The 56,352-nt window shown below is 62.7% G+C and carries 52 protein-coding genes (2 of these 52 only partly in view); 26 read left to right on the top strand and 26 right to left on the bottom strand.

Annotated elements, in window-relative coordinates:
- The 4 genes from ubiA to recG form a co-directional block, all read right to left on the bottom strand.
- Positions 1–244: the beginning of a 4-hydroxybenzoate octaprenyltransferase gene (ubiA, locus tag ABI546_RS06590; protein ID WP_348045281.1), read on the bottom strand. It extends 614 nt beyond the left edge of the window; 244 of the gene's 858 nt are visible here — the first part of the coding sequence; its start codon is at positions 242–244; its stop codon lies beyond the left edge, outside the window.
- Positions 245–508: 264 nt separating this feature from the next.
- The gene (locus ABI546_RS06595) at positions 509–1,021 is read right to left on the bottom strand and encodes a Dps family protein (protein ID WP_348045282.1); all 513 of its coding nucleotides are present in this window, start codon (positions 1,019–1,021) and stop codon (positions 509–511) included.
- A 109-nt stretch (positions 1,022–1,130) separates the two neighbouring features.
- Positions 1,131–2,123, bottom strand: coding sequence for a LysR substrate-binding domain-containing protein (locus ABI546_RS06600; RefSeq protein ID WP_348045283.1), 993 nt, complete (start codon positions 2,121–2,123; stop codon positions 1,131–1,133).
- A gap of 48 nt (positions 2,124–2,171) precedes the next feature.
- Positions 2,172–4,403: an ATP-dependent DNA helicase RecG gene (recG, locus tag ABI546_RS06605; RefSeq protein ID WP_348045285.1), complete on the bottom strand. Its 2,232-nt coding sequence runs from the start codon at positions 4,401–4,403 to the stop codon at positions 2,172–2,174.
- Positions 4,404–4,420: 17 nt separating this feature from the next.
- Here recG and queA point away from each other — a divergent pair, with 17 nt between their 5' ends.
- The 6 genes from queA to ABI546_RS06635 are packed head-to-tail and all read left to right on the top strand — an operon-like array spanning position 4,421 to position 11,138.
- Positions 4,421–5,482, top strand: a complete 1,062-nt coding sequence (queA, locus tag ABI546_RS06610; protein ID WP_348045286.1) for a tRNA preQ1(34) S-adenosylmethionine ribosyltransferase-isomerase QueA — start codon at positions 4,421–4,423, stop codon at positions 5,480–5,482.
- 52 nt (positions 5,483–5,534) lie between these two features.
- Positions 5,535–6,698, top strand: coding sequence for a tRNA guanosine(34) transglycosylase Tgt (gene tgt / locus ABI546_RS06615; RefSeq protein ID WP_348045288.1), 1,164 nt, complete (start codon positions 5,535–5,537; stop codon positions 6,696–6,698).
- Complete coding sequence (locus ABI546_RS06620) at positions 6,698–7,951, top strand: glycosyltransferase family 9 protein (protein WP_348045290.1); 1,254 nt, start codon at positions 6,698–6,700, stop codon at positions 7,949–7,951. Before tgt ends, ABI546_RS06620 begins: the two co-directional genes overlap by 1 nt.
- Positions 7,951–8,478 carry a GtrA family protein gene (locus tag ABI546_RS06625; RefSeq protein ID WP_348045292.1) on the top strand — a complete coding sequence of 176 codons (528 nt, stop codon included), beginning with the start codon at positions 7,951–7,953 and terminating at the stop codon, positions 8,476–8,478. Before ABI546_RS06620 ends, ABI546_RS06625 begins: the two co-directional genes overlap by 1 nt.
- Positions 8,459–10,267: a glycosyl transferase gene (locus ABI546_RS06630; protein WP_348045294.1), complete on the top strand. Its 1,809-nt coding sequence runs from the start codon at positions 8,459–8,461 to the stop codon at positions 10,265–10,267. The genes ABI546_RS06625 and ABI546_RS06630 overlap by 20 nt, the downstream gene beginning before the upstream one ends.
- 58 nt (positions 10,268–10,325) lie before the next feature.
- Entirely contained in the window at positions 10,326–11,138 is an 813-nt protein-coding gene (locus ABI546_RS06635) for a YaeF family permuted papain-like enzyme (RefSeq protein ID WP_348045296.1), read from the top strand.
- A 40-nt stretch (positions 11,139–11,178) separates the two neighbouring features.
- Here the strand turns inward: ABI546_RS06635 and ABI546_RS06640 are convergent, their stop codons facing one another.
- Entirely contained in the window at positions 11,179–11,640 is a 462-nt protein-coding gene (locus tag ABI546_RS06640) for a hypothetical protein (RefSeq protein ID WP_348045298.1), read from the bottom strand.
- 244 nt (positions 11,641–11,884) lie between these two features.
- Between ABI546_RS06640 and ABI546_RS06645 the strand changes: the two genes are divergently transcribed.
- Entirely contained in the window at positions 11,885–12,886 is a 1,002-nt protein-coding gene (locus ABI546_RS06645; RefSeq protein WP_348045473.1) for an aldo/keto reductase, read from the top strand.
- Between the two features lie 28 nt (positions 12,887–12,914).
- On the opposite strand, the gene ABI546_RS06650 is transcribed toward ABI546_RS06645, so the two are convergent.
- The 6 genes from ABI546_RS06650 to ABI546_RS06675 all read right to left on the bottom strand — a co-directional run bounded on the left by ABI546_RS06650 (position 12,915) and on the right by ABI546_RS06675 (position 18,927).
- Entirely contained in the window at positions 12,915–14,027 is a 1,113-nt protein-coding gene (locus tag ABI546_RS06650) for a zinc ribbon domain-containing protein (protein WP_348045300.1), read from the bottom strand.
- Positions 14,028–14,100: 73 nt separating this feature from the next.
- Positions 14,101–14,931 (bottom strand): DUF2145 domain-containing protein, encoded by an 831-nt coding sequence (locus tag ABI546_RS06655; protein ID WP_348045302.1) that lies wholly within the window; start codon positions 14,929–14,931, stop codon positions 14,101–14,103.
- Positions 14,932–14,954: 23 nt separating this feature from the next.
- A complete protein-coding gene (locus ABI546_RS06660; RefSeq protein WP_348045304.1) occupies positions 14,955–15,413 on the bottom strand; it encodes a hypothetical protein in 459 nt (152 codons plus the stop codon).
- A 50-nt stretch (positions 15,414–15,463) separates the two neighbouring features.
- Entirely contained in the window at positions 15,464–15,928 is a 465-nt protein-coding gene (locus ABI546_RS06665) for a YiaA/YiaB family inner membrane protein (protein ID WP_348045306.1), read from the bottom strand.
- A 114-nt stretch (positions 15,929–16,042) separates the two neighbouring features.
- Complete coding sequence (locus tag ABI546_RS06670) at positions 16,043–18,001, bottom strand: MFS transporter (RefSeq protein WP_348045308.1); 1,959 nt, start codon at positions 17,999–18,001, stop codon at positions 16,043–16,045.
- Positions 17,998–18,927 (bottom strand): hypothetical protein, encoded by a 930-nt coding sequence (locus ABI546_RS06675; RefSeq protein WP_348045310.1) that lies wholly within the window; start codon positions 18,925–18,927, stop codon positions 17,998–18,000. Before ABI546_RS06675 ends, ABI546_RS06670 begins: the two co-directional genes overlap by 4 nt.
- Before the next feature lie 112 nt (positions 18,928–19,039).
- Between ABI546_RS06675 and ABI546_RS06680 the strand changes: the two genes are divergently transcribed.
- A complete protein-coding gene (locus tag ABI546_RS06680) occupies positions 19,040–19,771 on the top strand; it encodes a helix-turn-helix transcriptional regulator (RefSeq protein ID WP_348045312.1) in 732 nt (243 codons plus the stop codon).
- A 157-nt stretch (positions 19,772–19,928) separates the two neighbouring features.
- Here ABI546_RS06680 and ABI546_RS06685 read toward each other — a convergent pair whose 3' ends face one another.
- A complete protein-coding gene (locus tag ABI546_RS06685; RefSeq protein WP_348045314.1) occupies positions 19,929–21,218 on the bottom strand; it encodes an FIST N-terminal domain-containing protein in 1,290 nt (429 codons plus the stop codon).
- Between the two features lie 47 nt (positions 21,219–21,265).
- Complete coding sequence (locus ABI546_RS06690; protein ID WP_348045316.1) at positions 21,266–22,144, bottom strand: PhaM family polyhydroxyalkanoate granule multifunctional regulatory protein; 879 nt, start codon at positions 22,142–22,144, stop codon at positions 21,266–21,268.
- On the opposite strand from ABI546_RS06690, the gene ABI546_RS06695 reads away from it, so the two are divergent.
- The 4 genes from ABI546_RS06695 to ABI546_RS06710 all read left to right on the top strand — a co-directional run bounded on the left by ABI546_RS06695 (position 22,143) and on the right by ABI546_RS06710 (position 24,631).
- Entirely contained in the window at positions 22,143–22,349 is a 207-nt protein-coding gene (locus ABI546_RS06695; protein WP_348045318.1) for a hypothetical protein, read from the top strand. The two genes, ABI546_RS06690 and ABI546_RS06695, sit on opposite strands and share 2 nt — an antisense overlap.
- A gap of 89 nt (positions 22,350–22,438) precedes the next feature.
- On the top strand, positions 22,439–22,852 hold the full coding sequence (locus ABI546_RS06700; protein ID WP_348045320.1) for a VOC family protein: 414 nt from the start codon (positions 22,439–22,441) through the stop codon (positions 22,850–22,852).
- Between the two features lie 4 nt (positions 22,853–22,856).
- The gene (locus ABI546_RS06705) at positions 22,857–23,462 is read left to right on the top strand and encodes a MarC family protein (protein WP_348045322.1); all 606 of its coding nucleotides are present in this window, start codon (positions 22,857–22,859) and stop codon (positions 23,460–23,462) included.
- Positions 23,459–24,631, top strand: coding sequence for a hypothetical protein (locus ABI546_RS06710; RefSeq protein WP_348045324.1), 1,173 nt, complete (start codon positions 23,459–23,461; stop codon positions 24,629–24,631). The genes ABI546_RS06705 and ABI546_RS06710 overlap by 4 nt, the downstream gene beginning before the upstream one ends.
- Positions 24,632–24,739: 108 nt before the next feature.
- Here ABI546_RS06710 and ABI546_RS06715 read toward each other — a convergent pair whose 3' ends face one another.
- The gene (locus ABI546_RS06715) at positions 24,740–25,735 is read right to left on the bottom strand and encodes a fumarylacetoacetate hydrolase family protein (RefSeq protein WP_348045326.1); all 996 of its coding nucleotides are present in this window, start codon (positions 25,733–25,735) and stop codon (positions 24,740–24,742) included.
- Between the two features lie 229 nt (positions 25,736–25,964).
- A complete protein-coding gene (locus ABI546_RS06720) occupies positions 25,965–26,117 on the bottom strand; it encodes a hypothetical protein (protein ID WP_348045328.1) in 153 nt (50 codons plus the stop codon).
- A gap of 151 nt (positions 26,118–26,268) precedes the next feature.
- On the opposite strand from ABI546_RS06720, the gene ABI546_RS06725 reads away from it, so the two are divergent.
- From ABI546_RS06725 to ABI546_RS06735, 3 genes are all read left to right on the top strand, one after another.
- Complete coding sequence (locus ABI546_RS06725; RefSeq protein ID WP_348045330.1) at positions 26,269–27,048, top strand: DUF3108 domain-containing protein; 780 nt, start codon at positions 26,269–26,271, stop codon at positions 27,046–27,048.
- Between the two features lie 153 nt (positions 27,049–27,201).
- The gene (locus tag ABI546_RS06730) at positions 27,202–27,483 is read left to right on the top strand and encodes a DUF3567 domain-containing protein (RefSeq protein ID WP_348045332.1); all 282 of its coding nucleotides are present in this window, start codon (positions 27,202–27,204) and stop codon (positions 27,481–27,483) included.
- A 328-nt stretch (positions 27,484–27,811) separates the two neighbouring features.
- Positions 27,812–28,672 carry a ChaN family lipoprotein gene (locus ABI546_RS06735; RefSeq protein ID WP_348045334.1) on the top strand — a complete coding sequence of 287 codons (861 nt, stop codon included), beginning with the start codon at positions 27,812–27,814 and terminating at the stop codon, positions 28,670–28,672.
- Positions 28,673–28,700: 28 nt separating this feature from the next.
- Here ABI546_RS06735 and ABI546_RS06740 read toward each other — a convergent pair whose 3' ends face one another.
- Positions 28,701–30,041 (bottom strand): aminotransferase class III-fold pyridoxal phosphate-dependent enzyme, encoded by a 1,341-nt coding sequence (locus tag ABI546_RS06740; RefSeq protein WP_348045336.1) that lies wholly within the window; start codon positions 30,039–30,041, stop codon positions 28,701–28,703.
- A 139-nt stretch (positions 30,042–30,180) separates the two neighbouring features.
- Here ABI546_RS06740 and purU point away from each other — a divergent pair, with 139 nt between their 5' ends.
- The 5 genes from purU (at position 30,181) to ABI546_RS06765 (ending at position 35,698) form a co-directional block, all read left to right on the top strand.
- A complete protein-coding gene (gene purU / locus ABI546_RS06745; protein ID WP_348045338.1) occupies positions 30,181–31,029 on the top strand; it encodes a formyltetrahydrofolate deformylase in 849 nt (282 codons plus the stop codon).
- A gap of 5 nt (positions 31,030–31,034) precedes the next feature.
- Complete coding sequence (locus ABI546_RS06750) at positions 31,035–31,934, top strand: LysR substrate-binding domain-containing protein (protein ID WP_348045340.1); 900 nt, start codon at positions 31,035–31,037, stop codon at positions 31,932–31,934.
- A 197-nt stretch (positions 31,935–32,131) separates the two neighbouring features.
- Complete coding sequence (locus ABI546_RS06755) at positions 32,132–32,671, top strand: lipoprotein (protein WP_348045342.1); 540 nt, start codon at positions 32,132–32,134, stop codon at positions 32,669–32,671.
- A gap of 38 nt (positions 32,672–32,709) precedes the next feature.
- On the top strand, positions 32,710–33,921 hold the full coding sequence (locus ABI546_RS06760; protein WP_348045344.1) for a serine protease: 1,212 nt from the start codon (positions 32,710–32,712) through the stop codon (positions 33,919–33,921).
- Between the two features lie 274 nt (positions 33,922–34,195).
- Positions 34,196–35,698 carry an FAD-linked oxidase C-terminal domain-containing protein gene (locus ABI546_RS06765; protein WP_348045346.1) on the top strand — a complete coding sequence of 501 codons (1,503 nt, stop codon included), beginning with the start codon at positions 34,196–34,198 and terminating at the stop codon, positions 35,696–35,698.
- 645 nt (positions 35,699–36,343) lie between these two features.
- Here the strand turns inward: ABI546_RS06765 and ABI546_RS06770 are convergent.
- On the bottom strand, positions 36,344–36,904 hold the full coding sequence (locus tag ABI546_RS06770; RefSeq protein WP_348045348.1) for a polymer-forming cytoskeletal protein: 561 nt from the start codon (positions 36,902–36,904) through the stop codon (positions 36,344–36,346).
- A gap of 290 nt (positions 36,905–37,194) precedes the next feature.
- On the opposite strand from ABI546_RS06770, the gene ABI546_RS06775 reads away from it, so the two are divergent.
- The 3 genes from ABI546_RS06775 to fusA all read left to right on the top strand — a co-directional run bounded on the left by ABI546_RS06775 (position 37,195) and on the right by fusA (position 40,758).
- Complete coding sequence (locus tag ABI546_RS06775; protein ID WP_348045350.1) at positions 37,195–37,773, top strand: methylated-DNA--[protein]-cysteine S-methyltransferase; 579 nt, start codon at positions 37,195–37,197, stop codon at positions 37,771–37,773.
- Positions 37,774–37,818: 45 nt separating this feature from the next.
- The gene (locus ABI546_RS06780; protein WP_348045352.1) at positions 37,819–38,523 is read left to right on the top strand and encodes a glutathione S-transferase family protein; all 705 of its coding nucleotides are present in this window, start codon (positions 37,819–37,821) and stop codon (positions 38,521–38,523) included.
- Between the two features lie 129 nt (positions 38,524–38,652).
- A complete protein-coding gene (fusA, locus tag ABI546_RS06785; protein ID WP_348045354.1) occupies positions 38,653–40,758 on the top strand; it encodes an elongation factor G in 2,106 nt (701 codons plus the stop codon).
- A gap of 27 nt (positions 40,759–40,785) precedes the next feature.
- On the opposite strand, the gene ABI546_RS06790 is transcribed toward fusA, so the two are convergent.
- From ABI546_RS06790 to ABI546_RS06820, 7 genes are all read right to left on the bottom strand, one after another.
- Positions 40,786–41,625: a hypothetical protein gene (locus ABI546_RS06790; RefSeq protein WP_348045356.1), complete on the bottom strand. Its 840-nt coding sequence runs from the start codon at positions 41,623–41,625 to the stop codon at positions 40,786–40,788.
- An 8-nt stretch (positions 41,626–41,633) separates the two neighbouring features.
- Complete coding sequence (locus ABI546_RS06795; RefSeq protein ID WP_348045358.1) at positions 41,634–42,464, bottom strand: YaiO family outer membrane beta-barrel protein; 831 nt, start codon at positions 42,462–42,464, stop codon at positions 41,634–41,636.
- A 69-nt stretch (positions 42,465–42,533) separates the two neighbouring features.
- Positions 42,534–43,517, bottom strand: a complete 984-nt coding sequence (locus ABI546_RS06800) for a hypothetical protein (RefSeq protein WP_348045360.1) — start codon at positions 43,515–43,517, stop codon at positions 42,534–42,536.
- Complete coding sequence (locus ABI546_RS06805) at positions 43,514–44,560, bottom strand: polymer-forming cytoskeletal protein (protein ID WP_348045362.1); 1,047 nt, start codon at positions 44,558–44,560, stop codon at positions 43,514–43,516. Before ABI546_RS06805 ends, ABI546_RS06800 begins: the two co-directional genes overlap by 4 nt.
- Positions 44,557–45,936, bottom strand: coding sequence for a glycosyltransferase (locus ABI546_RS06810; protein WP_348045364.1), 1,380 nt, complete (start codon positions 45,934–45,936; stop codon positions 44,557–44,559). Before ABI546_RS06810 ends, ABI546_RS06805 begins: the two co-directional genes overlap by 4 nt.
- Positions 45,937–45,960: 24 nt before the next feature.
- Positions 45,961–47,076, bottom strand: coding sequence for a UDP-N-acetylglucosamine 2-epimerase (non-hydrolyzing) (wecB, locus tag ABI546_RS06815; protein WP_348045366.1), 1,116 nt, complete (start codon positions 47,074–47,076; stop codon positions 45,961–45,963).
- Positions 47,077–47,208: 132 nt separating this feature from the next.
- On the bottom strand, positions 47,209–47,502 hold the full coding sequence (locus ABI546_RS06820) for a hypothetical protein (protein ID WP_348045368.1): 294 nt from the start codon (positions 47,500–47,502) through the stop codon (positions 47,209–47,211).
- A gap of 421 nt (positions 47,503–47,923) precedes the next feature.
- Here ABI546_RS06820 and ABI546_RS06825 point away from each other — a divergent pair, with 421 nt between their 5' ends.
- The 3 genes from ABI546_RS06825 (at position 47,924) to ABI546_RS06835 (ending at position 51,553) form a co-directional block, all read left to right on the top strand.
- On the top strand, positions 47,924–48,352 hold the full coding sequence (locus ABI546_RS06825; protein ID WP_348045370.1) for a response regulator: 429 nt from the start codon (positions 47,924–47,926) through the stop codon (positions 48,350–48,352).
- A gap of 3 nt (positions 48,353–48,355) precedes the next feature.
- The gene (locus ABI546_RS06830) at positions 48,356–50,461 is read left to right on the top strand and encodes an EAL domain-containing protein (protein WP_348045372.1); all 2,106 of its coding nucleotides are present in this window, start codon (positions 48,356–48,358) and stop codon (positions 50,459–50,461) included.
- Between the two features lie 75 nt (positions 50,462–50,536).
- Positions 50,537–51,553 carry an asparaginase gene (locus tag ABI546_RS06835; RefSeq protein WP_348045374.1) on the top strand — a complete coding sequence of 339 codons (1,017 nt, stop codon included), beginning with the start codon at positions 50,537–50,539 and terminating at the stop codon, positions 51,551–51,553.
- Positions 51,554–51,631: 78 nt separating this feature from the next.
- Here the strand turns inward: ABI546_RS06835 and ABI546_RS06840 are convergent, their stop codons facing one another.
- Both ABI546_RS06840 and ABI546_RS06845 read right to left on the bottom strand, forming a co-directional pair.
- Positions 51,632–54,388, bottom strand: a complete 2,757-nt coding sequence (locus ABI546_RS06840; protein WP_348045376.1) for an SdrD B-like domain-containing protein — start codon at positions 54,386–54,388, stop codon at positions 51,632–51,634.
- Positions 54,385–56,352, bottom strand: partial view of an SdrD B-like domain-containing protein gene (locus ABI546_RS06845; RefSeq protein WP_348045378.1) — the 3' end only. It continues 4,077 nt past the right edge of the window; 1,968 of the gene's 6,045 nt are visible here — the last part of the coding sequence; its start codon lies off the right edge, out of view; it ends in the stop codon at positions 54,385–54,387. Before ABI546_RS06845 ends, ABI546_RS06840 begins: the two co-directional genes overlap by 4 nt.

Raw genomic sequence — 56,352 nt, forward strand, 5'->3', positions numbered from 1 at the left:
TGACCGGCCGCTGGGCCGTGCGCTTGACGTGGCGGTCAAAGTCGCGGTCGGCCACGTCATTGACACAGCAGCCCGCGCTACGCATCAGGATGGTCCCCAGCGTAAACACCGTGACCAGGTGCCAGCCCGGAAAGCCGTGCGAAGCCACCCACAGAGCAGACAGCGTGGGCCACAGCAGCAGCAGCCAACCCGCCGGACGGTTCCAGCGGATCAACTCCAGATAGAGAGCCCCCACGCTTTTCACTTTGTGTAATGCGCTGCCCCCCGAGGGGGCGCTGCGCCTGCGACCCGGCAAAGCCGGTTCCGCGGCCCCGGCTTGGGAAGATGGAGCCCCCACGCTTTTCACTTTGTGTAATGCGCTGCCCCCCGAGGGGGCGCTGCGCCTGCGACCCGGCAAAGCCGGTTCCGCGGCCCCGGCTTGGGAAGACGGATCCCCCACGCCTGCCGCGTCGCGTACTGCGCTGCGCTCCTCTGCACTCGCGCTGGCGGCTTCACTCCCCATCGGCATTTATTCTTCAAGCAGCGAGCGCAACATCCAGGCCGTTTGTTCGTGCACCGTGAGGCGCTGCGTCAACAAATCGGCCGTTGGCTCGTCGTTGGCTTTGTCTGCAACAGGAAACAGTTCGCGCGCGGTGCGTGCCACGGCTTCATGGCCTTGCACCAGGATGCGCACCATCTCCAGCGCCTTGGGTGGCACCACCGGCACGTCGGGAATCGACGCAAGCTTGCTGAACTGGGCATAGGAACCCGGTGCAGGATGACCCAGCGAGCGAATGCGCTCAGCCACTGGATCAACCGCTGCCCACAACTCGGTGTACTGCGTCATGAACATCAGATGCAGCGTGTTGAACATCGGCCCGGTGACGTTCCAGTGGAAATTGTGGGTGGTCAGGTAGAGCGTGTAGGTATCGGCCAGCAGGCGGCTCAAGCCTTTGGCAATGGCCGCGCGATCTTTTTCGTTGATGCCGATATTGATCGCCGGCGCGGGTTTTCCGGAGGTCTTGACTGAAGCTTTGGCCATGGTGTTCCTTTTTAGAAATGAGTAGACAACTTACGAAATCAGTGTGGCGTCTCCGCCGTCACGCGCGATGCCGCTTCGATGGATCGGCACCACAGAGTCGGGACGCTCATCAGGACAAGCGCATCACCCCAGGCAGCTCACAGGCATAAATCGCATTGCGCAACGCAGCGATGGCCTCATAACGGGTGAAACTGCGACGCCAGGCCAGCACCACGCGCCGGCTCGGCACATCACCTTCAAACGGCAGGTATTTGATGAATGAGGGCTGCTCCGCCGCTACCTTGCTGCGGCTTGTTTTCCCCTTGGCCGTTTTGCCGGCCGCAGCCTGCTGGGCCAAAGCCTCCTTGGGCACGCCCAGGCGCGGCACCAGGGTAATGCCCATACCAGCCGCCACCATATGTTTGATGGTTTCCAGCGATGAGCCTTCAAAACTTTTGCTGATGCCTTCGGCACTGCTGGAAAACCGCGCGAACTCGGGGCAGACCTCCAGCACATGGTCGCGAAAGCAGTGGCCCGTGCCCAGCAGCAGCATGGTTTCCTTCTTGAGCTCCTCGGCGGTTACGCTTTTGCGCGACGCCAACGCATGCGCGCTCGGCACCGCCGCCATGAAGGGCTCGTCATAGAGCGGCGCAATCGCCAGGTTGGTATCGGGAAACGGCTCGGCCAGGATGGCGCAATCAATTTCGCCGGTGCGCAGCTCTTCCAGCAGCTTGACGGTGAAGTTTTCCTGGAGCATCAGAGGCATTTGCGGCGTGTGCGCAATCGCCTGGCGCACCAGGTCGGGCAGCAGGTAGGGGCCGATGGTGTAGATCACGCCCAGCCGCAGCGCACCGGCCAGCGGATCCTTGCCGCGCCTGGCAATCTCGCGGATATTGTCGGCCTGCTCCAGCACGCTCTGGGCCTGGCGCACGATTTCTTCGCCGAGCGGGGTCACAGTGATCTCATTGGCATTGCGCTCGAAGAGCTTGACCTGCAGCTCTTCTTCCAGCTTCTTGATGGCCACGCTCAGCGTGGGCTGCGAGACGTGGCAAGCGTCGGCACCCTTGCCGAAATGCTTTTCCCGGGCAACGGCGACGATGTATTTGAGTTCGGTCAGCGTCATGGGCTTTATTGTGCTGCTTTTCGCGATGGACGTGCTGCGTGCGGGCGTTTAGGCCTTCAGGTAGTCCGCCTTGCCGCCCAGCCAGCGCTGAATATGCCGATGCGCAAGATCTGCATGCCCGTCAAGCATCAGCGGTGCCACGCCGCGCGCCCAGGCCAGCAACGCGGCATCGGTTTCAAGGTCGGCAAAACGCAGCAGCGGCGCACCCGATTGCCTGGCGCCCAGGAATTCACCGGGGCCGCGAATCTCCAGGTCGCGCCGGGCGATCTCAAAACCGTCATTGGTTTGCGCCATGGCTTTCAGGCGCTCGCGCGCCATCTCGCCCAGACGCGACGATTCACCGGTGGAATACAGCAGCACGCAAGCTGACGCCGCCGCTCCGCGCCCCACACGGCCCCGCAGCTGGTGCAACTGGCTCAGGCCGAAGCGCTCGGCATGCTCAATCACCATGAGTGACGCATTGGGTACATCCACGCCCACCTCGATGACCGTGGTGCTGACCAGCACGCCCATTTGCCCACCGGTAAAAAGCGCCATCACAGCCTTCTTCTCGGCCACCGGCATGCGCGAATGCAAGAGTCCCACCATCACGCCGGCCCCGCCGCCGGGCCGCCCCAAGGCAGGGCCAGCCCCCTCGGGGGGCAGCGACCCGCGCAGCGGCGGAGCGTGGGGGCTATTCAAAGCTGCGCTCAGCGCTTCGTGTGTCTGCGTGGCGTTGACGAGGTCGATGGACTCGCTTTCTTCAATCAACGGGCAGACCCAGTAAATCTGCCGGCCTTCAGCCAGCTGGCCGCGTATGCGCGCGATCACTTCGTCACGCCGGGTGTCGCTTACCACCTTGGTCACGATGGGCGTGCGGCCGGGTGGCAGCTCATCGATGGTGGAGACATCCAGGTCGGCGTAGTAGCTCATGGCCAGGGTTCGGGGAATCGGCGTGGCGGTCATCATCAAAAGGTGCGGCTCTTCCCCGCCTTCGGTCATCTTGCTTCGCAGGGCCAGACGCTGCGCCACGCCGAAGCGGTGCTGCTCGTCGATGATGGCCAGCGCCAGGTTCTTGAACTTCACCTTGTCCTGAATCACCGCGTGCGTGCCTATGACCAGGCCCGCGGCACCGCTTTCAATGAGCGCCAGCATTTCGCGGCGCTCTTTGGTCTTCTGGCTGCCGGTCAGCCAGGCGGTCTTGATGCCTAGCGGTTCCAGCCAGCCAATCAGCTTGCGGAAATGCTGCTCAGCCAGAATTTCGGTGGGCGCCATCAGCGCGCATTGCCAGCCTGCGTCCATGCAGCGGGCGGCCGCCAGCGCCGCGACCACGGTCTTGCCGGCGCCCACATCACCCTGCAACAAGCGGTGCATGGGGATGTCCTTCTCCAGATCGGTTGAAATGTCGCGGCATACACGCGTCTGCGCGGCGGTCAGGCGAAAAGGCAAGCGTTCCAGCAACTGGTCATGCAATGTGCACTGCGCACCCCGCATGACCGGGCCGGAGAGCCTGGGCGCGCGCATGGCGGCGCGCACGCGACGCGCTTGAAGCTGTGAGAGTTGTTGGGCCAGCAACTCTTCAGCCTTGAGTCGCTGCCAGGCCGGATGGCTTCGGTCTTCCAGCGTGGCGAGCGAGACATCCGGCGTGGGATGGTGCAAAAACTGTAGCGCCTCGCGCAGGCTCCACAAAGGCTGCGGCATCTTTTTGCTGAGAACCTCTTCGGGAAGGGTCTCCCGGAGGTCAGCCCGAAACAGCCCACTGAGCACCGCCTTGCGCAGGTAGGCTTGGGGCAAACCCGCCGCGGTGGGATACACCGGCGTCAGGGCCCCGGGGAGCTCGCCACCGGCCAACCTGAAGCTGGGGTGGATCATTTCGCGGGCGACAAAGCCGCCGCGGATCTCACCGCGCACCCGCACCTGAGCGCCCACGCTCAGCGTTTTCTGGTGAGCCGGATAAAAGTTGATGAAGCGCAGCACGCAGGTGCCGCTGCCGTCGTCCACCGTCACGCGCAACTGGCGGCGCGGGCGAAAGGCGATGTCGCTGTGGGTTACGACACCCTCAATCTGCACCAGGTCGCCGTCCCGGGCATCAGCCAGCCGCACGATGCGGGTTTCGTCCTCGTAGCGCAGGGGCAGGTGCAGGGCCAGGTCGATGTCGCGGCGCAGTCCCATTTTCTCGAGCGCCTTTTGCGCAGGCGATTTGGGCGGTGCTTTTTCGGCTTTGGCCCGAGGCGCGGCTGTGTTCTCGGCCGCGGCCTCGGGCGGGGCGGTTTTTCGGGCGGAGGCACCAAGTGGCGACATGGGACAATTGTGCCTTCATGAAGACGCATTTCAGCCTCGGCGATTTTGATTTCACGCTGCCCGAAGAACTCATAGCCCAACATCCCGCAGCCCAGCGCAGCGCCTCGCGCCTGCTTGACGGCCGGGAAGACTTGCCCGTAGACCGCCGGTTCACCGAACTCCCCGGCCTGCTGCTGCCGGGCGACCTGCTGGTGTTTAACGACACCAAAGTCGTCAAGGCCCGGCTGTTCGGCCAGAAGGCCAGCGGAGGCAAGCTGGAATTGCTGATAGAGCGCGTGCTGTCACCCCATGCCGATGAGGGCCATGAAGTCGCTGCCCACATGAAGGTCAGCAAGAAGCCCCTGCCCGGCGCAGTGCTGCAGATGGACGGCGGCTTCACGGCTACGTTGCTGGGCCGTTGGCCAGAAGAGAGCGGGCCCTTGTACCGCTTTCGCCTCAGCAGCGACCCCTATGCGCTGATGGCACAGCACGGCCATGTGCCGTTGCCCCCCTACATCACGCACACCGATTCCGCCGATGACGAACAGCGCTACCAGACCGTGTTCGCTAAAAACCCGGGCGCTGTGGCGGCGCCCACGGCCGCGCTGCATTTTGACGAAACTGTGCTGACCGAACTGGAAGCGCGCGGCATCCAGCGCGCCAGCGTGACCTTGCATGTAGGCGCCGGAACCTTCCAGCCTGTGAAGGCCGAGAACATCGCCGACCACACCATGCATTTCGAGCGCTTTGAGGTACCCGTTGCCACCCGGGAGGCGATTGCCGCGTGCAAGGCGCGCGGCGGCCGGGTAGTGGCCGTAGGCACCACCACCGTGCGGGCACTGGAGTCGCACGCCAAATTCGGCTCCGAATGCAACGACACCAACATCTTCATCACCCCGGGTTTTGAATTTGCCATGGTGGATTTGCTGTTAACCAACTTCCACCTGCCCAAAAGCACCTTGATGATGCTGGTCAGCGCGTTTTCGGGCTATGAACACATCATGGCGCTGTACCGCCACGCAATCGCCCAGCGCTACCGCTTCTTCAGCTATGGCGACTCCATGCTGCTGGCGCGAAAAACCCCTCTGGCAGGCACCTAAGAACGCCTGAAGGGCGCCTGAATCCCCCGCGTACACCTGCGACAATCCCAAGATGCTTGAATTTGAAGTTTTGAAGACCGACGCCCCGGCGGACGAAGGGGCCGGCGCCTACCTCGGGTCCTACGCCCGGCGCGGCAAGTTGACGCTCAACCACGGCGTGGTGCAAACGCCCATCTTCATGCCGGTCGGCACCTATGGCACGGTCAAGGGCGTGATGCCGCAGTCGCTGCACGACATGGGCGCGCAAATCATCCTGGGCAACACCTTTCACCTCTGGATGCGGCCCGGCCTGGACGTGATGCAGCAGTTCGGCGGCCTGCACAAGTTTGAAAGCTGGAACAAACCCATCCTGACCGACAGCGGCGGCTTCCAGGTGTGGTCGCTGGGCGAGATGCGCAAGATTTCGGAAGAGGGCGTGAAATTTGCCTCGCCCGTCAACGGCGACAAGCTCTTTTTGACGCCCGAGATCTCGATGCAGATCCAGACCGTGCTCAACAGCGACATCGTGATGCAGTTCGACGAGTGCACGCCTTACGACACCAAAGGCCACATCACCACCGAGAGCGAAGCGCGCAGCTCGATGGAGCTCAGCCTGCGCTGGGCCAGCCGCTGTATCGCCGAATTCAAAAAGCTGGAGAACCCCAACGCGCTGTTCGGCATCGTGCAGGGCGGCATGTTTGAAAACCTTCGCCAGGAATCGCTCGATGCACTGGTGGAGCTGGACCTGCCCGGCTACGCCATCGGCGGCGTGAGCGTAGGCGAGCCCAAGGAAGAAATGCAGCGCATCATGGCGCACACGCCGCATCGCCTGCCAGCGCACAAGCCGCGCTACCTGATGGGCGTGGGCACGCCTGAAGACCTGGTCGAGGGTGTGACCGCCGGCGTCGACATGTTCGACTGCGTGATGCCCACCCGCAACGCACGCAACGGCCACATGTTCACCCGCTTCGGCGACCTGAAAATCCGCAACGCACGCTACAAGACCGAAGACCAGCCGGTGGACGCGACCTGCAGCTGCTACACCTGCAAAAATTTCTCGCGCGCCTACATGCACCACCTGGACCGCTGCGGCGAGATGCTCGGCCCCATGCTGTCGAGCATCCACAACCTGCATTACTACCTGAACCTGATGCAGGAAATTCGCGACGCACTCGACGCGGGGCGCTTCGGCGAATTCACCGCGCAGTTCCGCACCGACCGGCAGCGGGGCGTGTAATGAACATCAACCTGCAACGATGGATTGACCGCTGGGCCGGTATTCCGCTGTGTGCGGCGGTGTCGGGCATCGATGCGGTCATGCGCCGTTTTCGTGGTGACGACAACGCCGACAAAGCGCCTCGCGCCATCGTGGTGATTCTGCTTTCGGAAATGGGCAGCCTGGTGTTGGCCCACGACATGTTTGCGCGGCTGAAGGAACGCTACCCGGACGCTCCGCTGCATGCCCTGCTCTTCGGCAAGAACCGCGAGATCCTCGACCTCATGAAGGTGGTGGACCCGGCCAACGTGCACACGGTGAACGACAAATCGCTGGGCGGCCTGCTCTCCAGTTTGTGGAAGGCAATTGGCGAGCTGCGCCGCGCCAACGTCGACGTGGCGATCGACTGCGAACTTTTTTCGCGCATCAGCAGCCTCCTGTCGTATGCCAGCGGCGCCCGCATCCGCGTGGGCTTTCACCGCCACACGCAAGAAGGCCTGTACCGCGGCTCGCACATCAACCGGCCCGTTCCCTACAACCCGTATCACCACATCAGCGCGCAGTTCCTGACGCTGGCGCGCGCGATTGATTCGACAGCCGTCCCCAAGTCGAAGCTGCCGGCCAACCTGGCCGCAGCCGGCAGCGGCAAGCCGCCGCCGCATGTGCAGCTGCAGGCGGCGCTGGTGCCGGGCATCCAGGCCCGGCTGGCGCAGGATTTCCCGGCCATTGCCGGCAAGCCGCTGGTGCTGGTCTATCCGGGCGGCGGCATCTTGCCGATACGTGCCTGGCCCCTGGCTTCGTACACCGCGCTGTGCGAAGGCCTGGTGGCTGACGGCTGCGCGGTGGCCGTGATCGGCCTGAAGGACGACCAGGCGCTGGCGCGGCAACTGGTGGCCAATGTGCATGCCGCTTTCCCGGGCAGCCCGGTGATCGACCTGACGGGCTACACCCGCTCGATTTCCGAGCTGCTGGCGCTGTTCCATATCGCGCGGCTGCTGGTCACCAACGACGGTGGCCCGGGCCAGTTTGCAGCGCTCACACCGATCTGGACGCTGATGCTGTTTGGCCCCGAAACGCCCGGCCTCTATGCGCCCCTGACACCGAAGTGCCACTCCTTTTACAGCCAGTGGCCCTGCTCGCCCTGCCTCACCGCCTACAACCACCGCTCGTCCTATTGCGACGGCGACAACCAGTGCCTGAAAGTCATTGAGCCGGCCGCCGTGCTGGCCAAGGCGCGCGAATGCCTGGTGGCGCCAACGATTGCCAACGCCTGATGCCGACACTCCGATCCATTGCCGAGGCGGTCATCAACCGCCTGCCCGAACGCCTCCGGCCCATGGCGCGCTGGCGCTTCATCAAGTTTGGTGTGGTGGGCGCCAGCGGCACCGTGGTCAACGTCGCCGTGCTGTATGTGGCGCAGGAGTTTTTGTTCAGCCATATCGCGGATTTCCACTCCCGGCTCAACTACTCCATCGCGCTGGCGATCACCGTTGCCACCATCAGCAACTTCTACTGGAACCGGCGCCTGACCTGGCGCGACCGTAAACACGAAGTCCACCATTCAGCGCTGTTCCTGTTTTCCAAATACGTGATGGCGGCCGGCCTGGCCATCGTGCTGCAGTCATTGCTGACCAAATGGCTGGCGCTGCATATGCACTACATCGTGGCCAACGTGCTGGCAATCGCGCTGTCGAGTGTGTGCAATTTTGTGGCCAACGACCGCATGACTTTCCGCCGCCGCCGCGCCAAAATGGTTGCGCCCGACGAAACTCTCCCGCCCGATGTCCATGACAAGCCTTGAGTCCCTGAAGAACCGCGTCCCAGCCCACCGCATCTGGATAGGGCTGGCTCTTTTGGTGGCCTTGGGCTACTTGTTCGGCCTGAGCGGTGACCACATTCCGCGCAACGGCGACGAGCTGGTCTACGCCCACATCGCAAGGCTGACGGCCGAGAGCGGCAAGTGGCTGCCGCTGGTCAGCTCCTACGACTTCATGCGCAACACCAAGCCGCCCGTGCTGTTCTGGCAGGCCATGGTGGCCGGTGGGTGGGGCGACCACTGGACGCTGCTGAACCTGCGCTTGCCCAGCGTGGCGTATTCGTGGGTCATCGCATTCATGGTGGGGATGTTGACCTGGAAGACCGTGCGCGACACAGCCGTTACAGTGCCGCCCGATGCAGATGCCGCGGCAACGCGGACGGCCTGGAGCGCAAACCAGCGCGCCCTGACCATGGGCGCCATTGCCGCCATCGTTTACCTGTCATTCTTCAGCACTTATCGCTATGGCAGGCCGTACCTCACCAGCGCGCCTGAAACCTTCTGGCTGTTTGGCGTGTTGTGGGCCGTGGCCTGGGCGCCCGCTAAATTGCTGGCCTCGCGATGGAAGTTTCCCTTGCTCGCCGGCCTGGCCATCGGCATCGGCTGCCTTTACAAGTCCTTTGTCATGGTCGTGCCCGTCGGGTTCGGACTGGCCCTGTGCTACCAGATGCTGAGTGCTCAAAAAGCCCCGTGGGAGATCTTCCGGCGCGGAATCGTCACGGACGGTATCAAGGTTGCAGCGACCTGCCTGCTCGCGCTGGCCATTTTCGGTCTGTGGTTTGCCATCGATCCGCAGCCAGGTGAAGTCTGGCGTGAGTTTGTTGTCGGCGAAAACGCCGGCAAAATGAATTCGTCACGCGGCTATTTCGCCATCGCCTTGAGCGGCAGCAGCGGCGTGTTGACCATATTGACGGGGTACTTTTCCAATGCCCTTTTTCTGTTGCCTGTAGCGGCCGGCTGCTTTGTGGCGGCATGGCGCGCCCGCCAGCAACGCAAGGGCACCGCAGAAGTCATCAGTGATGCAGAGAAAGCCCTGTGGCTCTGGATGCTGGCCTTTGCGCTGGTATTCATGGTGCCGACACAACGCTCCACCCGCTACCTGATTCCGGCCATGCCCGCGCTGGCCGTGCTGATCGCCTTGTACTGGAACCGCATTTCACGCATCTGGTTCAGCCTGACCTTGTTGATCTGCCTGGGCGGCGCACTGGCCATGGGGCTGATCGGCTACGGCGGCGTGCGTGCCACGCAAAACGCCTGGCTGTACTCGCCGCTCTACTGGCTCTTTCTGCTGGGGCTGGGCGTGATGTGCATCGCTGGCATGGCCAAGCGCGAGCTAACGCGCCCGGTCGCCGCGATGAGCAGCTTTGCCGTGTTCTTTGCGCTGGCATGGGTGACCGCACCCTTCAATGGCGACATGGGCCATTTCCGTCCCGAAACCAACGCCCTGCTCAAAGGCCAGACCGTGTCGGTGCCGAGCAATTTCAACGGCCACTTCGAGCGCTACGAATTCATCATTCCCGGCGCCAAAATTGTTCCTTACTTCGCGGCGCAGCCGGTGGACTACCAGGAGGTCGACGCGCTGTTCAAGAACACGCGCTACGCATTGGTGCAGCGCCGCGTGGGGCAAGCGCCTTGCGCCGGCTGCCGCATCCTTGACGAGCGCTGGGACCTGCGTTCACGCCAGGACGAGAAGGAGGGCACGCTGGGCGCATTCAAGTCGCCCGAAACCTTCTGGTACGCCAAAGAGTACCTGGTCGAGCGGACTGCACCCTGAGCTTGCGCTGTTTGCCTGATTCATTCCAACCACCCGTTATTTGACCGGAGCCCAGCGCATGCCGCAATCCTCATCACAGGCCTCGATGGTCCGACTGCTGTCTTCAGCGGCAGCCCTGGGCGCCTTGCTGCTGGCGCTGGTCGGTTGCGCCACGGCCATCAAGCCGCATGACGAGACGGGCGCACCGATGCTGGGTTTTCAGAATATGGCGCTGAACCCGGGCAATGGCGGGGAGCTCATCAAGGGCGACGCGCTGCGGCCTGGCGACATCATCCTCACCGCCGAGAACGGCCTCAATTCGGTGGGCATCCGGTTGATCACCCTCTCGCCGGTCAGCCACGCAGCGGTTTACCTTGGCAACCAGCAGATCGCCGAAGCCGTGGGATCGGGCATCCGCGTGCGCAGCGTCGATGCACTGGTGGCCGACGAGGCCACGGTCGTGGCCTTTCGCCACCCGGACCTCACGGCCGAGCAGGCCATCAAGATCCACACCTTCGCGGCCAGACACGAAGGCAAGAAGTACAACTATGTCGGCGTGATGCTGCAGGCGCCCTTTGCGCTGGAGCGCCGCATGTGCGAATTGCCCCTGGTGCCGTCCATGGTGCGTGACTTCTGCATCCGCGGCATCGCGGCTGTGCAGTTGGGGCTGGGCCGCAACGACCAGTTCTTCTGTTCGCAATTCATTCTTGAGGCTTACCGCAGTGCCGGCTTGCCACTGACTGACGCCGACCCACGCCTCATCAACCCCGGTGACCTGCTTCACATGCGGGAGGGCGACGTGCCCTCCATCATGATTCACAAGCCGCTGAAATACGTGGGCCATCTCAAGGCAGCGCCGCAAATCATTGCCGCAGAGCAGATGCGGCAGTAGCCGACGCCGCTGTCACAGCGACGTCGGCCACGGCGTTGCTTTAGCCGCCGACGTGCATGGTGAACTGCGCGCCGTTGGACAACTTGCATTGCCCTGTCCCCATCGTCGACGAGTTCATCTGGTAGCGGCAGCTGATGTAGCTGCCCCGGCTGCCTGACCCGTTGGCCACGCCCTCGCGAATCGACGAGCCCGACAGGCGGGTGGCCTCTCCGCTGAAGCTTTCACCATTGATGTTGGTGGTGAAAGTGCCGCGGCCGTTCATGTCATTTGTCACCACCGCACCGACCATACCGTAAGGCGTCGCGGTGTCGTTGGCCGGATACAGCCGTGCCGCGAAAGTCGTGCTGACGGGAGGCGCCGGCGTGACATACACGGTGGAGGCCATCGGCGGATGGCCGGGCTGAACCGGCACCACATAACAACCGGCCAGTGTGCCGACACCGATCGCGGCACCGGCAAGCGCCACGGCGCGGGCCGTGCGTGACATTGAAAACCAGGACATAGCAAGCTTCATAAATTACCCGAAGGCCCAAGCACATGCTTGTGGGCGCAGTGTGCGACGCACTGGCAATAAAGTTGCATTTAAAGCTACAAGCATTGATTGCATGTACCGAAGGTATCTACTTTTGATACCTCACCGGTAAATCGGCCTACCCTTTACCGAAGCAGGGCAGCAGGACAAAGCAGCCGGCCGCAAGCTGAGGCACCATCACACCCTTGCCCACTTTTTTCAGCACCCCATGACCATGCCCTACCGCCGTCTCGGCAACAGCAACCTCAAAGTCTCCGTCTTGTGCCTGGGCACCATGATGTTCGGCAAACAGACACCTTTTGACGAAGCGGGCCGCATCGTCGCCTCGGCCCGCGAGCGCGGCCTGAACTTCATCGACACGGCCGACGTGTACAACCAGGGGCAGTCGGAAAAAGACGTGGGGAAGCTGCTGGCCGGGCAGCGGCATCACTGGGTGCTGGCCAGCAAGCTCGGCAACCCCGTGAGCGAAGCCATTAACGAGGGGCACTACTCGCGCCGATGGCTCATGCAGCAAACCGACGCCATCCTGGCGCGGCTACAGACCGACTACCTGGACATCCTCTACCTGCACCGCGACTACCACGACGCCAACCTGGAAGAGGCCGTGCGTGCGCTGGGCGACCTGATTCGCGCGGGCAAGATCCGCAGCTTTGGCCTGTCCAACTTTCGCGGATGGCGCATCGCCGAAGTGGTACGGCTGTGCAAGGAACTGGGCGTGCCTCAGCCTGCGGTGTGCCAGCCCTATTACAACCTTCTCAACCGGGGACCGGAAGTGGAAATCCTGCCGGCCTGCGGCCACTATGGCATCGGCGTGGTGCCCTACAGCCCGCTGGCGCGCGGCGTGCTCACCGGCAAATACCCGCCCGGCCAACCGCCGGCTGAAGGAACCCGCGCGGGTAGCGGCGACAAGCGCATTCTGGAAACGGAGTTTCGCGAGGAGTCGCTCGTGATCGCCCAGAAAATCCGGCAGCGCTGCGAAGCCAAAGGCTGGGTTCCCGGTCAATTCGCAGCGGCCTGGGTGCTGGCCAATCCGCTGGTCACCTCCGTGATTGTCGGGCCACGGGTGCTGTCGCACCTGGAAGACGTTTATGGCGCAGCCGGCCTGACGCTTGCCGCAGACGATGAGGCTTTTGTGAATGCACTGGTGGTGCCAGGCCATGCTTCCAGCCATGGCTACAACGACCCGGGCTATCCATTCTTCGGCCGGCCCGTCTGACGGCCGCCTCTGCCCCGCGCACTTTTTGCTAGCCACCTGGCGCGCCCACGCTGCCTTGTGCAGGTCGCGGCAGGGGGAAAAGTCCGGCTCCTGCACCGCCCGTGCTGCCGGGTTCTCCCACAGCGCCGCAAGCGTGGCAAAAGCGCGCAAAAGCGCTCTTGCGGGTAGTGCACCGGGCGCAATGGTCGAACAAGCCGATGCCGCAATGGGGGCAGAAGTCGATCCCCGGGTTCTTCAAATCCACCGCCCGCTCGCAGCCGGGGCACACACCCTTGGACAGCCGCGTCAATGCGGTGTCGTAGCTCAGTTCCTCGCGGCGCTGCACTTCGGGCAGGCGCTCCGCAAGCTTTTGCTTTTCGAGGTAGCGGTTCAGCGAAATGATGGCCTGCCGCCCCACCAGCACCGTGATCAAAATGCCAACCGCGTAGCGCACGTAGCCGCCGTAGCTCGGAAGGTAGGGCACCAGCTCGACGAAGAAAGCGAACACGGCAAAAAAAATAAAGCCCCAGACAAAAGGCCAGTAGGGGCTCTTGCGTTTTTTCTTGAACAACCAGCCCGCGATCAGCAGCAACGGCAGGGTGAGCGCGAGGCGATAGAGGAAAACGCGCAACTCCACGCGGCGGTATTCGGCCTGGAGCCGCTTCTGGGCATGTTCTTCCATTTCACCGAGCTTGAGGCCTGCACGCGCGGCCGCCTGGCGGGCATCCAGCGCCGCCTGTTGCTGCGCCTCGACCGCCACGCCCGCAGCCCGTTCGCGCTCCTTGAGCGCATCCAGCGCGCGCGTCCGTGAGATCAGCTCGCTGTCCTGATCGGGCTGCTGGGTCGCGTGCCGGGTCGACAGCCAGTTGTTAAAGGTTTCGCGCGCGGCAAGAGAATCGGCCTGCGCAGCGCGGCGTTTGAGCTGCGCCTGGTCCTGCGCCGTCTGCGCATCGCGTTGCGCGCGCTCGGCCGCCTTGATGGTTTCACGCAGCGTGTTGGCGCCGGGGCCCATAAAGTCGTCCAGCGCCAAGCGCTTTTCCACCTTGGGCAGGTCACCCACGACCGTGCCACCCAGGCCGATCAGGAAACCGGCGAACACGAAGGCCACCAGCCAGAGGCCGCGGCGCATCCATTTTTCTGTGAGTCGAAGGGCGTTGGCCATGAGAGCCTCCTGGGTGACTGTGATGAAAGGGTGATGAAGTGGTGACGAAAAAAAAGGGGCAGGCCGGCGCGAATCAGAGCCGGACCACCGTGACCGGCTTACCCGGAACGCTGAGCTGCGCCTTCTGCAGCCACTGGAAGACCGAGTCCACCGTGACGGTTTCAATGCGGTCGGAAAAGCGCTTGTCGTTCGGGTGGTCGTCAAACGCCACATTGGCGGCGCTGACCCGTGCCCCCAGACGCGTCAAGGGGCCCAGGGACAGCACCGTCGGCTCGTAGCCCTTGAACTGCAGCCAGGCCTGCGCCTTGTCGCGGCTGGTGATGCCCGGCTCCATCGCGGCAGCCAGCGTCTCGATGGCCCACTGGTTGGACTGCTGGTATTTGCGGCCCCAGGCGTAGCTCACGAGGCTGTAGGGCTTGTGGTGCATACGCGTGGCGCCGGCCGGGTTTTGCAGCAAGGCCAGCAGCCGCGCCTGAACATCCGGCGTGGGCGCCAGCCAGGCGGCCTCGTAACGCCAAAGGTCGTCGAGGAAAAATTCACCCAGCCCTTGCCGGTAGACGGCCGACTCTGCGGTGCCGCAACTGTTGAGCTTGTGCAGCACATGCCAGGTCTTGCCGCCCTGGCCGTCGGGTACCTGCCAGGCCAGGCCCAGATGCGAATAGCGCACGCCGTATTTGCTGAGGTCTTGCCCGGCGCGCGCCAGCAGCACGACCTTTTCCCCGCTGGCGTTGAGCGAGGCGAGTGTCTTTTCGGCCAGCGCCATGCCGCGCTCCACCGTCTGCGCGGTGGTCTTGCGGGCTTCACAGGATCGCCCGGCCTGAGCCAGCGGCGTGGCAGCCAGCAGCACGGCGGCCGCCAGCAGAACAAGCAGGCGTTTTAACAGGTTCATCTGCGGGATGTTCATCAGATTGCTCCAGTGCGCGCGCATCAGTACGTCAGCCGCTCGTTGTGCAGCAGCGCGCGCCCCAGGGCATTGGGGATAAAGGCAATCGCCTCACCGGCGGCAGACAGCACGATGCCGGCGCCCACCACGCTGACGGCCACCGTGGTGCCCACCACCATCGAAGCGCCGGCCACACCCCGGCCCACGATCTCGATGCTGGCGCTGGCGCCATCAGACGCGCGTTCGAGCACATACACCGTGCCACGCGCTGTGCTCTCGACCGTTTTGACCACCAGCACCGCGCCGGCCGTGGACAACACCACCGGCACCGCCACCACAGCCCCCGCGGCGGCGCTAGCGCCGACCACCACCGAGGCGAGCGGCAAGGCTGACACCGCGCTCAGGGCCGAAGCCTCCGACTGTGCTTGTGCATCAAAAGTGGCCGTAGCACCCGCCAGACCAGCGCAAGCAGCTATCAAATAAGTAGCGAATACGTTTTTCACGGTAAAACTCCTGGAAAAAATTGGGGATCGAGCCACGCAAAAAGGCGGGCTTATTCAGTCGCCGCGTGGCGTGACATGCGGCCGGCCATGCGGGCTTCACTCAGGTCGGCCTCGTGCCGGTCGCGCAGGGTTTTGGCCAGCGTGAAGCTGCAGGTGATGAGGTAGAGCCAGCTCACGCCCAGAAAGGCTTTGTAGGTCTCATTGACTTCCATGCGCCACAGGCCCCAGCCCGTGAGCGACATGGCCAGGAAAAAGCCGCCCCACACCACGAGCTTGAACATCGGCGTGTCGGCCAGCTTGCCTTCGGCCTTGCCCTGCTCCTGGTCACGCACATGCTTGGCCAGCACAAAGGCCGCAGAGAGGCAAAAGAAGTAACCCATGACCATAAACGCGCGGTCCAGGTCTTTGCCGGGCAAGTACGACAAGCCCACGGCGCACAGGAAAACAGCGATCAGGAAAGAAACCCAGACCTGAAGTTGCCAGGGCTTGGAGTCACGGTGTATCAGCGTCTGCATAAAAACCTTTGAGGTCGTTGAGGTGCACGTACTGTGCGCCCTCAAGCTCAAAAATCATGCGTATAGCGATACAGTTTCTTTTAATTCCCTAGTAGGTATCTATTTTCAATACTTTCAGGCATCCAGCAGCGCTGCCACGCGGCTGCGCAGTGCTTCGGGCTGCACCTCAGCCGGGGCCAGCGCGGGGCCGGCGTTCAGCCCGACACGGCTGAACAGGCCGCGCCGGAAAGGCCGCACCATGGCCACGCCTTTTTCGGCGCGGCTGAAGAACGAACCCCAGAGATTGGTGAGAGCCATGGGCACGACGGGCACCTGCAGCCCATCGCGCTCGGCGTTTTCCAGGATCTTCATGATGCCGCCCTTGAAGGCCTGGAGCTCGCCGTTTTTGGTGATGCCACCCTCGGGAAAGATCGCCAGCAAGTCGCCGTCGCGCAGCACCTTGGCCGCCGCCTCGAAGGCGGCTTCATAGGCCACCGGGTCTTCCGCGCGCGGCGCGATCGGGATGGCCTTGGCCAGGCGGAACAGCCAGCCCAGCACCGGCATTTTGAAGATGCGGTGGTCCATCACGAAATAGATGGGGCGCGGGCTGGCGGCCATCAGCAGCACCGGGTCGACAAAGCTCACGTGGTTGCAGGTGAGCACGGCCGCGCCTTGCGCCGGAATGTTCTCGTCGCCCTGAATTTTGAAGCGGTACACCAGGCGCGAGGCGATCAGCGCGATGAAGCGCAGCAGGTATTCGGGCACCAGCATGAAAATGTAGAAAGCCACCACCGCATTGGCCAGGCCCACGAACAGGAAGATTTGCGGAATGCTGAAACCGCTCTTGAGCAGCGCGCCGGCCAGGATGGCGCTGACGATCATGAACAAGGCGTTGAGAATGTTGTTGGCCGCGATGATGCGGGCACGGTGCGTGGGCTGGCTGCGCAACTGGATCAACGCGTACATCGGCACGCTGTACAGGCCCGCAAACAGGCTCAGCAACGCCAGGTCAATCATCACGCGCCAATGCACATGCTGTGACATGAACTCGCCGATGCTCATGACGGCCGCGGGCGGCAGACCGCGCGAGGCGAAGTACAGGTCGATCGCAAACACGCTCATGCCGATGGCGCCTACCGGCACGAGGCCGATCTCCACGTGGCGCTTGCTGAGCACCTCGCACAGCAGGGAACCGGTGGCAATGCCGATGGAGAACACCACCAGCAGCAAAGAGGCGACCTGCTCATTGCCGTGCAGCACTTCCTTGGCGAAGCTCGGAAACTGGCTCAGGAACACCGCACCAAAAAACCACATCCAGCTGATGCCCAGCATGGAGCGAAACACCACCGTGTTTTCTTTGGCGAGCTTGAGATTGCGCCAGGTTTCCGTCACGGGGTTCCAGTTGATCTTCAGGCCCGGGTCGGTCGCCGGCGTGAGCGGGATAAACTGCGAAACCAGCCGGCCGACCAGGGCCAGGGCCACGCAAGCCATGGCCACATAGTCCGGCCCGACCTGGGGCACGGCCACCATCAACCCCCCGACCACCTGGCCGAGCAAGATGGCCACAAAGGTGCCCATCTCGACCATGCCGTTGCCACCGGTCAATTCACGCTCGTTGAGCGCTTGCGGCAGGTACGCAAATTTGACCGGGCCGAAGATGGTGGAATGCAGCCCCATCAAAAATGTGCAGCCCAGCAGCACAGGCACCTGGACGTTGGCGTTGTCGCTCATGAAGCCGACCGCGGCGATCAGCATGATCACCACCTCCAGGTTCTTCACGAAACGGATCACGCGCGTTTTCTCGAACTTGTCCGTCAGCTGCCCGCTGGTGGCGGAAAACAGCAAAAACGGCAGGATGAACAGCGCGCCAATCGCAAGGCCTGCCAAGGCTGGCGGCAACCAGCTCACGCTGAGCTGGTAGGTCACCATGACGGTGAACGCGAACTTGAAGAGGTTGTCGTTGGCCGCGCCCGAGAATTGCGTCCAGAAAAAGGGGGCAAAGCGGCGCTGCTTGAGGAGCGCAAACTGGTTGGGATGGCCGTGAACGGGCGGTGGCGAGACCTGCGGGGCCGTATCAACCGTATCAACACTCATGCTTGACTCCTCTTTTCAGTTGTTGTGCGGCGGGTCTGGCCGGAAGGCCGCGAAGCACGCCCGGCTGCCCAGCCTGTTCTGGATGCTGCACCGGATTCTGCACTGAATTTCCGCGCGGCCAGGAGAGCAGAAACCACAGGCCAGGCGGCGCAGGCAGCGACCACGTGCTTCAGGCTGTGACCCGACACCCAATGACCGCTCCATTCAAAGATGGCGTGGTCACCCAGCTCCAGCAGCTTGGCCAGCGCGTAAATGCCGATCACCAGCATCCAGCGAATGGGCAACTGCCGGGCTGCCCGTGCCACCGGAAAACACGCAAACGCCACGATGAGCGCCATGCCGCCAAACTGCAGCACGGCCCATGGCAACACATTGCCCGACGACGACCACACCGCCACGGACAACGGCCCCAGCACCAGAACCGCCGCCGCCAGCGCAAGCCCCGCCCGGTTGCTGACCGACTGCAGCGCGCCCAGCCCCAGCAAGCCGGCGAAGGCAAACACCATGCCCGCGCGGTCCCAGGCAAGCCCGGCATCAGCGGGGTGCAGGTGGTAGGCCGTTGACACCACGGCCGTGAGCATCAGCCCGCCAAAAAACAGGCCGGCCAGCGCCACCGCTGCGCCGTTGACGGCCCGAACACGCGCCGCGCGCAGCAGCGCCCACCCACCCGCCGCAGCCCACAGGACAAAAGGCAGGTTGCTTAAAACGTCCATGGCATGCGGCAACGGCCCCCAGGCCCGCTGGTCGGCAAAGTCGTGATAGTGAAGGGGCTGGGCCAGCGGCGGGGCCAGCCAGGCGAGCAACAGCAGCAACAAGGCAACGCCGGCGAGCACATACTCACGCCGCTCGGAGGGTTCCGGCCTGCGGGCAAGTCCGCGCGGAAGTGCCACGACGCGGCGATGAGAGATTTTGGGAATGGTTTGCATGTGAGCCTCCTCGGTAAATGAAGCTGCACTGTGGTGGCGGGCGTGATAAAAAGAATTGAATTTCAAGCCGGGTCTGTCCACCTTACCCTCAAGGTACCGATAATCGATACCCATGAGCACCACCGCCGACCTTGTCACTGTCCTCAAAAAAGAACTCAAAGCCGCGCGCATGACGTATGCGGACCTGGCCGCCAAGCTCGGCATGGCCGAATCCAGCGTCAAGCGCATGCTGGCGCGCGGCGACATGCCGCTGTCCCGCATTGACGCCATCTGCCGCGCGTTGAAGCTGGACTTTGCCGACCTGGCACGCCGCATTGCCGACACCCAGCCCTTGCTGGCCGAGCTCACCGAAGCGCAGGAAAAAGCCGTAGTGGCCGACAAAAAACTGTTGCTGGCGGCCATCTGCGTGTTGTCGCAATGGACACTGGAACAGATCACCGCGAGCTACCGGTTGACCGAGGCCGAATGCATCAAGTACCTGGCGCAGCTGGACCGCATTGGCATCATCGAGCTGAAACCGCTGAACCGCTATCGCCTGAAACTGGCCAAAACCTTCCGTTGGCGGCCGCACGGAGCGGTGATGGATTACTTTCGCGAGAACGCCTTGCTGGACTATTTTTCGGGCGGTTTTGACGGCACCGGCGAAGGCCTGCTGCTGGTGCACGGCTCCATCAGCCGCGGCCTGGCACCTTCATTTCTGGAGCGCATGCAACGGGTCGCCCAGGATTTTGCCCAGCAGCACCAGAGCGACCAAAAGCTGGGCGAGAAAGACCGCGACGGCTACACGCTGCTGCTGGCCATGCGCAGCTGGGAGTTCGAGGCTTTTGCCGCCTTGCGGCGTTAAGTTGTTGAACACCCCTGTGGTCGCTCACTGCGTGTATGTTGCCCCCACGTTCGCGCACTTCGTGTCGCTCTCTGCCCCCCGAGGGGGCCGCTGCGCCTGCAGACCGGCAAAGCCGGATCTGCGGCCCCGGCTTGCTTTTAAACCTGAGCGCCTGGAATCACTCCAGCGTCGTGAAGACGGTCAGCACACCGGTGTAACCGTAGAGGTGGTGCCGCGCGATTTCGCCGCCGGCAAAAAAACCAACGAGCGGCACATCGCCCAGCGCGCGCCGCACGATCTGCAGCTCGGCGCTCGGTGCGCCGAAATGGGGGCCGCCACGGCCGGAGCAACTGACATACACCGCACCGGCGATGCGCCGGGCCGCATGCGGCGCCGACTCGGCCTCTGACGCGCTCAAGGCACTGGCGACTTCCAGTGTGACCTCTTCGGGCTCCAGCTCTTCACGGATTTCGGCACAGATGCGCACCAGGTCGGCGCGCGCGGCTTCCACGTTGCGCTCGCAAAAGGCCAGCTTCATGCCCACGGCAGGCACCCCGGCAATGGCAATGCCCTTGCGCGCCGGGTCCAGCCCGATCAGGTGCCGCACCAGGACCTCGGCGCCAAACTGGCCGCGCCGGCCGGCGGCAGAGCCCGCGCCGTCGTGAGGAACGTCGGCCGGCTGGCTCAGCCCCACCAGCGTGGCCCTGACCTTGGCCAGGGCTTCGCGCGGTTCATCCAGTGACACGCCCAGGTCCGCCAGCATCACGTCGAGCGCCGGCTGGCCGTTGAGCTCCGTGACCACATTGGACTCGCAGGCCGTGATGTCGTGGTGTGCGGACACCGGCCTGCAACCCTGGGTGATACGTGACATCAATGCCGCGCCCTGGCCAAAAGCCACGCCGCTCAGGCCCCCGCTGAAAACGCCGCCTGCCGCGCCCTGCCCCTTCACGTTGCCGTGCCCGCTGAGCGCAAACTGCACCGTGCTGGAGCGGCTGGAGGCCAGGCCCCCAAATACATAGCCGCTGCCGGTGCGCTGCGCCAATTCGTCAATCAGCTCGGCGACGTCGGGTGTCGCGGCATCGGCATGCACTAGCGCGGTGTGGGCCTTGAAACGGCCGCTGCTGGCAGAAGGCAGGGGCGACACCCCGGAGAACACGCGGTACTGGTCGTGCGGAAGCTCGCACAGCATGACGGTGAGCGCGGGCTCGTCAAAGTACTCGACGTTATTGGACGCAATGCCCACGCCCACTGTGCCGCTCCAGTCGGTGATGTCGGGCAGTTCGGCACTGAGGTGGTCGAGGATGTCCTGGGCATGCGCGGCGTAATGGTCGGTGATGTAGAGCAGCGCCAGCGTGGGCGACGCGGCATAACCCGGCAGCGCCAGGTAGGCGCGCAACTGCGCCAGCACAAGGCCTGCCGCCATCTGCCATTGCGGATGGGTGGCGTGGCCGTAAGGGAAAAGCTTCATGGGTTCCTGGTGAAATGGGTGAGTTTCGGCCCGTATCAGTGCACGGTCTAGCGCGCTGTCTTGCGCGCGGGTTTTGCGGTTTTAGCGGTTTTACCGGCCGCCTTGCGCGCGGGCGCCTTGGCCTTGGGCTTTGTTTTGGCGGGCGCTTTCCCGGCGGCCGGCGTAGGCCAGGCCTGGCTGCTGCGCAGCGCGGTGTTGATGGCCGCGCGTGCGCCGCCCGCCACGGTTTTGCCGGCCGACTCCGCCATGTTGCGGGCCATGCCCGTCGCCACGCCGGTCGCGGTTTTCATCGCGTCCTTGGCAAGGCCCGTGGCCAGGCTCCGGGTGGTGTCGATGGCGGTTTTTTTGGCGGCGTCCTTCATGGCATCCGCGGCGATGGTCTGGAACTGCTGGGTCAGTGCACCCCACCATTGCATGGGGTCCACGACGCCGGCGGCGGGGGCTGCGGCCGCCCGGCCCTTGGCGGGTGTTTTGGGCGTGCTTTTGGCGGCGGTGTCGCCGGCCTGAAAGCTCGTCGGCGGAATTTCCAGCCCTGAAAACGTCTTGGCTTTGTCGGCGACCCGCTGCACACCGCCCGCCACGCTGTCGGCCACCTTGAGCTTGAAGGCGTTCGCCACATCGCCCATGTTGAAGTTCATGCCCTTCAAGGTGGCCAGCGTCATCTTCTGCACCTCCAGCGCCTGAATGGTCGCCTTGAGCGCCGTGGCGTTCTGGTCCAGCCAGAACTGGACGGCTTTAAGCTCATCGATGCGCTTGTCCAGCTCTTCAACATTCAGGGTGGGCGCTACCCAGTTGCCGAGATTGGGCAACTGCGGAATGCTTTGTGTGGCGCTGCCCGCCGCTTGCTTGGCGAGGTTTTGCAAAAAGTCAAAGCCGGGCACCAACTTGCCAAAACCTGAAAAAGAAGGGTTGTCCGCGTTACTCATGAATGTCTCCTGGCACGTTGTGCATGATTTGCGTCAAGCGGCTGGGGGACCAGCGCACGCCTTCATTGTGCAACGCCGCAGCGACACGTCAACCGCTTTTTGCATCCGGGCGCGGCAAATGCCGTGGCAATCCGGCCACGCGAAGATATTTAAAGAAAAATGGCCGCAGACGTTGATTGACAAGCGCAAGCAGCTATTTATTTGATAGCAACGTACTTCGTCACCGGCACCTCGCCTGCGGCCCGCAGTGGTGCCCCAACCATTTTCAGGGACCATGGCTGCTAAGCTTGCGCCATGAAGAGCCTCTTTCACCTCGCGTTCAATGTTCGCGACCTGGGTACAGCCCGCAGCTTCTATGGCGGCGTGCTCGGATGCGCTGAGGGCCGCTCGGCTCCCACCTGGGTTGACTACGATTTTTTTGGCCACCAGCTGTCGCTCCACCTGGGTGAACCGTTCAAAACGGAACGCACTGGCCGCGTCGGCGACAAGCTGGTGCCCATGCCGCATTTTGGGCTGGTGCTCGCACTGGCCGACTGGCAGCCGCTGGCGCAACGCCTGCAAGCCGCCCGCATTGAATTTGTGCTGGAACCGCAAGTGCGTTTCGAAGGCGAGGCCGGCGAGCAATGGACAATGTTCTTCTGCGACCCCTTTGGCAACCCGATCGAGATCAAGGGTTTCAAGTCGCTGGAAGCCGTGTACACGGCCTGACCCCATGGCCTATACCTTTGCTTCCGCCACGGTGTTGCTGCTGCTGATCACCGACCCGTTCGGCAACATTCCGATTTTTGTCAACGCGCTGAAAAATGTAGCGCCCGAGCGGCGCATGCGCGTCATCCTGCGCGAAGTGCTGATCGCCTTCTTGCTGTTGCTGGCCTTCATGTTCGTCGGAGACGGCTTTCTGCGCCTGATGAACCTGAGCGATCTGTCGCTGCAGATCGCGGGTGCCGTGGTCATGTTCCTGATCGCACTGCGCATGATCTTCCCGTCCGATCAGCCCGAAGGCGCGCCGTTACAGGGCGAGCCGCTGATCGTTCCGCTGGCGATCCCGGCGTTGGCCGGCCCGTCGGCGCTGGCCACGGTCATGCTGCTGGTGTCGCAGGCGCCGGAGCGGCGGCTCGAATGGGTCGCGGCCCTGTGCGTGACCATGGCGGTCTGCGCCGTGGTACTGGTGTTGTCCGAGCGCATCCAGCGCGTGGCGGGCGACCGCGTGATGATGGCGTTTGAGCGGCTGATGGGCCTGATCCTCGTGGCGATCTCGGTCGAGATGTTCCTGCGCGGCATACGGCTCTTCATCACCCAGACCGGGAGCGCCGCGTGATTGCCGGGCATCGCCTGGCCCTGCTGTGCCTTTGCCTGCTGGCCCCGGTCTGGGCGCATGCGATGCAGGACTGCGAAGTCAACGGCGAAAGCGTCAACCCCAATCACGGCGGCACCACCGCCGGAAAGACCGGCATCATGCGCTGCAAGGACCGCGACTCAGGTCAGCTCATGCACGAGCAGGAATTGCAGGGCGGCAAGTTCATGGGCGTGGTGCGTTACTACCGTGAAGGGAAACTGCAGCGCGACTACAGCGTGAACGAGCGCGGCAACCAGCACGGGCGGGCACGCGAGTTCGCACCCGGCGGTCAGGTGTTGCGCGACAGCACGTATGACAACGGTAGCGAAATGGGCCTGGCGCGCGGTTTTCACGCCAATGGGCAACTGCGGCGCATCGTGTTTTACGGACCGCGCCCGGGCGGCAGCGTTGAGCAGGCGTATGCCGAGTTCAACGAAAGCGGCCGGCTCCAGGCCTTGCGCTGCGGCGACAAGCCCCTGCTCGCGCAGCCGGCCGACGATGCCCGATGGTGCGGCTTTTCGGGCGGCGCCTCGCAGGTCGAGCTCTTCAGCGGCAAAGGTGTGCTGAACGGCCGCAGCAGCTACCTGGCAGGCAAGCGCGTTCGCCATGAAACACTGGGCGACGGCGGCAAACCCGACTACCAGGACGAGGTCTCGGGCAGCACACGTACCGAGCGCTACTTCAACAATGCCGGCGTCAAACGGCGTGAAGTCCGGTGGCTGCTGGACAGTCAAACCTCCAGAAATTCATTCAAGGAGCGGGAGCAGGAGTTTGCCGACAACGGCACCCTGACGCGCGACAGGCAATGGTCCGGCGGCAAGCCGGTGAGCGATCAGACTTTTTACCTGAACGGCCAGCCGCGCAGCAAAACCGAATTCGGCGGCGAGGGCGACAGCGCCTGGCTGCAAACCACCGAGTATTTCGACACCGGAAAGGTCTCCGCCACCGGCCGCTTCAGCTCGAACAATCGCTACGGGCAATTGCCACTGGGCACGCACCAGCGCTTCAACGAGGCTGGCAAAGTGGTGACCGAATCCAGCTACGACGCCCGCGGGCGCATCACGCGCGAGAAGACCTGGGACGATGAAGGCAAACCGCTGCGCGACGATGCCGTGTTCGAAGACGGCTCCCGCAAGACTTATTCAAAGTAATCGCCCTGGATCAATCCAGCAGGCCCCGAGGCATCTTCAATCAAGTCGGGGCCGTGGAGCCGGCTTTGCCGGGCCACAGGCGCAGCGGCCCCCTCCGGGGACAGGGAGCTACACGGAGTGAGCGACCGTGGGGGCAATCTTCTGATCGATGGCGCCGAACACAGAGAGCCCGTCCTTGCCTTTTGCTTCGATGCGGATGGTGTCGCCGAATTTCATGAATTCGGTTTTGGGCTTGCCGTCTTCAATGGTTTCGATCGCACGCTTTTCAGCGATGCAGCTGTAGCCGTGGCTCCAGTCCTTGTTGCTGACGGTGCCTGAACCCACGATGCTGCCGGCACGCACGTTGCGGGTCTTGCAGATGTGGGCGATCAGCTGGCCGAAATTGAAGGTCATCTCGGGCCCAGCCTCGCACATGCCGACCTTGCGGCCGTTCCAAGTGCTTTGCAAAGTCATGTGCAGGCGGCCCTTGTCCCAGGCGTCACCCACTTCGTCCAGCGTTACCGCCACCGGGCTGAAGGCTGTGGCCGGCTTGCTCTGAAAGAAACCAAACCCTTTGGCGAGCTCGTCGGGAATCAGGTTGCGCAGCGACACATCGTTGGCCAGCATCACCAGGCGCACGCCTTCCAGCGCCTGTTCGGGCGTGGCGCCCATGGGCACATCGGCGGTCACCACGGCGATTTCCGCTTCAAAGTCGATGCCGAAATCCTCGCTCGCGACCACCACGTCATCGCAGGGGCCAATGAAATCATCGCTGCCGCCCTGGTACATCAGCGGGTCGGTGTAGAAACTTTCCGGCACCTCGGCGTTGCGCGCCTTGCGCACCAGCTCCACATGATTGATGTAGGCGGATCCGTCGGCCCATTGATAAGCCCGCGGCAGCGGTGCCATGCAGCGCGAGGGCTCAAACGGGAAAGCGTGCCGCGCCTTGCCCTGGTTCAGGGCTTCATACAGGTCCTGCAACTGGGGCGACATGAAGTTCCAGTCGTCGAGCACCTGCTGCAGTTTGCTGGCAATGCCCGTCGCATAATGGGCTGTGGAAAGATCGCGCGACACCACAACCAGCTGGCCGTCACGCGAAGAGTCTTTATAAGTGGCAAGTTTCATCGATATCCTGATGGGTGCTGTCGGTTTCGCCGGAAGACCGATTGTGCCGTGACCGGCGACCGGCCTGCGGGCCCGGCCCTCGCGTTACGATCCCTGCATTCATTACGGGCGGATTGCCGACGGGAATCCGAAATTCTAGTCAAGCCATGAAAGCAACCCCAGGCGCTCCCGCCGCAGCACGCAGCAGCCTGCCCCCGCAACGCGCGGGCATGCGCGCTGCCTCTGGCCGCTATCCGTCGGCGGCGCCGTGGCGCGTCCTGGCCGCCTTGGCGGTGGCGGTATTGGGCGCCCATGCGCTGGTGCTGAAATCATCGCCCTTGCGATTCGGCCCTGCCCCCGATGCCGCCAGCCAGCGCAGCCAGACCTTCGTCACGCGCAGCATCGCCCTCCCCCTGCCCGCTGTGGCAGTACCTCCATCTCCCGAGCCACGTCAAAACCCGCCACCTTTAACGAAAAAACCTCGTGTAGCCCAAGATCCGCCTGCGCAACCAGCTATTGATTTGATAGCACAGACACCAACTCCCGGAGCCGTGATGCCCAGCGCTCTGCCGCCGGAGCCGCCGGAGCCGCCGGACAACATGCCCGACCCAGTGGCTCCGGCCGTCGCCAACGCGGCAGTGCCCGCCGCCAGCGCCCCGGCAACGGTCGACTCTGGTCAAGCGAGCGTTGCCGCCGTGGCCTTGCCCGAAAACGCGCGCCTGCAATACAAGATGACCGGCAGCGCGAAGGGGTTGACCTATCACGCCGGTGCCGAGCTGCGCTGGCACTACGACAGCGGCAAGTACGACGCCCTGCTGGAGGTCAGCGCACTGTTTCTGGGCTCGCGCAGCATGACAAGCACCGGACAGGTCGGACCGGAGGGCTTGGCGCCCACCCGCTTTTCCGACAAGTCCCGAAGCGAAGTGGCCGCGCATTTTGAGCCGGACAAGGGACAAATCATTTTCAGCGCCAATACCCCGACGGTCCCGTGGATCAAGGGCGCGCAGGACCGCGTCAGCGTCTTCATCCAGCTGAGCGCCATGCTGGCAGGCAACCCGGCCGGCTTTCCCACGGGGTCCACCATCTCGATCTATACCGTCGGGCCGCGAGATGCGGACACCTGGACTTTCCGGGTGGAAAGCGAAGAAAAACTGGCGCTTCCCTATGGCGAGATGGAGACACTCAAACTCACCCGGCAGCCCCGCCGGGAGTTCGACCAAAAGGTAGAGATCTGGTATGCGCCGTCGTTGGGTTATCTGCCTGTTCGCAGCAAGATCACCCAGCAAAACGGAGACTTCATCGACCAGCAGCTCAGCGCCATCATCAGGGTTTGAAATGCCAACCGCGTTGTTATGACGCACGGCGACGCACGGCTTTATGTGCGGTATTACACGCGTTGCGCGTCTTTGCACGGCCCGTGTTCACTTAATTTCCCCGGCCCTTGAACTTGGCCTCATCGTTGCTATCTGAAGCTAAAGGATCCCACCATGCAAATGCTTTACGACTCAGACTCTTTTGCAGTGATGCAGATTCATGCCAACGCGCCGGAAGAGTCTGCACCGGCACCCACCGTTCCTCAACTGGCTCGCCACGGCTTTGAGATCGTCGACAAACGCTCGGGCAAAGAGGTTTATCTCGACGGCTCCTGGGCTGAAATGTTCCAGCAGCGCCTGAGCGCCTGGGCGCAGAACACACCCACGCAGGAAGAAATCGAAGACACGCTGGAAGGCTATAGCGGCTTGGCTAATACGCCTATGTCGCTTCATTAGGCCCCCACGGTCGCTCACTGCGGGTAGCTCCCTGCCCCCCGAGGGGGCCGCTGCGCCTGCGGTCTGGCGAAGCCAGTCCCGCGGCCCTGCTTGGTTTAAGAGCCCCACGTCGCTCTTTTCCCTCCTCCCTTTTTCTTTTTATCAATCGCTTGGCGGGCTTTCTGCCTGCGTGGTCGCGTCGTCCTGGTAGAACCAGCGGTACATCGGTTCGACCAGTACCAATACTGCTGCCACGCGGGCAGCGACTGGGCAATGCGATAGGGCGAGGAAGGCATGGTGGGGCGAAACGAGGCGGAACAACACCCACTGAAAGCAGTAGTATCCACCGATGCCCTATTTCCTCGCCCCTCGTGCTCTGGCATCCCTTTTATGCGCCACCGCGATGGCTTGTGCGGGCGGTTGCGCGGGGCGGCCCGAGGCGCCCATCCTGCAGGCGCCAGACGGCGAAGCCAGGCAAACATCCACGCGGCTGGAGGCGCTGCTCCCGGCCGACGTTCTGATCCTCGGCGAGCAGCATGACGCTGCGGAGCATCAGGCCATCGAACAACAGGTGGTCGCCGCTCTGGCGGCCAAAGGAGCGCTGGCGGCCTTAGCCCTTGAGATGGCCGACACGGGTGTCAGCACTTCCGCACTCAGGCCCAGCGCCGCCGAACAGCAGGTGCGCAACGCCCTCAAGTGGAACGACAAGGGCTGGCCCTGGACAGCTTATGGGCCCGCCGTGATGACAGCAGTGCGCGCCGGCGTCCCTGTCATGGGCGCCAATCTGCCCCGGGCGCAAATGCCGGCCAGCATGGCCGACAACCGGCTTGACGTGCGCTTAACGGGGCCCGCCCTCAAGGCGCAGCAGCAACTCATACGCATCGGCCACTGCAACCTGTTGCCCGAAAGCCAGATCACGCCCATGACGCGCATCCAGATTGCCAAGGACATCACCATGGCCAACACCTTGGGTCAGGCTACGTTGCCCGGAAAAACAGTGCTGCTGCTGGCTGGTAGCGGCCATGCGGACCGCCTTCTGGGCGTGCCGCAACACCTGCCTTCAGAACTGAAGGTAAAAACTGTTCGGTTGCGCGCAGGATCCTCGGAAAACGAAAAAGCCGACGCGTTCGATGCTGTGTGGGTGACGCCCGAGCTGCCCGAAAAGGACTATTGCGCGGACCTGGACAAAAAGCTGCCGCTCAAACCCTGAGCGGCTTTTCGCATGTCCGTGGAACGCGTCAGGCGTTTTTGCGAATCGCGTCGGCCACCACGTTGACGATGCGGTCTATGTGTTCTTTTTCGACGATGTAAGGTGGACAGACCACGATGTTGTCTGCCGCGGGCCGCACCAGCACGCCGTGGTGGAAGCAGTCCATAAAGATGTCATAGGCTCGCTTGCCTGGCGCGCCAGCGATAGGCGCCAGCTCCACCGCACCCGCCAGCCCCAGCGTGCGAATGCCGATCACATTGGGCAGGCCCTTGAAGGCGCTGTGCATCGCATCGCCCAGCACCTTGCCCATCTGGCCGGCGCGCTCATAGAGTTTTTCTTCCTTGAGCAAGTTCAGTGTGGCAATCGCGGCCGCGCAGGCCACGGGATGGCCTGAGTAGGTGTATCCGTGGAAAAACTCGATGGCATGTTCGGGCGCATTGCTGTTGGCATTCATCATGCTGTCGTAGATGCGGTCTGAGCAAATCACGCCACCCAGCGGGATGACGCCGTTGGTCACGCATTTGGCAAAGTTGAGCATGTCGGGCACGACGCCGTAGTAGTCGGCCCCGAAGCCCGTGCCCAACCGGCCAAAGCCGGTAATGACTTCGTCGAAAATCAGCAGAATGCCGTGCTTGTCACAAATCTCACGCAAGCGTTTGAGGTAGCCCTTGGGCGGCAGGTACCAGCCGGCGCTGCCCGACACCGGTTCGACAATGATGGCGGCCACATTGCTGGGGTCGTGCAGCGGCAGGATGCGGTTTTCCAGCTCCAGCAGCAGGTCCTCCTGCCACACGGGCTCGGCGCCATTGATATAGGCATGGTTGATCGGGTCGTGAATGAAGCGCATATGGTCCACGCGCGGCAGCAGCGCGGCGCCGTAGACCTTGCGGTTGGCCGGAATACCGCCCACGCTCATGCCGCCAAAGCCGACGCCGTGATACCCCTTTTCGCGCCCGATGAACACGTTGCGGTGGCCTTCACCACGCGCGCGGTGATAGGCCAGCGCCACCTTTAATGATGTGTCGGCTGCCTCAGAACCGGAATTGCAGAACAACACCTTGTTCAGGTCGCCAGGCGCCATGCCCGCGATCACTTCGGCCGCCTTGAAAGCCTGGTCGTTGCTGGCCTGAAAGGCCGTGGCGTAGTCCAGCGTGTCGAGCTGCTTCTTGATGGCTTCGTTGATCGGCTTGCGGTTGTGCCCGGCGCCCACGCACCACAGGCTGGAGATGCCGTCGATCACCTGCTTGCCGTCATGTGTCGTGAAATGCATGCCGTCGGCGGCCACGAATACGCGCGGGTCTTTCTTGAAGCTGCGGTTGGGCGTGAACGGGAGCCAGTGGTGCTCCATGTTGAAATTCTGATAGGCCATGGCGGTCTCCTGCGTCGAATAAGATGAAGCTGAATAGCTACAGTGATCCGGCATTCTGGCATCCTTGCCGCAGCCTTGCACCGATCCATGTTGCCCAGGCGGCCCGTCCAGCCGTCTCACCTGCGACAATTCATCCCTTATGAATCACGCTTATATCCTTACCCTGTCCTGCCCAGACCGTATGGGCATTGTTCACGCGGTCTCTGGTTTTTTGCTGCAGAACGGCGGCAACATTGAAGAAGCCGCGCAATACAACGACCACGATACGGGGCTTTTCTTCATGCGTGTGCAGTTTGCCTGCAGCCAGCTCACCCAGGAAGAACTGAAGATCCACCTGGAGGCATTCGCCGCACCCTTTGGCATGAAGTGGAAGCTTCACTCGACAGAGGCGACCATGCGTACTGTGATCATGGTCAGCCGCGACGGACATTGCCTCAACGACCTGCTGTTCCGCTGGAAGTCCGGCATGGTTCCCCTGGATGTACGCGCCATCATCAGCAACCATCGGGATTTCTACCAACTGGCCGCTAGCTATAACGTTCCATTCCATCACATCCCGGTGACGGCGGCTACCAAGGGGCAGGCCGAGGCGAAGCAAATTGAAATCATCGAGGCCGAAGGTGCGGAGCTGGTCGTGCTGGCGCGTTACATGCAGGTGCTGAGCAACGACATGTGCGTCAGGCTATCTGGCCGGGCCATCAATATTCACCACAGCATGCTGCCCAGCTTCAAGGGTGCCAAACCCTACTACCAGGCGCATGAGCGCGGCGTGAAGGTCATTGGTGCGACGGCGCACTATGTAACGGCCGACCTCGATGAAGGCCCCATCATTGAACAGGACGTGACCCGCGTCGACCACAAAGACACCGTCGAACACCTGACCGCACGTGGCAAGGACACCGAAAGCCGCGTGCTGGCCCGCGCAGTGAAATGGCACAGCGAGCACCGAGTGCTTTTGAACGGCCACAAGACCGTCATCTTTAAATAGCAGTCATGGCCACGCCGGCAAGAATTCCACCCATTCAATGCCTGTTGACTTTTGAAGCGTTGGCGCGCCTGCGCAGCGTGACGCAAGCAGCCGAGGAACTTTGCGTCACGCCCAGTGCGGTCAGCCACCGGGTCAAGCAGCTAGAGCAAATCATCGGCACCAAGCTGTTCGGGCGCGCCGATTTTTCGCTGACCACCGAGGGCAGCGAATACCTGGCCCACGTACGAGAAGGCCTGGCCACGCTGCAGAAGTTTCCGGGTGCAGCCGGGCAAAGCGCCACGCCCGGTAAACGCAAGCTGCGCCTGGCGGTCACGCCGACATTCGCGCGCTCCATCCTGATTCCGCGCCTGCGCCAGTTCACCGACGCTTATCCCGAAATCGACCTCACGCTGCAGGTCTCGATTCCATTGCTGGACGTGGTGGCCGAAGACGCCGACCTCATCGTTCGATTCGGCACCGGCCGCTATGCGGACCTGGAGCATGTCTGCCTGAGCAAGGACGAGGTCGCGCCGCTGGCATCGCCCGCCTTCGTGCGCGAGCACGGTCCGTTTGAGGTGGCCGAAGACCTCGACGGCGAAAGCCTGTTGCGTTCTCCCCTGGAACCCTGGCGCACCTGGTTTTCGGCCCATAAACTCGATTGGCCGGAACCTGCTGACGGCTCGCAGTTCAACGACATCGGTCTGATGTGTGACGCTGCGGCCGCCGGCATGGGCATCGCACTCATCCGCCTCAAGCTGGGCGCGCCCTGGCTGGAAAACGGCTCGCTGGTGCGGCTGGGCAGCAAGGGCGTGTTCGCCGGCAACGTTCCCAGCCCGCATGCGCACTACCTGTGCTGGCGCACCGGCACCATGGACCGCTGGGAGTGCGCGGCTTTTGCGGACTGGCTGCGCAAAAGCCTGGGGTAAAAACCAGGGGCAGGACAGGTGACACGGCGCGCGGGCCCAGCGCAGGTTGAGCGGCGCCTATTTCGCGATCGGTTTGATCGCTGCCATCCCGCGGCGCGACTTGGTGGCCGAGCCGCCGATGCTGGAGCCTGCCTCGTAAAAGCCGAATGCTAGACTCGCGCGATTCCGATTCCAACAAAAACACCGGAGGGGTACTGATGCAGATTTTTCGACTCCTTGTCATTGCTGTAGCAATTTTTCTCACCGGTTGTGGGACCAAGGGCCCCCGATACGCCGAAGTCGAGGCGAACTTTCCCACCTTGCGCCCGGGTTATGGCCGTCTGGTGGTTTACCGTTCGGGCGGCCTCGGGGCAGCAGTCCAACCGGACATCAAACTCAATGGCGAACTTGTCGGCAAGTCGCAATCCCAAAGTTTTTTCTTTGCTGACCGCATCGCAGGCAACTACACCGTCAGTGCTCGCACTGAAGTCGAAACGACTCTGGACGTCGATCTGGTGGATGGTGGTACGACCTACGTGCAGACCAGCATCACGGTGGGCCTCCTCGTGGGCCAATCCAGGCTGACCCTTCGAGACGAAAGCACGGCCCTGGAACACCTGCCTCGCCTGGCCTATACCGGCCCAATTCCACTCGTGCCGGGCGTAAACAGCATCGCGGGGCGCAGCACCGATATGCGGACCCGCGCCAGCCCCGTGACGCTCGACGACCTGAGCGGCCTGCTGCCTCCGGCCCGATAAACGAACGCTCCATGAGGTGCACAGTGAGATTTCAATTCATGCTTCGCGGCATAGGCCTGCTTCTAGTGAGCTGGAATGCTCTTGCACAAAATTCGACTCCGAGCGCCGAACAGCTCTTCGAGCGCCTGTCACCCAGTATCTGGATGGTCAAGACTTTTGACGAAGCGGGAAGGCATATCGGCACAGGCAGCGCCGTGGTCATTCAAGCGGGCACGCTCATCACCAATTGCCATGTGCTGGTCAAGGCAAGGAAGGTTGCGGTGACACGCGAGAACGTCTCTTACGGCGCCACCCTGGAACACGCCGACCCCGCGCGCGACCTGTGCCAGCTCAAAGTGGCAAATTTCTATGCGCCGCCAGTCGCCATCGCTGCGGAAACACCGAAGGTTGGCGCCCGGGTCTATGCCATCGGAAATCCGCGCGGATGGGAACTGACCATCAGCGATGGTCTTCTGTCCGGCATCCGTCGTACTGACAATGGTGAGCTCGTCGCGCTGCAAATCACCGTACCCATTTCGCCGGGTTCCAGCGGCGGCGGCCTTTTCGACGCGCAAGGCCGTCTGATTGGCATCACCACCCTTACCCGTCTCGATGCACAGAACCTGAACTTCGCCGTCCCGGCCGCCTGGATTGCCGACGTCCCTGCGCGCGCAGCAGCAGCGCTGGCCGCGCGCAGTGAACGCAACAAACCCGCCGCGGCAACCCAGGCAGGAAATGCGCAAGTCTTCGAGTATCGGCTGCGTGATCGAACCACCGGGCTGACGCAGAACATCAAATACCGGCTGGACCGCATGGACGGAAACCAACTAGTCTTCAATCAGGGAGGCCGGGTGGAGCGGGCCGGCGGCGAGGTTGTCACGCTCGTCAGCGCCATTGCCGGAGAATATGAGTTGGCCATGCCGCCAGGTGGCTGGATCACCAAGACACCGGAGCGCGGGCAGACATGGCGACTTCGGTACGAAACCCGGATGCAAAACCAGCAAATCGGAATGGACATCACGGCGCGCGCAACTGACGAATCGACAATGCGCATCGGCGACCGCGAGTTTGTCATCATGCGGGTCGAGTTCACCGGGTTTACGACACGGGGAATTTCCATCAGGACTAACGCGGCATACACCGCCAATGCGTGGTACGCGCCCGAACTGGGCCGCGTAGTGCGATTTGATGCAAAAACGCGTGGCTCGGCCGGCACCACGTTCTTTCTTGTCGACGAGGCTCTGGAACTATTCGACATTCGCAAGGAGTGACACGAGGGGGAAGTGCGGCGCATTGGCATGATGGGCTGCAGAAAAGGGAAAACCTTCGCCGAGTGGCCGAAAACGTTGTCCAGCCAGCATTTTCGCCCTGAGCATCAAGTCTTTTATACCTCTGGCCCTTTGTTCTCGTGCGCGAACAGCTATCTAATGAATAGCAAATTCGTTTTCACAAAACACCCTCATTTTCTTCACGCCGCCAGCCCCGGCTTTGCATTAAAGTGCCTTCATCACCGGCGAAAGCCGGTTTCATCCCCGGAGGCCACCCATGAACGCATCCGCTGAAGCCTGGCAACAGCACCCGCTTGAACGCCGTGAACGCCAGGTCCAGGTGGTCGGCGCGCTGCAGGCCGCGCTGCCGGCGCACGCGCTACTCTGGAACACCGAAGACACCACGCCGTATGAGTGCGATGGCCTAACCGCCTATCGCCAACGGCCGCTGGTTGTGGCGCTGCCGGAAACCAGTGCTCAGGTCCAGGCCGTGCTCAAGACATGCCACGCGCTGGAGGTGCCTGTGGTGGCGCGCGGTGCCGGCACCGGGCTTTCCGGAGGCGCCATGCCGCACAAGCTGGGCGTCACACTTTCGCTGGCCAAGTTCAACAAGATTCTCAAACTGGACGCGTCCAGTCGCACGGCCGTAGTGCAGGGCGGCGTGCGCAATCTGGCTATTTCCGAGGCCGCCGCGCCTTACGGCCTTTACTACGCACCCGACCCGTCCAGCCAGATCGCCTGCACCATAGGCGGCAACGTGGCCGAGAACTCAGGCGGCGTGCACTGCCTCAAATACGGCCTGACAGTGCATAACGTGCTCAAGGTCAAAGGCTTCACCATCGAAGGCGAAGAAGTCGAGTTCGGCAGCGACGCGCTCGATGCCTCCGGTTATGACTTGCTGAGCATCGTCATCGGCAGCGAAGGCATGTTGGCCGTGACCACCGAGGTGACAGTCAAGCTGATTCCCAAGCCCCAGCTCGCGCGCTGCATCATGGCCAGCTTTGACGATCTGCGAAAGGCCGGCGATGCGGTGGCAGCCGTCATCGCTGCGGGCATTATTCCCGCCGGCCTTGAGATGATGGACAAGCCCATGACGGCCGCGGTCGAGGACTTTGTGCACGCGGGCTACGACCTCACTGCCGAAGCCATTTTGCTGTGTGAAAGCGACGGCACACCGGAAGAGGTCGAAGAAGAAGTCGGCCGCATGATCGAGGTGCTGCGCCGCTGCGGCGCCACCGCCATCGCCGTAAGCCAGAACGAGGCCGAGCGCCTGCGTTTCTGGAGCGGCCGCAAGAACGCCTTCCCTGCTTCAGGCCGCATCAGCCCCGACTACATGTGCATGGACTCCACCATCCCGCGCAAACGACTGGCTGACATCCTGCTGGCGATTGCCGACATGGAAAAGAAATACCAGTTGCGCTGCGCCAATGTGTTCCACGCGGGCGACGGCAACCTGCATCCCTTGATTCTGTTTGACGCCAACGATCCTGACCAGTTGCGCCGCTGCGAACTCTTCGGCGCCGACATCCTGGAAACCAGCGTCGCCATGGGCGGCACTGTCACGGGCGAACACGGTGTGGGCGTGGAAAAGCTCAACTCCATGTGCGTGCAGTTTTCCGCTGAAGAGAACGAGCAGATGTTCGGCGTCAAGCGCGCCTTCGATAGCAAGGGCCTGCTCAATCCCGGAAAGGTTATTCCGACGCTGAACCGCTGCGCCGAATACGGAAAAATGCTGGTACGGGGCGGACAAATCAGCCATCCGGATTTGCCGCGCTTTTAAGCCGTAACCCAACAACCATGAATGGATGAGCGGGCTCGTCGGCCCGTGCTATTCGACGCTCTTGGTCACCGGATTTTGTAGTCATTCAATCCGCACTAAGAGCTGGCGCGAACCTCGGCGTCAGTGTGCGCAGACTTCCTGCGCTCGCACTTTTCGTTACTCTTTGTGCCTGCCAGAAAGCCGTGCTGACGCATCTTTCGTCGTGCACGGTAAGACCATAGCCTCATGCCGGCTGGCGTTACACCTCATTGGCGAGCTTGTGAGCTCTTGTGCGGACGCCTATGAGCAGCAACACTCGGAGTGACTCGCTGCCCAGAATGACTCAAGGAACGACTGAACAGAAAACGAAGTAATGCCGGTTTGGCCGCGACTGGTGGTCATCACCGGCTTGGCGGTCCGCTCAGCGGGCACGTCATTTTAATGCCGCTCTTAGCCTCGCGGAACCGCACAGCCGGGCGCACGCGGTATCGCGCGTACACAGTGTCGTATAGGCTGGAGAGCGGCGTCGGCCTTCACGCGGTTGAACGCAAACAGCCCGCATCCCTTCCCGCTGCGAACAGCGAAAGACGGATGCGGGTGCTCAGGCGAACGCCGGCGAATGCCGGCGAATGCCCCGGCCAGGTTATTTCTTCTTTTAACTGTCTCCTACACTGCCTGCAAACCGGGCTTGGCCGCGCTGGCTGGCTTGGCCGCGCCAAAGAGAATTTCTCCAGAGAGCTGGCCGCCTTCTTCAATGACCAGCTTGCCGTAGCGAATGATGCCCGTGACTTTTCCGGTGGAATAGATCACCAGCTTCTGCCGCACCGTGAGATTGCCATTGAATTCGCCGCGAATTTCCGCGACATCAATTTCTGCGGAGCCCTTGAACGCGCCCTGCTCGGAAATCTGGATCACACGCGAATCCATGGTCGCCTCGACCAGGCCTTCCACGACCAGGGTGTCGCAATCCGTGATCTCCACGCCTTTGAGTTTGATGTTGGGACCCACCGTCAACTTGCTGCCGCCTTCTTTTCCGCTGGCAACCGGCGCTGCGGCGTCACCGATGGCTTTGGCGGCGTTCTGCTGGCTCGTGCTGGAAGACGACTGGCCTGACTGCAACGCGCCGGAAGCGCTGGACGTGCCCGTGGTCCCATAGCCATTTCCCGGGCCGTGACGCAAGCCCGTCGGTGTCTCATTTTCTCGCTTGCCAAAGAACGGTGTTGCCATTGTGAGTTCCTTCAAAAAGAACGCATGGTACGTCTGCACCAACTTAAAAGCTTGAGGGGTGTGCAAGATAGGTAACGAAATTAATTCTTACATTCACGTCGCATTCCTCAAGCAACAGCGGCGTGCGCGCTTGCGCACGGCTGGTTCCAGACGCTTCATGCATAGACTGTGGCTCTCGCATGAATGCGGACGTTTCGTGTCCTGATTGGCGCGAGACGTGCGCATAAAAATCCCGGCGCATCGTCGTTAACCCCTTTAATCTGAAAGTCGCGTGTAGCATCTCCCACACCATGCCCACTGACAGCGAAACTCACGCCTATTCACTGTTCGACACCGCCGTTGGACAGTGCGCACTGGTGTGGAACCCGCATGGGATAGCGGCTGTACGTCTGCCCGAAGGTACCGCAAGCCGAATGCTGTCCCGGCTTCAAAGGGAATTTGCCCAGGCCATTAACGCTGCGCCGCCGCATGACATTCAACAGGCCGTCGACGCCATGACGGCTTTGCTGGCCGGAGAGGCCTGCGACCTGCGTTTTTGCGCGCTGGACCTGCGCCGCACACCTCCATTTCACCAGCGGGTCTATGCGATCACGCAGGAAATTCTTCCTGGAAAAACCAGTACCTACGGAGACATTGCCGCGGCACTGGGCGAGCCGGGCTCGGCGCGCGCCGTGGGTCAGGCTCTGGGGCACAACCCCTTTCCCATCATCGTGCCCTGCCACCGCGTGCTGGCAGCCGGCGCACAGTCGGGCGGATTTTCCGCGCCGGGCGGCGTCTCGACCAAGCTGCGCATGCTGCTGATTGAAGGCGCCGAAATCGGTGGCGCACCTGGATTGTTTGATCGCGAAACACCGCCTTCCACAACATGACACGCTTGACACGCTAAAACTCATCAACATAAAGCTCGCCAACCCATGCCTCACACCCCCGCAGAAACTACCCCAACCATCCGCCTCTATTCAGCGCGCCTCAGCATGTTCGGCGCCAAGGTTCAGATTGCCGCGTTTGAAAAAGGCATCGCACTCGATCTCGTCATGGTGCCGTTCACGCAGACCGAGGGTTACTCACCCAAGCACCCGGAGGTCGTGCGCATCAACCCAAAAAAGCAGGTGCCGGTGCTGATAAACGGCGACCTCGAACTATTCGACTCGACGCAGATCATGGAGTACCTGGAAGATCTTCAGCCCAAGCCAGCGCTGTGGCCCACCGACATTACCGACCGCGCACGGGCCCGCCAGCTGGAGCACAAGTCGGACGAAATCTACTTCCCCCACATCATCCGGCTCATGGGCCTGCAGCACAACCTGAGCGACCCACAGGCCGTCGCCGCGATTGCCGGCGCGCGGGATTTCTACGCGCAGCTTGAAACCCTGCTGCAAGGCCGGGAGTTCATGGTGAAAAACTTTTCGTTTGCCGACATCGCGCTTTACATGGCGATGTTGTTTGGCGAGCGCCAGGGAGCGCCCCTCACACCGGCCACACCGCTATTGCTGGCCTGGCGGGACAAGATGAGCGCGCGGCCCTCGGTGCGGCACGCAGTGGTGCCCATGGCGGAGTACCTGCTGTCCATTGGCTGGCCATTGCCTGCCTTCATGGCGGCCATGTTGCACGCGGGCTGACGGCAGAGCCCACACCTGACGTGGGTGCTGCAGGAAAGGCCAGCAAAAAGCGGCGCTTTGGCGCAAACTGGCAAACCCGGCCGGCGCCAACAACTCCAAGATGCGCAGGCCGGCAAAAAGGAGTCCGCCATGCCCCGCCATACCCCCATCGAGCGCTACCGCAACATCGGCATCAGCGCGCACATCGACGCCGGCAAAACCACCACGACCGAGCGCATCCTGTTTTACACCGGTGTGAACTACAAGATCGGCGAGGTCCATGAAGGCACAGCCACCATGGACTGGATGGAGCAGGAGCAGGAGCGCGGCATCACCATCACCTCGGCAGCAACCACCGCCTTCTGGAAAGGCATGGCAGGCAACTATCCCGAGCACCGCATCAACATCATCGACACCCCAGGCCACGTGGATTTCACCATCGAGGTGGAGCGCTCCATGCGCGTGCTCGACGGCGCCGTGATGGTCTACGACGCCGTGGGCGGCGTGCAGCCGCAGTCGGAAACCGTCTGGCGCCAGGCCAACAAGTACAAGGTGCCGCGCCTGGCCTTCGTCAACAAGATGGACCGCGTGGGCGCGGATTTTTTTCGCGTGCAGCGCCAGATCGGCGAGCGCCTCAAGGGCGTGGCCGTGCCGGTGCAGATCCCGGTGGGCGCGGAGGACCACTTCCAGGGCGTGGTCGACCTCGTCAAGATGAAAGCCATCATCTGGGACGACACCAGCCAGGGCCTGCATTTTGAATACGATGATATTCCGGCGGACCTGGTAGAGACCGCCAACGAGTGGCGCACCAAGATGATCGAAGCGGCCGCCGAAGCCAACGACGAGTTGCTCAACAAGTACCTGGCGGGCGAACCCCTGAGCGAAGATGAAATCAAACAGGGCCTGCGCCAGCGCACAGTCGCCAACGAGATCGTGCCCATGCTGTGCGGCAGCGCTTTCAAAAACAAGGGCGTGCAGGCCATGCTGGACGCGGTGATCGACTACCTGCCGTCACCGGTGGACGTGCCCGCCATCCTGGGCCACACCGAAGACGAGGGTGAGGCTGAGCGGCATCCGGATGACGACGAGCCCTTCTCGGCGCTGGCCTTCAAGATCATGACCGATCCCTATGTGGGTCAGCTGATTTTCTTTCGCGTGTACTCAGGCGTGATCAAAGCCGGCGATACGGTCTACAACCCCGTCAAAGGCAAGCGTGAGCGCCTGGGCCGTATCCTGCAGATGCACGCCAATGAACGCAACGAGGTCAAGGAAGTACGTGCCGGCGACATCGCAGCCGCCGTGGGCCTGAAAGAAGCCACCACCGGCGACACGCTGTGCGACCCGGCCCACGTCATCATCCTGGAGAAGATGGTGTTCCCTGAACCCGTCATCTCGCAGGCGGTAGAACCCAAAACCCAGGCCGACCAGGAAAAAATGGGCATCGCGCTGCACCGCCTGGCACAGGAAGATCCCTCATTTCGCGTGCACACCGACGAGGAGTCGGGCCAGACCATCATCTCGGGCATGGGCGAACTGCATCTTGAAATTCTGGTGGACCGCATGAAGCGCGAGTTCAGCGTCGAAGCCAATGTCGGCAAGCCGCAGGTCGCCTACCGCGAGACCATTCGGCAAGCGGTGAACGACGTCGAAGGCAAGTTCATCAAGCAGTCGGGCGGGCGCGGGCAGTACGGCCACGCCGTGCTCAACCTGGAGCCGCAGCCTTCGGGAAAAGGCTATGAATTTGTCGATGCCATCAAGGGCGGCGTGATTCCGCGCGAGTACATTCCGGCGGTCAACAAGGGCATCCTGGAAACGCTCAAGGCCGGCGTACTCGCGGGCTACCCGGTGGTGGACGTGAAGGCGACGCTGGTGTTCGGCTCCTACCATGACGTTGACTCGAACGAGAACGCCTTTCGCATGGCCGGCTCACTGGCATTCAAGGAAGGCATGCGCCACGCCAAACCGGTGCTGCTCGAGCCGGTGATGGCAGTCGAGGTCGAAACACCTGAGGACTTCATGGGCAATGTGATGGGCGACCTCTCGTCGCGGCGCGGCATGGTGCAGGGTATGGAGGACATCGCGGGCGGTGGCGGCAAGCTGGTGCGTGCCGAAGTGCCGCTGTCGGAAATGTTCGGCTACTCCACCACGCTGCGCTCGCTCACGCAGGGCCGCGCGACCTACACCATGGAATTCAAGCGCTACGCCGAAGCGCCTGCCGACGTCGCCGCAGGCATCATCCGCGGCAAAAGCAGCTAATCCGGGGCACGACGGCAGCGCCGGCGATCAGTTGGTTGCATCCAGCGGCGCGTTGCTGACGGCCCAGGAATACAAGGCGACAAATATCAGTGCGTCAAACACCGCACCGAAGCAGATGTAAAGCACGGGCATGAACAGCACGGACAGGTGCTGCATGATGAAAGCCTGTACCAGCACCTGATGGGGAATCAATATCGCGAAGAACGCGAGGATAAGCACGGTATGCAGCAGCTTGATCACCAGGCTCTGGTTGAGGATGTAATACCCCATCGCCAGCATCACCGGCGTCGCCACCATCACCCCATAGCCGATGGTCATGAGTTCTTCGCTATGGCGGGCGATGCTGTAAGGGAACTCGGTCGATGAAAACCAGAAGTAGCCCAGCGCGACGAACTGCAGCACGCAAACGATGCGTATCGGGTATTTGAGCGGCAGCTGCGCGTCTTTCATGCGCAGGGAAAGCGCGAACGCGGCAAGCGTCACCAGCGCGGTCACCACCATCGTTGTCGGGCCCGGCATGGGCGAGCCTTCCGACACCACGCCCATGAGCAACGGGAATTGCCCCGCCTCATTGGCGCGGCTCGCCAGGCTGAAGGGCAAATCCAGCCGGGCGGACCAAAAAAGGATGCAGTTGCGCCAGAACTCCAGCAACAGTGGCTTGGCCCAGAGCAAGAGCCCGCACAACAGTATTGGCAGGATGATGGCCTGCGTCGCCAGATAAGGCGTCACGTGCAGCGATGTGATCGCCCGGTGCGGCCGCACCTTGACCCGAAGCGCTCTCGCGCGCCGGGCGGCATCAAACGTTTTGTGGAAGACGCGGTCATGCTCACGGGCTTGAGCCGATACGGTATTTGCTCGGGTGCTCATGGCGGCCTTCAGAAGTTGTGGAAGATGCCGACGTTCAGGCCGGTGCGGCGGTACAGCGGATTGCTGTACCGATTGGCGCCCACCAATATGCCGGTGCGCGGATTCAGCCAGTGCCGCCACGCAATGCTGGCCTCGCGGCTGTCAAAATTCACCAGCTGCGTGTTGGGGCCCGTTGCCAGATAGCCCTCGCCGCCCCAGGCGTAGCGCGCCGTGATCAGGTCCTGCTTGTCGCGGCCATACGTCACTGCGGCAAACTGCTGCTGGGTCTGCACGGAGCCGGGATTGCTGCTGTTCAGCCGCACCCCGCCTTCAATGATCCAGGGGGATTCGAAGTAATAGGCCGCACCCACCGAGACGCTGCGGTCGCTGTGGCCGTCCGGCGCCTTGTAATACCCGATGCCGACATTGCCAACGAGGTTTCGGCCGGGCAGGAATTTGCGATACAGCGTTGCGTCGGCCCGGAAGCGCGGCAGGTAAAACGCACCGTCACCGGCGCCTACGGCAAGAGATCCGTACCAGTCTTCGTTGAAGGTGTAGGTATCGCCCAGCCCGATGAACGCACCGTCTTCATTAAACCGGCGCTGGACCGACGCTTCGGCCTGAAACACGTGGCGCGACACGCCGTAAGCGCCCCGCAAAGTCACGTCATTCCAGTTGCCATAGCCGCCGGTGAGGCTCTGCGCGCCGGTACTCAGCTCCAGGCTTCGCAAGGGCTCTGCGGGCGCCTGTACCAGAGGCGCGGAAACAGCAGTTTCCTGATGCGATGAAAGCGGTTGGGCGAAGGCCGGTGCGGCACATGCCAGGAAGCACAGCGGAAAAAGAAGGATCGGTTTGAGCATGCTGCTCCTCTCGAAAAGCGTAGGTAGATTGAAAAGAAGTACAAAGCGGCTCGAAGGCCAGGCAACTTGTCACCCGCAGCCGGTTTCTTTGGCCGCCGGCTTGAGGCCTTTGCTGGCCAGTATCTGGAAAGAAACCTCATCTGTGACGGCCCAACGCGCGGAGTGGCGAAGGGCCGTCGCCTCCCGCAACCAGCAGCGTGCGCTGGCCGCATCGCCCTGACGCATCGCAAGCACTGCGATTAACCCCCACGGGTAGTCCGCCTTTCCCTGCCCCAGCCATTCAGCCCGGTGCGCCGACATCCATGCGCGGTAGTAAGGGCCAGTCTCAACAGGCGCCATCGGAAAGTCCACCAGCAGCGGAAATATCTGCGCGACATGGTGGGGGTAGAACGCCTGCTTTTCAGACCTCTGCTCCAGTTGCGTTGACACCAGAAAGTGCTTGTCAACCGGATTCCAGAAGGTGTCACGGATGGAGCTGGCCAACTTGTCAGCCTCCAGAGCCTGCGCGGCCGGCGTGCGTTGCGCCTTGAGCGACCAGACCTCCAGGTTGTCCATGAACAAGCCGTGAAGTACCAGCGGAGACACCATGTAGATCCCGCGTGAGGGCTGGAAGAGATGCTCCAGCGAGGCCTTGCTGGTTGCGTGACTCTTCAGCCACACCGGTTTGCTGCGCAGCTTCTCCGGCATGGTCTCCAGCAGGCGCATCCACATCGCCAGCAGGGAATCGTCAGCGTCTGCCGCCTTGCAAGAGGCCCAGCGCCCTGCCCCGTCCCGGCAAAACCTGTCGAAGGTGCCGTCGGGTTTTTGCCTGGGCACGAGCCAGTCGGCAAACCTCTCGGCAGCTACCGAAACGTCCATGCCGTTGTCATGCGCCAGCAGCAGCGCCTGCATCGCGAAATAAGGGTCGGAGGAATTCCCGCCATGCAGGACGGTGATCGCTCCGGCCTCATCGACGTAGCCCTGCAGAACCAGTGGGGGTGCGCCCGCAGCAAAACTTCCCCCACCGGACAACATCATCATCGCGCCTGCACAGATAAAGCTTTTGAAATTCATAGCTGCTTGACCATGCCGATCTCGTGCGCCCATAAGGTTCCATGCACAGTGACGCCATCCTCTACGATGAGATTGGCGGCACTCACGGTGGTTTGTGCGTCGGACTGCCCAATCACCGCATTGGCGCCAATCAGCACATCGCTCTCTGAAATTACCGGACCCCGAACCCGCGCATCCGGGAAAACATAAATGCGCTTCTCGCAGGTCAAAGCACCCCGCACGGACGCCCGCGGACCAATGCTCACGCCATCACGCGCCTTGATGTCGCCGACAACAGTGGTCGCCGCGCCCACCGTGAGGAACCCCGTCACCACCAGCGAGCCCGTGTAAACCTTGCCGGGAGGCAACGCGCAATCACCCCGAATGAGATAGAGCTCAGGCGTCTGGCGAATGGCGCGCGGCAGGTCGGCGTAGCTTGCCGGTGACTGTTCGTAAGATTGCGGCTGCGGCACGGAACTGACGTGAGAGCCAAAACGCAGCACCGGTGCATGCAGGCGTTCAAACCAGGCTTCGGTACCCAGCTCAATGGCAACTCCCGCAGATATCCTCCTGAGCCCTATGCTGTTCGCACCGAGGCGAACCACACCATCAGCATGGGCCCAATCGGTGATTTCGCTTTGCGCGCCCAATTCGATATCGCCCGTGGCATACAGGGCCGTAAAAGCGGAGTCGGCTCCCGCCCGCAGGCTACCGTCCACATAGACCGGTTGTAAGCTCCGAACAGCGTCCGGGCTGCTGATGCTCGCGCGGGCAATGAGCCGCTTTTGCGCCTGGCGCCAGTCCATGTCGGCACCGGCGTCGGTGTCGGCCACAAAGTCGAATTCCTCGTAACCCGTGGGAGGGCCCGATCCAAGTTTTGCCATGGCGTCTGCGCGCAGGCGGCGGGCGAAGTGATCGATGTCGCTGGTGTAGTTTGGAGACACCGGCAACGGGACGGCATCCGTCGGGTAAAGCCACTCGCGAAATGCGGGAACAAACGGCAAAGTCAGCAGGGTCAGGCAAATCACCGCAAAAGCGATGTAGGTGAAGTAATGGGGTGTCATTTCAGCGGAGCCTCCCGATAGCGGATGGTCTTGTCCCACACCATTTCACGGCTGAGAACACGGTCAAGCAACAGGCTCCATGCGGCGCCGGAAATTGCAAACAGGCTGACCAAAAAGCCCAGCATGTTGAACGGCAGCAAGCGAAGCCGCTTGCGATTTCCGTCGATGAGCACGGCAATCACAATTTCAAAAAAGGCCGCAAAATTCCCCAGGGTGCCGTACACCATCAGTGCAAAGACCGGGATCAGGACTGAGAGCAAAGAACCGGCGTTCAGAAAATACAGGCCCAAGGCCAGACACCAGCCCACCAGCATGACAAGCGGCACCACGAACACAAAAAGAAGCAGCAATCCATCCAGCCGCTGACCGGGGGTCAGGTAGGTGCTGGTCGCAAACTTCCACCAGTAGCGGGACAGCACCTGGTTATGCCCTTTCGCCCACCTCGTCACCTGCTTGATGCGAACGCTCCAGTCTTCCGGCACCTCTTCATAACATTCGGACCGGTTGGTGTAGACGGTTTTCCAGCCGTTGAACATCAAGCGGTACGTGATGTCGGTGTCTTCCGCCAGCGTGTCATCGTGCCAGCCGCCCACGGCGGCCACGGCCGACAGGCGCACCCCGCCCACCGTGCCGCCGTACTGCGGCATCAGGTTCATGTTCATGCGTGCCTGCTGATCGACCTGGTAACCGCCTGAGCGCTCGAGGTCCAGCAGCCGGGTCAGCAAATTCGCACCGCTGTTCGCGGGCACCACGCGGCCCATCACCGCGCCGATCTCCGGATCAAAAAATGGCGCGACCAGTTGCTTGAGCAAACCGCGGCCGGGTACGTAGTCGGCATCAAAAATAATGGCGATATCGCCTTGCGCGAATGCCAGCGCATCTTTCAGCGCAGCAGATTTCCCGGCCTTGCCGCCGACACGGTGAAACGGCCAGATGCGCGAAGGGTGGCGCTCCACGTAAGCGTCGATAATCTGCGCCGTCGTGTCTTGAGACCGGTCGTTGACGGGAATGATCTTCAACCGGTCGTGCGGGTAGTCTGTATTGAGCAATGCCTCTATGCAGCCGGCAATCACCTTTTCCTCGTTATGGGCCGCGATGAACACGGTGATCATCGGCCAGGAGGCCACACTGATATCGATATAGGGGTGGCGCTGCACGCCGGTCAGGCGGTTCATGGTGAACATGAAATGGCGCAGGCCATACAGCATCATGATCAGCACGATCAGGAACAGCAGCGACGCCATCACGGCGGCAACCGGGTAGGTCTTGAATGCAGGCACCAGCGCCGGCGTGCTTTCGGATTGTGCGAAAGCCGGCAAAGCCGCCATCAGCCCGATGTTGGCGAGCAGGCTGGCACGCGAAAAGAGATGTTTCATAAGGGTTGCTCCATGCACGACCGTTCAGGCCAGTTCGGGCAACGCGACGGCTTCGTCGGCCAGGCTGCGCGCCAGCACTTCAACGATGCGCTGCGACGCGGCGCCGTCGCCGAACGGATTGCCGGCTTGCGACATCCGCGTGTAGGCCGCCGTATCCGTCAGAAGGCGCAGGGTCTCCCGCACGATCACCGGGCGGCTTGCCCCGATCAGCAAGGCGCAACCGGCTTGCACTGCTTCGGGGCGCTCCGTTTCCTCTCGCAGCACAAGCACCGGAACCCCAAAAGTAGGCGCCTCTTCCTGAAGGCCACCGGAGTCGGTCAACACGATGCAGGCATCGACAAGCGCCTGCTGCATCTGGGTGTAATCCAGCGGGGGCGTGAGCCTGACATTGGGCAGGTCGCCAAGTATGGCGTTGACGGGTTTCTGGATCACCGGGTTCAAATGCACCGGGAACAGCACCTCCAGCTCAGGCTGCTGCCGAGCGATTTCCGCGATGGCGTGGCATATTTCGGCCACATCGTCACCCCAGTTCTCCCGCCGGTGAACCGTCACCAGCAGATGGCCCCGTCCGGCAATCGAACGCCGGATGCCATGCCGTTTGCAGGCCCAGCGCTGGGCGTCGATCACGGTGTTGCCTGTGAGATGAATCTTGGCGTCGGCAATACCCTCCGCCTGCAGTGCGGCCTCGGACCCCTGCGTGGGCGCAAAGTGGAACTGCACAAGGCGGCTGATCATCTGCCTCAAACCTTCTTCGGGAAAGGGGCGGTTCAGGTTATAGGTGCGAAGCCCCGCTTCGACATGTGCAAGAGGAACGCGGTGGTAGAACGCGGCGAGTCCGCCCTGAAAGGCGCTTTCGGTATCGCCCTGAACAATCACGAGAGACCAGGCCTGCTGCTGCATCACGGCGTCAAGCTGTTGCCGGCAGCCCGTGCTGAACTCGACCAGGCTGGCGCCGGTGCGCTTGAGCGAGATGTCGGGCGTCACGTCAAAGCAGTCGAATATCTGCTGGGCCATTTCTGCGTGCTGGCCGGTGTGCAGCCATTGCACACGGGCCCACGGCACCTCACGCAGTGCGTGATAGACCGGTGCGAGCTTGATGATTTCGGGACGTGTGCCCGAGATGATGAGAATGTTTTTCATGTGCCTGCTTATGGGTGGATGGATGGGTTCATCGGCCTGAAAACGGCAAATGAAAAAGAGAATCGGCGAGCCCTGAGGCGTGCCTGCCCGCAAAAGCCCCGAAAACCGGGGAATAGCGGCAAGACGGGGAACTCACAATGCTTGAGCTGCAACGGCCGTGTGGCTTGCGACCTCTTGGCCATGGAGATCCACAATCACCACCAGATCTCCGCCAAAACGGCCGACCCCGAGTTCGCTGATCAGCTGCTGTTCCTGTTCTGCAGAGTCCATGCGCAGAAAGCACAAGGCTTGACGTTTTCCAGCCTGCCCGGCGGCAAGAATGTCCAGCCTGGCGATAGAGCCGAAACGGGAGCAAATGGAGAGCAGCGCCGGGCGTAAAGCGCCAATATCCGTGTGGCCATTGAGTTGATCGAGAGTCGTGTTCATACTAACTTTCCCCTAAAAATACAGTCATCTATGTTTTCATTGAAAACAAAAGTTCAAATATCAATGTAAGAAGCATTTCCAGCGGAAACACTGAGGGAAAACCGCCCGCGGCTGTAGGACGACCCCTCGCTGCCCTGCCCGGCGCATGAATTTCGTCCACATTCATCGCGCACCGAAGATCGCCGGGCGCGCTCTTATCGTCTGTCTGCTAACGAACAGACCGCCGAAATCACAGGGATTTTTTTGCAAATCCAGCGCTCCCCTGAAGCAGCGAAAGCCCTGCTATTTTTTTGAGACGGGAATCTGCGCTTGTCCTACTACAGTGGACGCCAACGGATGTCAGGCATGGGCACACCAAGCTGTTGTCATCCTTGAGTCGACTTGTCCCGGAGGGCAACTGGCGCAAATAACCGGAGGGCCCATGGCATTCATCACTTACCTGGCGGAAGACAACAGCACTGTTCTCAACAACCTCATCGAAACACTGAGGGAGGTCGCCGATGTCAGGGTCACAGCGCATTCCGCGACGCAGGCGGAATCCAGCCGCTGGTTGACGATGCAGGACGGGCATTGGCACCTGGCAATCGTCGACCTGTTTTTGAAGGAAGGCAGTGGCTTGGGCATATTGGCGGGGTGCCGCAACCGCGAGCCCTACCAGAAGGTCGTGCTCTTAACCAACTATGCAACGCCGGAGATTCGCAAACGGGCCCAAGGACTCGGGGCCGACGCGGTTTTTGACAAATCCACCGAACTGGACCTGCTGCTCGCCTACTGCTTTGAACACACGGCCCTTGTGAAGCGCGAAGCAACCCAAGAGGCCGAGCGTGAAGCGGCCGAGCGACAGGCCTGATCAATGGACAAACTCCTCTCATTGGCACCCACGCAGCCGGGTTACAGCCATGAAGACGCGGCGACGCACATGTTGGGGCTGCTGGAGCGGGCCGCGAAGGCCGGTGCGTGGGCTGTGGACTTGCCCGCGCGCCATTTCACGTGGACCGCCCAGCTGGCGAGCCTGCTTGGCATACCCTCCGCGGCAGCGCCGTCGTTCGAAGACGCGCTCGCTTTCTACGCGCCGGAATCCCGCGTGCTGATGGCGGGTGTTTTCGACGCCTGCATGGAATACGGCACGCCGTTTGATGTAGAAGCCCAGGTGATTGCGGCTGGTGGCCGGCTGCTGTGGATGCGCTCACTTGGGCAGGCGCTGCGTGACGCATCCGGCCAGGTGGTGCGCATTCAGGGAATCCTGCACGACCTCACAGACAAGAAAAAGGCCGAGCAGGACTCCCTGCGCCTGACCATGCGGCTGAGCACCACACTGGCCAGCATCACGGATGCGTTTGCCACGCTGGACATGGAGGGCCGCTTTACTTATGTGAACCCCGAGAGCGAACGCCTGTTGCGCCGTAAAAGCAGGGACTTGCTGGGCCAGACACTCTGGCAGGCGGTCCACGCCCATCGCGGCGGCCGCTTGCGGCGGGAGATACGGCTCGCGCTGGTGAGTGGCCAGCCCGTTGAGTTTGAAGAGTTCTATGCAGAACTGGGCAAGTGGCTGGAGTTGCGCGCCTATCCCTTTGAGGAAGGGCTTGCCGTGTACTTTCGCGACATCACGGAACGCAAGACAGCCAAAGACGAAATCGAGCATCTGGCCTTCTACGACGCCCTGACCCAACTGCCCAACCGCCAGTTGTTGATGGACCGGCTCCAGAGTTCGCTGAACGACGGCGCCGGTCATTCGCGGATCGGCGCACTGATGTTCATTGACCTTGACCATTTCAAGGTGCTCAACGACACACTGGGTCATTCCAAAGGCGATCTGCTGCTTCAGAAAGTGGCTTCACGCCTGACGGCGTGCGTCAGGCACAACGACACAGTGGCGCGGCTCGGGGGAGATGAATTCGTGATACTGCTGGAAAACCAGGGGGAAAAACTCGAACCAGCTATCACAAGAACCCGGGTGGTCGGTGAAAAAATCCTGGCGTCACTCAGCGAGCCCTATGACCTGATGGGCCACGAGCACCACGCCACCTGCAGCATCGGCATCACGTTCTTCAGCGAGCAGCAGGAAAGCATCGGCGACCTGCTCAAACAGGCCGATCTGGCGATGTACGGCGCCAAGGCGGCGAGCCGTAACACCCTGTGCTTTTTTGACCCGCAGATGCAGGCGGCGGCGACAGCCAACGCTGCCATTAACGTGGAACTGCGCCAGGGCCTGCGCAACCAGGAGTTTGTGCTGCACTACCAGCCCCAGGTGGGGAACGAAGGCCATATGGTGGGCGTGGAGGCCTTGATCCGCTGGCGGCACCCGAAGCGCGGAATGGTGTTTCCTGACGCTTTCATCTCGCAGGCGGAGGAAAGCGGCCTTATCCTGCCCCTCGGCAAATGGGTGCTGGAGACAGCTTGCGCGCAGCTGGCGGCGTGGGCCAGGCAGCCGGAAACCGCAAGCCTCAGCGTGGCCGTCAACGTGAGCGTTCGCCAGTTCCGGCATCCCGATTTTGTGGAGCTGGTGATGGCTGCGATCGACCAGGCGGGCATCAGTGCCCACAGGCTCAAACTGGAGTTGACCGAAAGCCTGCTGGCCTCCAATATTGAGGTCACGATTGCCAAGATGGGCATTCTCAAACAAGCCGGCGTCACCCTGTCGATTGATGATTTCGGCATGGGCTATTCAGCCCTCTCCTACCTGAAGCACCTGCCGCTGGACCAGCTGAAAATTGACCGCAGCTTTGTGAAGGACGTTTTGACCGACCCCAATGACGCGGCCATCGCCCGCACCATCATCGGCCTGGCGCAAAGTTTGGGTCTGGGCGTCATGGCCGAAGGCGTGGAGACTGAAGCCCAGCGCGAATTCCTGGTGCGCTATGGCTGTGGCTGTTACCAGGGCCACCTGTTTTGCAAGGCGCTTCCCATCGAGGAACTGGAGATCTTTATGCGAAGCAAAGACAAGGCGGTACTTTCTTAACCCTGGTGCTGTACCAGGAGAAAACATCGACGCCGAGGTCTGCCGGCACCTGCTGCGCGTGGTTCACAATGCGGCATGAAACACCTCCCCCTGATCGAGCTGACCCGGGGCGGCACACTGGAATGCCAGCATTTGGGTTCGGTGGCCGTGGTCAATGCAGCAGGCAGCCTGGTGGCGTATGCCGGAGACCCCCATTGGTTGACCTTCTCGCGCTCCACCCTCAAGGCCCTGCAGGCCCTTCCTTTCATGGAAGCAGGCGGTCCCCAACAGTTTGGTTTCAGCACCCGGCAGCTGGCAATGCTGTGCGCCAGCCACAACGGCGAGGACATGCATGTCCGGGAAACGCAAGACATGCTGGACAAGGCCGGACTCGCCCGGACCGCGTTGCGGTGTGGCTGCCACATACCGGGTATCTTTACCCAGCTGGAACAAGCACCGCCGCCAGGCTTGGTGTTTGACGAGCGCCACAACAACTGCAGCGGCAAGCATGCCGGTTTTCTGGCGTATTGCGTGCAGCATGGCCTGAGCCTGGAAGACTACATCGCACCCGAACACCCATTGCAGCAGGCCATACGCCGCGACGTCGCGCGTGCCGTGGGTATGGACGCCAACGATTTAAAAATGGGTATCGATGGCTGTTCCGCGCCGAACTACGCGCTGCCCTTGAGCCATCTCGCGCGGGGCTACGCCCGGCTGGCCAGCGGCACACGCGACGCTGAATTCGGCGAGAGCTTTTCTTCCCTGGGTGAGGCCATGACATGCCACCCCGAGCTGGTGTCGGGCACCGGCAGAAACGACCTGGCCTTCATGCGCGCAGGCCGCGGTGACTGGATCACCAAGATAGGGGCCGACGGTGTACAGGCGGTGGGCAGCAAATCACGCGGTGAAGCGGTGGCGCTGAAAGTGATGGACGCCAACAAGGCGGCGCTGCACGCCGCCACGGTGGAAGTGCTGGACCAGCTGGGGTGGCTCGATGACGCACAACGGACGGAACTGGCGCCATGGAGAGCGCGCCAGATCATCACTGCGCGAGGCTTGGTGGTGGGAGAGAGGCGGCCGGCGTTTCGCTTGCAGGCAGGGGAAATTTCATAATATTTTGGCCTCACGCCCAATAAGGACGGGCGCAAGCAGCTATTAAATTTATAGCAAAACCATTTTCACCCGCGTCGCCTACTGGTCGACCTTGACCCGGTACGTGACGATCAGTTGGGCTCCCGAAGCCAGTGAGCCGGTGAAGGTCCACTTCAGCGCGCCCTGCGCATTCACGGCCGGCTGTGTGGTCACGACGCAGCCCGTGATGCCTGTCGGCAGCGCGCCCGGGCAGGCGGTTGACACGAAACCGGTGAATGCGGGCGTCGAGTCACTCACGAACAACGTAGACAAGGGCTGGGTGCCATTGTTGGTGGCCGTCAAGGTGTACTGCAGCGTGTCGCCGGGACTGGCGTTCACACTGGTGGCGGCGGCGATGGCCTGGGTGATGTTGCTCACCAGCTTGGCCAGCGCGAGGTCACCCGCCTGCCCAACAGTGGTGATGTCGGTGGCGACCAAGGTGCTGACGGCCAGCGCCGGCGCGGCATTGGTGTAGCTGAAGGCAGCGCTCAGCGTGACGCTGTTTTGTGCGCCCTGACCCGCGCCCGCTGGAACAAACTGCTTGACGATGAGGCAGACGGTCTGCCCGGCGGTGACCGTGATGGCCGCAGTGACCTGCGGCTCGCTGGCTTCCAGCACCGCATTGCAATTGCTGTCCTGGTACAGCACCTGGCTCCAGGCCGGGCTGGCCGGCGTGGCGGTGTTGGCCATCGAGAAGGTGACCTGCCCGCCGGTGCCGGCTTGGTAGGTATGCGCGTAAAACACGACCGTGCCCGGCTGGGCGGTTTGCGCGCCGTTGGGGCTCAACGTGTTGGGTGCCACCATGCCGAAGCTGATACCGGTGCGGATCAAGCCGGTGCCGGCGGTGTAGCTCACGCTTGGGCGCGAGTAGCTGCCGCCCGTGGTACCGGCCGAGCCGCCTGTGGCGATGTAGCCGGACGGCAGCACGGGCGTGATGACGACGGTGCCGCTGGTGGCCGCCGGCACCCACAGGATGAAACTCCCATCGCTGGCCGTGGGTTCGCTGTCAACCGTCGTCGCGCCTTGCATGGCATTGACGGTGATGCCGGCCAGGCCGGGCTCTGTCCCGGCCTTGACGCCGTTGTTGGCGGTGCCACCGCCTGCGCCGTTGTCGGCGAACACGTTGCCGCTCAGTGTGCTGCCGCTGTAGAGACCGAAATTCTGCGGAACGGGCGGCGCGCCCACGATGCTGAACTGGATCACGCCGGTGGGGTTCTGCGTGCCGATGAAGCCGGCTGGGTAGGCCGCCGTAATGTCGCTGAGGGTGCTGTTGCCGTCCACGACCAGGCAGTAGTTGCCCTGCTGTATGTTGGTAAAGCTGTAAGCGCCGGTCGAGAGCGTAACGGAAGCCGCCACCGTGGCCGGGCCGTTGCAGACACTACCCGTGCGCGGTACGAGCTTGACCCACAGGGCGCTCGCCCCGCCTATGCCGGACTCGCCCGCATCCAGGTTGCCGTTGTGGTTAGCGTCGCTGTAGACATTACCGCCGAACCCCAGAGCCACAGCGCTGACCACGGGCGCTGCGCAGCCGGCGCTTGGCGTGTTGGCGGCCGTGCAGGTGGTTGCAGTCGGCGGGCTGGTGCCGCCCGCCGGGTCCACGGCGGTGTAGTTGGTGACGGTGATGTTGCTGGTCGGCTTGGCCGTGATCTGCAGCACCGAGGTGCCGCCGCTCGCGGTGATGGTGCCGCTGAAATCACAGGTCACCAGCGTGCCACCGGCGTTGGCCGCGACCCCGCAGGTCCAACCGGTGCCGCTGCTGCTGACATAAGTCATGTTGACGGGTAGCTGGTCAACCACCCGCGCCACAAAAGCCGGCGTCGTGGTGGTGGTCGCCACCGTGAGGGTGTAGACACTGTTGATACCCACCTGCAGCGCCGGGCTGGGCTGGGATTTGGTGACCGTCAACGTGGGATAGATGGGCGTGATGGTGACGGAGCCGTTACCGCCGGGGTTCCCGCTGGCCGGGGCCGTTCCCGCAACGGAAGCACCGCCGGCACCGCCCAGCGAGGCGGTCACGCCGAAGGCCGATACCAGCGTCGTGTCACGGCACGAACTGCCGCCTGTTGACTGCCGGGTAGTGTTGGTGCCGCTGCTGTCCACCGCTTCGGCGCCGCCTATGCCGCCAGGGCAACCCGCACCGCCACCGCCACCGCCCGAGCCGTCACCGACACGGGTGGTGCCCGCGGTACCTGCAGCGCCCGGTAACACACCGAAGGCCGCCGGCGCAGCCAAGCCAGCCCGACCCGGCACATCCAGTGCGCCGCCTTGCCCGCCGCCGCCGCCGCCGGCAATCACCAACCGGAGATTGGCGGCCGTAGCCACCACGCTGGCAGCGCCACCGCCCGCGCCACCGCCGGACCAGCCGCTGCAACCGGCCTGGCCGCCGGCACCGCCCGCGAAGCCGGGAGCTCCGCCCGCCAACCCGCCCGCACCCGCCGCATTGGCGCAGGTGAAGGCGCCCTGTGATGTGTTGCCGGCCCGGCCGCCTTGCCCGACGGCCACATTGAGCACGGTACCCGGCGCGATGTAATAGGTGCCGGTGGCCCGCGCACCCGCACCGCCGGCGCCGCCGTCGCCGTTTAAGTCATTGCCGCCGCTGCCGCCCCCCGCGCCGTTGGCCTGAATGATCACCCCGCCTGCACCCGCTGGCACGGTGTAAGTCTGCAGCGCGCCGGTGTAATTGAGCGTCGTCTGCGCCGTGGCCCAGGGTGCGGCCATCAGCATGACGGCGGTGATCCACGCCAGGCGGGTCGCCCTGCGTGACAGCAGGCGGTGGCGAGGCGCGCAGGGAAGGCCTGGACGAGAAATGGGCATCATGATTTGGGAGCCGCCGTGCGGGACGGTAAGGCGGTGGCCGCGGCAGCCGGCTCAAACACGTTTTCGTCGAACTTGAAGCGTACACGCAGATAGACGCCACGTTGCGTGTAGGCCTCACCGGCCAGGTCGGCGGCCTTGAAGCCCTTGATGTTGTAGCCCAGCGATACCCACATGTTCTTCCAGGCCAGGTAGCCGACTTCCACACCAACCGCGGTTTCTGCAGCGCCGTCACCCCACATGCGGTACGCCTGCAGGCTGACGTCCCAACGCTGCGTCAGGTCCCAGGTGGAGCGGCCGCCGATCAGCTGCGTGAAAGAGCGCGTGCTCAGACCGCTGGAACGGTCGCTGCCCCACTTGGCGGCGTAGCGCGCGCTGGCCACCCAGCTGCGGCTGGGCTGGACGTTGAGGTGCGTGGAAAGAATCAGGCCGGACTCGTCGCGGCTCAGTCCGGGGCCCAGGGTGCTGTCCGAGTCTTTCTTGTATTCGATGCGGCCCAGCGCGTTCCACACGTCGGTGTCCACCGGGCGGTACGCGGCGCCTGTCTGCGCGGTGATCAATTCGCGTTTTCCACCGGCTGCGCCGAGGTTGGTCTGCTCGCTGTACAGGCCGCGGTTGAGCAACGTCCAGTTGTCGTCCAGCTTGTTGGCCAATGCGCCCGACAGCAACCAGCTGGTCGAGGTATTCGAGGCTTGCCACTGCACCTGGCCCGAGGCCTTCCACGTGGCGGCCGCCGTATAGTCCGCGCCCAAGGTCACGGCGCTCGAGTCGTCCACCGTCACGCCAGACAGCGGCTTGACGCGCTGCACGCTGGCGGTAAGGCCAATGCCGTTGTCCAGGCGCCAGAGCCGGCGCAGGCCAACCGCGGCTTCGCTGGTTCGGCCATTGATGCTGTCGCCGATGCGGTACTCATTGAACAGCTGTGTACTGCCCGCAAGTTCAGTGTTGATGCCGGCGACAGTGGTGTACTGCGATGTCGACGCATTGAGTGTGTAGGCGCTTTTCAGGCTGTTGACGAAATCATGGCGGGCGTACAGACGCGTGCTGGCGTTAACAGCGTAGTTGCCGCCTATGCCCACTTCCCGGCCCCCGCTGCCGTCAATTGCGTACTCCACCAGGCCATAGACATCGGCCTGGGGCACATTGGGAACCGGTACCGTGACCTTGACCCGCGCCGTGGTGTAGCCCACCTCTTCGGACGAACCCGTTGCCAGCGCCGCGGCGGAAGGCACCACCGGGACGGTGCTGCCGGGCAATGCCGGGCCTGAAAGTGCGGCAGCGGTGTTGGCGCTGCTGTAACGAACGCCGACTTCCACCTTCACGTTGCCGGCCAGGCTGTGCTCGAGCTTCAGGTCCGCGCCAGTCTGCGCCGCGCCGGTGATGCTGTTGGCGGTACGCAATGCTTCGGCCACCACACGGTTTTTCTCATCCACCGCATAACCGATCTTTGCGCCGTACTCGGACTGGCCTGCCGACTGAACGCTGTTGGGGTTGTAAAAACCCGCGCTGGTCTGCGCGCCCCAGACACGTGCCTGAAGCGCCTGGTCGTCATGGCGGACTTCCACGCGCTGGCCTGTGCCGCTGCCTTGCAGGTCTGTGCTGCTGCGGGCGACTTCGCCGGTAGCCACGGTCTTTTCGCCCAGCTTCGCTGTTACGTTCAATCCGCTGAGGCTCTGGCGATTGGCGGGGTCGGTGTCCTGCAGCGCTGTCGCGCCCAGCGTAACGCCGGGAAGGACTTCCAGGCGCGCATCCGCGCCCGCAACCGTGTGCTTGGGCCCGCCTGAATCCACCGAATAGCTGACCCGCACAAAGATCGGATTCAGGTCGGTGTCAACGCTCGGGACCGGGGTCTTGAGCAGAAGCTGGCCACTGAAGGGTTCAATTTCATAGTCGGTGAACTGCGCCAGCGGCGTGTCATTGATGATGACCGACGCCTGGCTGCGGCTTCGTGTGAGGATATCGACCTG

The sequence above is a fragment of the Polaromonas sp. genome (assembly GCF_039932935.1).
Taxonomy (GTDB): Bacteria; Pseudomonadota; Gammaproteobacteria; order Burkholderiales; family Burkholderiaceae_C; genus Polaromonas.

What these genes read in the sequence shown, in the direction of transcription:
- ABI546_RS06810 (WP_348045364.1), bottom strand. Translation starts at nt 45,936, where the DNA reads ATGAAACATCTCTTTTCGCGTGCCAGCCTGCTCGCCAACATCGGGCTG.
- ABI546_RS06770 (WP_348045348.1), bottom strand. Translation starts at nt 36,904, where the DNA reads ATGGCAACACCGTTCTTTGGCAAGCGAGAAAATGAGACACCGACGGGC.
- ABI546_RS06840 (WP_348045376.1), bottom strand. Translation starts at nt 54,388, where the DNA reads ATGATGCCCATTTCTCGTCCAGGCCTTCCCTGCGCGCCTCGCCACCGC.
- ABI546_RS06695 (WP_348045318.1), top strand. Translation starts at nt 22,143, where the DNA reads ATGAATGTCTCCTGGCACGTTGTGCATGATTTGCGTCAAGCGGCTGGG.
- ABI546_RS06725 (WP_348045330.1), top strand. Translation starts at nt 26,269, where the DNA reads ATGCCCAGCGCTCTGCCGCCGGAGCCGCCGGAGCCGCCGGACAACATG.
- ABI546_RS06640 (WP_348045298.1), bottom strand. Translation starts at nt 11,640, where the DNA reads ATGTCCTGGTTTTCAATGTCACGCACGGCCCGCGCCGTGGCGCTTGCC.
- ABI546_RS06715 (WP_348045326.1), bottom strand. Translation starts at nt 25,735, where the DNA reads ATGAAACTTGCCACTTATAAAGACTCTTCGCGTGACGGCCAGCTGGTT.
- ABI546_RS06670 (WP_348045308.1), bottom strand. Translation starts at nt 18,001, where the DNA reads ATGAGTGTTGATACGGTTGATACGGCCCCGCAGGTCTCGCCACCGCCC.
- ABI546_RS06750 (WP_348045340.1), top strand. Translation starts at nt 31,035, where the DNA reads ATGGCCACGCCGGCAAGAATTCCACCCATTCAATGCCTGTTGACTTTT.
- purU (WP_348045338.1), top strand. Translation starts at nt 30,181, where the DNA reads ATGAATCACGCTTATATCCTTACCCTGTCCTGCCCAGACCGTATGGGC.
- ABI546_RS06820 (WP_348045368.1), bottom strand. Translation starts at nt 47,502, where the DNA reads ATGAACACGACTCTCGATCAACTCAATGGCCACACGGATATTGGCGCT.
- ABI546_RS06830 (WP_348045372.1), top strand. Translation starts at nt 48,356, where the DNA reads ATGGACAAACTCCTCTCATTGGCACCCACGCAGCCGGGTTACAGCCAT.
- ABI546_RS06835 (WP_348045374.1), top strand. Translation starts at nt 50,537, where the DNA reads ATGAAACACCTCCCCCTGATCGAGCTGACCCGGGGCGGCACACTGGAA.
- ABI546_RS06805 (WP_348045362.1), bottom strand. Translation starts at nt 44,560, where the DNA reads ATGACACCCCATTACTTCACCTACATCGCTTTTGCGGTGATTTGCCTG.
- ABI546_RS06685 (WP_348045314.1), bottom strand. Translation starts at nt 21,218, where the DNA reads ATGAAGCTTTTCCCTTACGGCCACGCCACCCATCCGCAATGGCAGATG.
- ABI546_RS06720 (WP_348045328.1), bottom strand. Translation starts at nt 26,117, where the DNA reads ATGCTGCGCGTGACGAAGGTCTGGCTGCGCTGGCTGGCGGCATCGGGG.
- ABI546_RS06680 (WP_348045312.1), top strand. Translation starts at nt 19,040, where the DNA reads ATGAGCACCACCGCCGACCTTGTCACTGTCCTCAAAAAAGAACTCAAA.
- ABI546_RS06705 (WP_348045322.1), top strand. Translation starts at nt 22,857, where the DNA reads ATGGCCTATACCTTTGCTTCCGCCACGGTGTTGCTGCTGCTGATCACC.
- ABI546_RS06755 (WP_348045342.1), top strand. Translation starts at nt 32,132, where the DNA reads ATGCAGATTTTTCGACTCCTTGTCATTGCTGTAGCAATTTTTCTCACC.
- recG (WP_348045285.1), bottom strand. Translation starts at nt 4,403, where the DNA reads ATGTCGCCACTTGGTGCCTCCGCCCGAAAAACCGCCCCGCCCGAGGCC.
- ABI546_RS06595 (WP_348045282.1), bottom strand. Translation starts at nt 1,021, where the DNA reads ATGGCCAAAGCTTCAGTCAAGACCTCCGGAAAACCCGCGCCGGCGATC.
- ABI546_RS06665 (WP_348045306.1), bottom strand. Translation starts at nt 15,928, where the DNA reads ATGCAGACGCTGATACACCGTGACTCCAAGCCCTGGCAACTTCAGGTC.
- ABI546_RS06765 (WP_348045346.1), top strand. Translation starts at nt 34,196, where the DNA reads ATGAACGCATCCGCTGAAGCCTGGCAACAGCACCCGCTTGAACGCCGT.
- ABI546_RS06730 (WP_348045332.1), top strand. Translation starts at nt 27,202, where the DNA reads ATGCAAATGCTTTACGACTCAGACTCTTTTGCAGTGATGCAGATTCAT.
- ABI546_RS06630 (WP_348045294.1), top strand. Translation starts at nt 8,459, where the DNA reads ATGTCCATGACAAGCCTTGAGTCCCTGAAGAACCGCGTCCCAGCCCAC.
- ABI546_RS06740 (WP_348045336.1), bottom strand. Translation starts at nt 30,041, where the DNA reads ATGGCCTATCAGAATTTCAACATGGAGCACCACTGGCTCCCGTTCACG.
- wecB (WP_348045366.1), bottom strand. Translation starts at nt 47,076, where the DNA reads ATGAAAAACATTCTCATCATCTCGGGCACACGTCCCGAAATCATCAAG.
- ABI546_RS06700 (WP_348045320.1), top strand. Translation starts at nt 22,439, where the DNA reads ATGAAGAGCCTCTTTCACCTCGCGTTCAATGTTCGCGACCTGGGTACA.
- ABI546_RS06650 (WP_348045300.1), bottom strand. Translation starts at nt 14,027, where the DNA reads ATGGCCAACGCCCTTCGACTCACAGAAAAATGGATGCGCCGCGGCCTC.
- tgt (WP_348045288.1), top strand. Translation starts at nt 5,535, where the DNA reads ATGCTTGAATTTGAAGTTTTGAAGACCGACGCCCCGGCGGACGAAGGG.
- fusA (WP_348045354.1), top strand. Translation starts at nt 38,653, where the DNA reads ATGCCCCGCCATACCCCCATCGAGCGCTACCGCAACATCGGCATCAGC.
- ABI546_RS06775 (WP_348045350.1), top strand. Translation starts at nt 37,195, where the DNA reads ATGCCCACTGACAGCGAAACTCACGCCTATTCACTGTTCGACACCGCC.
- ABI546_RS06795 (WP_348045358.1), bottom strand. Translation starts at nt 42,464, where the DNA reads ATGCTCAAACCGATCCTTCTTTTTCCGCTGTGCTTCCTGGCATGTGCC.
- ABI546_RS06645 (WP_348045473.1), top strand. Translation starts at nt 11,885, where the DNA reads ATGCCCTACCGCCGTCTCGGCAACAGCAACCTCAAAGTCTCCGTCTTG.
- ABI546_RS06760 (WP_348045344.1), top strand. Translation starts at nt 32,710, where the DNA reads ATGCTTCGCGGCATAGGCCTGCTTCTAGTGAGCTGGAATGCTCTTGCA.
- ABI546_RS06825 (WP_348045370.1), top strand. Translation starts at nt 47,924, where the DNA reads ATGGCATTCATCACTTACCTGGCGGAAGACAACAGCACTGTTCTCAAC.
- ABI546_RS06675 (WP_348045310.1), bottom strand. Translation starts at nt 18,927, where the DNA reads ATGCAAACCATTCCCAAAATCTCTCATCGCCGCGTCGTGGCACTTCCG.
- ABI546_RS06735 (WP_348045334.1), top strand. Translation starts at nt 27,812, where the DNA reads ATGCCCTATTTCCTCGCCCCTCGTGCTCTGGCATCCCTTTTATGCGCC.
- ABI546_RS06800 (WP_348045360.1), bottom strand. Translation starts at nt 43,517, where the DNA reads ATGAATTTCAAAAGCTTTATCTGTGCAGGCGCGATGATGATGTTGTCC.
- ABI546_RS06635 (WP_348045296.1), top strand. Translation starts at nt 10,326, where the DNA reads ATGCCGCAATCCTCATCACAGGCCTCGATGGTCCGACTGCTGTCTTCA.
- ABI546_RS06620 (WP_348045290.1), top strand. Translation starts at nt 6,698, where the DNA reads ATGAACATCAACCTGCAACGATGGATTGACCGCTGGGCCGGTATTCCG.
- ABI546_RS06600 (WP_348045283.1), bottom strand. Translation starts at nt 2,123, where the DNA reads ATGACGCTGACCGAACTCAAATACATCGTCGCCGTTGCCCGGGAAAAG.
- ABI546_RS06690 (WP_348045316.1), bottom strand. Translation starts at nt 22,144, where the DNA reads ATGAGTAACGCGGACAACCCTTCTTTTTCAGGTTTTGGCAAGTTGGTG.
- ABI546_RS06780 (WP_348045352.1), top strand. Translation starts at nt 37,819, where the DNA reads ATGCCTCACACCCCCGCAGAAACTACCCCAACCATCCGCCTCTATTCA.
- queA (WP_348045286.1), top strand. Translation starts at nt 4,421, where the DNA reads ATGAAGACGCATTTCAGCCTCGGCGATTTTGATTTCACGCTGCCCGAA.
- ABI546_RS06655 (WP_348045302.1), bottom strand. Translation starts at nt 14,931, where the DNA reads ATGAACATCCCGCAGATGAACCTGTTAAAACGCCTGCTTGTTCTGCTG.
- ABI546_RS06790 (WP_348045356.1), bottom strand. Translation starts at nt 41,625, where the DNA reads ATGAGCACCCGAGCAAATACCGTATCGGCTCAAGCCCGTGAGCATGAC.
- ABI546_RS06625 (WP_348045292.1), top strand. Translation starts at nt 7,951, where the DNA reads ATGCCGACACTCCGATCCATTGCCGAGGCGGTCATCAACCGCCTGCCC.